Consider the following 56448-nt stretch of genomic DNA (forward strand, 5'->3'; position numbering starts at 1 on the left):
GTCCTGGCCGCCGCCGCGCCGACCCTGACCGAGGCACTGCGAAAGCACCGCTGCAGCACCAACCGGATCACCGACATCGCGAAGACCGTTCTCGTCGTCCTGGCCGCCGCCGCGCCGACCCTGACCGAGGCACTGCGAAAGCACCGCTGCAGCACCAACCGGATCACCGACATCGCGAAGACCGTTCTCGTCCTTCACCACGCCTCAACCTGAGGTTGGAACAGGCTCAAGGACTCGGTCGGTGCGGCCGAGCTTCCGCGACTGGTGGAGCGAAGTCACCCGGGTGCGGGCTGAGCGAGGTGGAGAAGGAGAGTGCGGGAGCGAGGCCTTCGCGTGCTGGACAGTCGATTCCGGAAGTCCGAACGAAACTCCCTTGCCCAATGGTCAAGAAGTGTTGACCATTGGGGGCATGCCTACCGATGATCTTCCCGAGACGTTTCACGTCACCACTGACGAGCAGCTACGCGCCGTTTCCAATCTCACGCGTCACCGGATCATGGCCGTGCTCCGCTTCGAGCCCGCGACGATTACGCAGATCGCCGAGCGAGTGGGCCTTGCGAAGGGGAGTTCCAGCTACCACGTACGGCTGCTGGAGCGTGCCGGCCTGGTGAAGGTGGTACGGACGCGGAAGGTCCGGGGGGTCACCGAGCGGTACTACGCGATGGCCGCGCGGGCGATCGTGCTGCCGGATCCGGGCGAGGGAGGCCCGGATGTGCTGATGCGGCATGCGGTGGCGGACCTGGAGGCAGCGCCGGTGGACGGCGAGCGGCACGTACGGATGGCGCATCTGCGGCTCACCGAGGAGCAGTTCGCGGAGCTGGGGGCGCGGCTGGAGGCACTGGCGGACGAGTACCGGGAGCTGTCCGATCCGTCGCTGCCGGACGCGTCACTCGTCTTCGCACTGTTCCACCCGGTATCGCGCGAGCAGGCCGAAGGGGAGTCCAAGTGACCTCAGACGTTCGGAAGCTGCCGACCGGGTTCGGCCGGCTGTGGACTGCGCAGACGGTGTCCTCGCTCGGTGACGGGGTGTCTCATGCCGCGCTGCCGCTGCTCGCGTTGACGTTGACGCGGGACCCGATGGCGCTCGCCGTCGTCACGGCCGCCGGAACGCTGCCGTGGCTGCTCTTCGGGGTGCTCGGCGGTGCGCTGGTGGACCGCTGGGACCGCCGGCGGACGATGTGGGTCGCGGACGCGGCGCGTGCGGTGCTGCTCGCGATACCGGCGGCAGCGGCCGCGCTCGACGTGCTGAGCATTCCACTGCTCGCGGCCGTCGCCTTCCTGCTCGGTCTCGGCGGACTCTTCTTCGACACCGCCGCCACGGCCTATCTGCCGGATCTGCTCGGCCGCGACCCCGCGCTCCTGGAGCGCGCCAACTCCCGCCTGCGCGGCACCCAGACCGCCGCGTCCGGCTTCGCCGGGCCGCCTGCGGGCAGTGCGCTGCTCGTGCTCGGGCGGGAAGTTCCTCTGCTCGCCGACGCGGTGTCGTTCGCGCTCTCCGCACTGCTCGTACGGTCGCTGCCTGCCGCGCCCCGGCCCGTACCGCAGGCCCGTGAGTCGCTGCTGCGGCAGGCGCGGGCCGGCGCCTCGTACGTATTCCGGGATCGGTTGCTGCTCGGGCTCGCGCTGCGTCCGGCGGTCGGGAACATCGCCTTCCTCGCCGTGGAAACCGTACTCGCCCTCTTCGCGCACGATCGTCTCGGCACCGACACCTTCGGCTTCGGCCTGCTCCTCACGGCGGAGGCCACCGGCGGTCTGCTCGGCGCGGGCATCGCCTCCTTCCTCGGCCGACGACTCGGCACCGGCACCGCGCTGACCTGCACGGCCGCAGTCGAGGGACTCGCCATCCTGGGCCTTGCCGCCGCCCCGAACCCGTACGTCGCCGGGCTCGCGCTCGCCGTCTGCGGAGCGGGCATGGGCGCCACGATGGTGCTCGGCCCCTCCCTCCGACAGGCGATCGTGCCCGCCCACCTGATGGGCCGGGTCGCCTCCACCTCCCGCATGCTCGCCATGTGCGCCGCCCCGTTCGGCGCCTTCCTCGGCGGCTGGCTGGCCACCACCTACGACGTACGCATCCCGCTGTACACCGCCGCCGGCCTCCTCCTCACCATGACCATCGTCACCGCCACCATGACCAGCAACCGCCGGGTCGAGGCGGCGCTGCGTGCCGCCGCCCCGGCCGATGACCCAGATCACCCGGAATCCCGGGATCCCGCTCAGGAGCGTGCTGTTTAGGGCTCCACGAGGTCGTTGAGCCAGTGCCAAGCCCAGCTCGGCGTTCCCCGCCTCGGCCCGGAGCGTCGGGGGCCTGGCCTCGCCGTCCAGCTCGACAGCATCAGCACCCTGGCCCGCGCCGCGCGGTGCTCTTCGACCGGATCGGCCGCGCAGACCTCGCCCGCCGCGACACGACCCTGACCATCCTGCGCGCCAGCCTTGAGCCCGACGCCCAACCGGGCGCCGCCGCTCGGTTCGCCGAAGCCTGCCACGCCTTGGCCGCCACCACTGCCCAGACCAGCACTGAGCTCGCCAACGATGCGGCGGACCCCGCCTTCGCGGAAGCGCTTAACGCCGAGCTCGGCGACGGAGTACCGGCGCCTCAATGGGCGGAGCCACGCGGCCCGAGTGCGGGCCAAGCTCCGTGCCCGTCGGGACCGTATCGGCGCACCGTCCAGGCGTCCCCCTCCCGGACGCCCCGGAACGCCCCCGTCGTCCGAGGCGCCGTCCGCGATCAGTGGGAGATCGGACCCCCCTGTGGAAGGGACTTCAGCCGACGCTGGTATCGGTCGTGGACCCGATCCGAGAAGCGGCCGCAGTCTGGACGAAGACCAGCGAGTCCCAGAACGGTGCATCGGTCTGCAGGACCAGCATCATCACCGTCCACAACCGACGGCAGCAGCAGCCGGGCAGAACTTGAGGGAGCGTCAATTCTGATCTCGGGCGACAAGGCGTACGCGGTCTCACGTGAACCCGTCTCCTCGCCATCGAACATCGGAGTAACCCTCTGTGACGACTCCTCAAGATCTGTGCCAGAACCCCACTCTCACCTACGCAGCCACCACGGCGAGGTCCGCTCTGCAGTCTCACCCCTTTCGCGGGGTGCCGCTGGCGCCGCCGGATCAAGGCAGAGACGGCCACGGCTGCTCCTCGTCTCCGGTGGTGTGGTCCGGGGTGGGGCGACTCCGGGACCAGGTTGGTCTGGCCGAGTTCGATGGCGAACGGGGGTTCACCCGGCGCCCGAGCCCAAGGAACGGGCGGCGGACGCGCGGCGAGCCGGCCGTTCTTGAAGTGGTAGGCGCTCGCGGGCTGGAGGCCGGAGTCGTCCAGGCGGTGGGGTCTTCCTACGGCTTCGGCAAACCCAAGGCCAAGCACACCGCGGGCTCGGCGAGTTGAGCGGACCGGCTGTCCGACGCCGGCCTGACCCGGCACAGCGGTCCTTCGAGGTCTCCCCGGCTCAGCCGACTCCGGCGACTCCGGCGACTCCAGTGACTCCAGTGACTCACGCGGCTCCCCCCGGTGCGCGGGCGTCCGGTGGCCATACGTATGATCTTCGCCTTCTCCCCAGTGAAGGTCGAGGAATAGCGATGCCACCCCGTAAATCCCCCGGCAGGTATGCCGGTTGGGTCGCCACTGCAGTCGCGGCGGTCCTTTTGGTTCCGGCGATCGGTTCCCCCGCTCAGGCGGCTCCCGGAGACCCGGCGACCGCGTCCTCCTTCAACCTCAAGTCCGGACCCGACCTGAGCGGCCAGGTGGCCGATCTGAAAGCGGCCTTGCCCACGCAGGGCGTCCAGGACCTGCTCGACCAGGGCAACCGGGTCGCGAAGACGGGCGCGTCCTGCACCACGGACCCGTTCGGCTCGGGCGACGACGGCAAGGTGCTCGCTCCCGCCAGCAAGCTCTGCTGGGATCCGGGCGACTCCGCCACCGAGGAATGGATCCCTCAGGGCATGACCGGTGTCTCGGACGCCCAGAGCGACGAGCTGTGGGGCTCGCGCAAGCCACTGGTCACCGCCTGGTACGACAAGGCCGGCGGCAGGGGCGTGCGGCTGTCTTTCCTCGACCCGCAGACCGCGATACCGGGCGACCCCGACGGCCGGCGGTACCGTCACGTCCTGCTGGTGGAGCCGTACTACAACAGCTACGACCACGTCTCCTACAAGGCGGTCGACATCCACGCGGGCGGCATCGCCTGGTACAAGTACTACCTCTACGTCGCGGACACCCTGAACGGCCTGCGGGTTTTCGACATGCGTTCCATCCTGGACCTGAACCCGGACCAGAACGCATCGGTGGACGACACCACGCTGGACGGCCTGAAGAGCAACGTCCGCGACGAGACCCAGATCGGCCGGCAGAACAACGTCTACTACAGCTACACGTACCGGTACGTGATGCCGCAGGTGGCCTCGTACAAGTTCGTCAGCGCCCAGGGCAATTCCTCTGCGGCGACCTGCGTGGCCACCGGAGCGCCGAAGGCGTCCTACATCTCCGTCGACCGCAGCAACTCCGCCGCTCCGGCTCTGCTCATGGGCGAGTACTGCGACTCCGACGACACGCACCCCGAGAAGGGCCGGGTCGGCGCACTGCCGGTCGACGACGCCACCGGCCTCCTGAAGTCGACCAATGGCGTGGTCGGCGCAACGGGCGCGTTCTACCTGCCCCGCGATCTCACCCAGGGGGCGGCACGCTACGACGGCATGTACTACTTCAACCGCAGCTGGACCACCCACAGCGGCAGCCTGCGCCGTGCGACCGTATCCGGCGGCCGTCTGGTGGACTACGGCGCCAACATCACCAACGCGGTCGGTCCCGAGGACCTGTCCTTCGAGCACGGGCAGGGCGTGCCGGGCGGCGGTACGCAATACCTGTGGTCGCTGACCGAACACCGCATGGACACCACGGACCCGACCTGCACGGACCCCGGCTCCCCCTGCGGCCGGGTGATCTACGCGCACCGGGTGAGCGACATCCTGGCCCGGCCTTGACCCACCGCCGCGGCCGCCGACACGTGGGCGGCCGCGGCGGCGTCCGGCGAAGGCCGGCCCGTCCTTTCGCGATGGTGGCGGCGGCCTTCACCACGAAAGGACGGGCCCAGAACACCTCTCCCGTACGCCGGGCCACTGTCGCCCCCGGCGGCATCCTGCCGCGGCTGGTTCGGGCCATCCGTGCACGGGGGTCGCCCGATGCGCCGGCCGGGCCGCTGCCCGAATCGGATGCGATCGGAGCTGGGGTGAGGTGAGCGCTCCAGAGCCCGCTGGACCGCGCCGCTGCGCGCCGCGATGCGCGCGCCATCACCGCTCGGCAGCCCGTTCCAGTACCGCCCATACCGGCCGGTCGGCACCGTACCTCTACGCCCGGAGGCCTCCCGGTAGGTCCGCGAACGCCGTGTCGCCTCCGCAACGATCCTGCCCAGCCGGGATGGGGGTCCACGGCCGACAGAGCCGGCGCCCCACCCGGGCCCGGCTCTCGGCATAGCCACCCGCCAACCACCCCGGCCCGCACGCGAGGCACCCCCGGCACAGCGGAAGGGCCCGGATCCATTCGAGGATCCGGGCCCTTCCGGTGCAGTAGCGGGGACAGGATTTGAACCTGCGACCTCTGGGTTATGAGCCCAGCGAGCTACCGAGCTGCTCCACCCCGCGTCGGTGAACCCCACCCTACGGCACCCCCGGCCATGCTCCGACCGGTTTTCCCGCAGGGCGCTGGCCACGGGCTCCTCTGGGGCGAGGTCAGCGTCCGGGTGGCCGGCGTTGCGGCGCGGTGCACGCTGTCGAGTGTTCGCCGCTCGCCTGCCCGCGGGCTTGGGCATCCTGGAGCGAGGAGTACGGGGCGTCGAATGACGGCTGGGCGGGTGCCCTGCCCACGGACGGGAGCGAGCCGGGCCCGGTGTACTCGATCCAGGCAGTGGCGCCGACCTCCATGAGACGCGGGAGTGGTGGGCTTACAGCGGCATCCTGCTGAGGCCGACGAGCTGCCCTGGGAGTCGATCGCAACCGCGCTGGGCCTCACCGAAGACGCGGCCCGCTCCCGCCTGACGTCGCTTCGGCGTGCAGCACACCTTCCGGCTCCTCAAGCAGATGCCCGGATGTACCCGGCCGAAGGTGTGGGACCCGGCGGCAGCTGACCGCCGCTCCTGGTTCGTCCTGGTCGCGCATGCTCGGGACGAAGCCGCGACGAACGGACTGAGCTGCAAGTCAGGTGCCGCGACGCGATGGTCTCTGGCAGGATCACCCCATGACGTTCTACAGAAAGGCCCGTGCCGCGTAGACGGCCCGGGCGTGTCCGCGCCGAGCAGTGGCCGCGGCACCGGCTTACCTGTCAACCCCCTATTGCCGGCCTGTCCGCGTCTGCTCTTGCCGAAGTTGCCAGGGTCGAGAGGAGCCGGAACTACCTGTGGCCTGGAGTCACGTCCGAGTCTGTGAGGATTTGGCGAGGGTTCGTGCGGGACCCGTACCGCAACCTCTGGAGTGAGTACGAGGACGGCGGATGCGGTGTGTGGGAATGCTGCGGCAGCCCGTTCGAAGCACGGGAGTTCCTGGATGCCGTGATACACGGCATGTCCCGGCGCCGAGCTCGCGAGCTTCGATTCCTCGTAGACCGACTCGACAACTCGTACTGAGCGCTCAGGCAGGATGTCAAACGGCAAGCTCACAGAGCGTTTTGTCCTGCTGGTGGTGTTTGGCAAGTCGCGTGGTGTCGGCGGATTGGGGCTATGCGCGGAGGCGTGTGAGGATCCCCCCCCGCGGAGTGTGATGTGGCGATGGCCGATGGAGAGTTCACAGAGTGCCCAGCTTCCTGACCCACCGGTCGCGCGTGCATGACGCCCGGCTCCCCCTTCACCAGCGGCACAGCGCGCTGCGCACCTGCCTTACCCTCTTTGCGCCCTACGGCCTGCGGGCGACGTACCACCACCTCACGCTCAGCGCCGCGATCCCCCGGCGGCTGGAGGCGGATCCGGACGCGCTGGTACGGGCGGTGGAGGAACTGCACGAGGCGCGGGTGCTGTGGCTCGCGCGGGCGCAGGAGTACGCCGCGCAGCGTCGGGCGGAGAAGCGGGCCGGGCGGCGGGATGTACCGAACCCTCGGCCGTGGTGGCTGCGGAGCTGGTGGGAGGGATCAGACCGCGCCTGGTACGACGCCCCGTTCCGCCACCCGTCGCTGCGACTGTCCGAGTACGTCCGGCGGCAGAACGTGCTTCTGGACGGCGCTGAGCTGCCCGGCTGCCCGGCTTGCGGGGAAGAGGGGCCGCTGGAGCCGCACTCGGCCGGGCACGGATGGGTCGAGCTGTGCGGCCGGTGCGCATGGGCGCCAACCCCGTGTCCGTGCGAGCGGCGGCACCGCCTCGTGCCGGAGAACCCGTACGGCTGGAACGAGATCTGGCAACGGGCGCACATGAGCGATGACGGCATGCCGAACCCACACTGGCCTGCACGCTAGGGCGATCCGTTCGGATGGTGATGCGGCCGGGTATCCGCAAGCCGCAGTCAGGTGCCCGGTGATCAAGTTGGTGCGGCGGCTACCCAGTGCCACATCGGGCAATGTTAGCCTCGGCCTTGCCGGTGGGGCGGACGCGTAGTCTCGCGGGATGTACTCTCATCTGCGCTTTGAGAACCCTGCCGCGCTGCCTCATGAGGTGGCGGCCGAGGCCTTGGAACGGGCTCTGCGCGACCGCTCGTATGAGGGTGAGGCGGCGAGTGTTCTGGTCGGGAGTGCGCTGAACGACGACGACCGGGAGTGCGTTGAGCACTGGTGTGTGCAGGTCGGGACACGGGCGGTGCCGGGCAGTCCTCTGCTTGGTCTGGCCGGCCTGTGCCTGGGGCATACCGCCCGACGCTTCGGACATCTCAGCGATGAGGCCCTTGCGCTGGCGAAGTCGCTGGCGCTGCGGGCGGAGGCGGATCCGTCGGATGTAGACGGCCGGGCTCTGGACGGCTTCGACGACATCCGAAGTTTCCTGCACCTGTGGTGAGGCTGGCCCTGCGGCGTGCGGCGTGCGGCGTGCGGCGTGCGGAGAGCAGGCTGAACGAGTCGGCGTACCTGGACGCGGAGAACTGCCGCGATGGCTGGGACCGCCACGTTGAGGTTGCCCTTGGCGTGCTCGGCATGGGCCTTGCTCTTCTCCGTACCCGACATGGGTGATCCTCGTGATGTACCGGATTGCCGTGACCGCACTCCTGCTTGTGATCGCCGCCCCTAAACCCCCGGCATGCGGCCGGGCTCCGCGGGCGATGTCACCTCACGACCGTCAGCGTCTGCGGCCCCATCGGTGGGCAGGCCGCGTGCCGCCCATGCCGGCGACGTGCAGCGCGAGCGTGGCGAGACCGATCAGCATGAAGTTGGTCGAGCTCAGGACATCGTTGGTGGCGAGGCCGACGGCGTTGAGGAGGAACGCGATGAAGAAGAGGACTGCGGCGGCGATGCCCAGCATGGAAGGGCTCCTTTCGGTCGGTGCCGATCGTGTGCCCCGTGCGGGCCGGGCCATGAGGCCGGAGCCCGAAACGGGCCCGCAGTCCGGCCCTCGGCCGGTCCCGAGGCGGGCTGACCAGCAAGATCCGCCTTGCCTGGGACGGTGCAGGCCGCCCCTTGGTGTTCGTCCTGACCAGGCCAGCCACGGATGCGGCCCTATCACGTACGTCATCGGCGACAAGGGCTACAGCTCGAAGGCGATTCGGACTTGAGCGCATCCTCCTCTGCGAGGTCGTGGCCGACGCCAGGTCCCGCCCAGTTGTCTGAGCAACTGGGTGTGGGTCAGCTGTAGTCGGCGGTGTTCCGTATCTCGCCGAAGCGCGGGAAGCTCCGCTGCATGGTGAACTCGTGTTCGTCCGCGGCCAGTCCGGACATCGCGTCGGCCACGAACTCAAGCTCGTAACCGTGGTCGGCCGCGGCCCGGGCGGTGGATTCGACGCCCATCGTGGTGACCAGCCCGGCGAGCACCACGGTGTCCACATCGAGCTTGCGTAACTGCTCTTCCAGGTCGGTGCCGTAAAACGCTCCGATGGTGCGCTTGACCACCACGATGTCGCCGTCCTCCACCAAGTCTTCGGCGAAGTCGCTGCCCGGCGGCTGCTCGGCGACGTTCGGGCGCTCCACCCGGACCATCATCACCGGCTGTCCGCTCGCCCGGAACGACCTGGCCAACGTGCGGCAGCGCACGAGCACTTCGCCACCGGAGTGCGGTGCGAGCGGGAGGGCGATGATGCGCGGCATCAGGTCGATGAGGATCAAGGCGGAGGCCATGACGGCGATCGTAGGGCCCTTCGTCGGCGAGCGCCTACGTCGGCCTGCCGCGGCAGGCCGAGCCGCGCGGCGGAGGGTTCGAGGAGGACGCGGGTCGGGTTGGCGCGAGCGATCATCTCCGGCGGCCCGCCGCGGTGGCCCTCACCCTACTGAACGGCCGCCGACCGTGCTGAACGCCGTCATTGGCGACGACCAGGCACTGAGACCGAGCCGGATACCGTCAGTTGATCGATCGTGAACGGCAATCGCTCGCGGTCCCGGCCATCCACGTGGTGAGGGGTGCGGCCTCGTCGTCGGCGTTCTGGTGGCGGCCCCGGTCTTCTCGGGAACGGTTGATGCGGAACCGCGGGCCGCGGCCGCGAGCGATTCAGGTGGGCTACCTCGGGCTGATCGTGATCTTGTACGTGGCTCCGGCCCTGCCGTGGGTACTCACGGTGACGGTCTGGGCGTGGCCGTCCCAACTGGCCTTGCTGCCTTGGACTTCGACGCGGTAGCCGCCGGGGTACGTGTCTCTGGGTACGGTGATCTGGGTGGGGCCCTCGACGTTGTCGCGGGTGCGGAAGGTGAGCGTGTAGGTGCGTGTGGCCGGGTCGTACGCGAACGCCAGCGGGTCGCCCGCCACGGCCCGCGCGTACGGCTGGACGAGCAGCCGGGCGTTGGGCTTCGAGGTGCCCGTCCGGTCGAGGAAGCAGTAGCCGCCGCCCCGGCACCACTGCCACCATGTCCAGCCGCTGGAGAAGCGGTCCAGGGAGGCCGTCATGTCGGTGACGAACTGGCTCGCGTGCGGGACGTACGGGTTGCCGCCCCACTCCCCGACGATCACCGGCATGCGGTTACGGGTCGGGTAGTCGCTGATCGCGGCCTCGTACGCGGGGATGAACGTGCCGTTGGGGTCGTAGTCGGCGCCGGTTTCCATCGCCGTCTCGTAGAAGTGCGGCGCGTAGCCGGCGTGCGGGTCGTCGATGTGGCCCATCCGGGTGGGGACGCCGAGGCCGACGATGACGGTGGGTTCGACGAAGACCCACGACGCGTGGTCGACCAAGCGGATCGCCCGGGCAAGGCGGTTCCACAGTTCGGTGAGCTCGGTGGCCTCGAAGCGGGCCGCGGCGGCGGGGAGGTCCTCGCCTTCGAGGAACTTCGCGAACGGCTCGTTCATCAGGTCGTAGCCGAGCAGGGCCGGGTGCCCGCCCAGGGCGGAGGCGACCGTCATCCACATGCGGGCGTGCGCGGCGCGGAGGTCGGCGTCCTTGTACAGGTGGTCGAAGGCGGTCTGTACGGAGGGCTCGAAGTACTCGGAGAACCAGTCGTCGGGTATCGGCGTGAACGGCAGCCCCTCGTCCCGGGTGGCCCAGTCGGGGACGCCGCGAGAGCCGAAGTGGGGCCCGTACACGTCCTGGTGGGCATCGAGGATGACCTTGATGTGGTAACGGTCGGCCCAGTCGAGGATGCGTCGCATCTTGGAGAGGTAGCCGCGGTCGTAGTGCCCGGGGCTGGGTTCGAGGTCGTCCCAGAAGAACGCGAGGCGCGCAAGGTTGAAGCCCCGGGTGGCCATGCCTTCGAGGTCACTCTCGTGGATGTCGGCGAACGCGTTGGTGCCTCGATTGCTCTTGTCGGCGAGGTTGAAGCCGCGCCACTGGAGCGCGCGGCCTTGGCTGTCGGCGATGAAGGTACGGTCACCGGCCGTGACCCGGTCGGGGGCGCGGCCGGGCCGGGCCTGAGCCTGCGCGGGGAGGACGCCGAGCAGGAGGGCGGCCATGGCCACGGCGAGGGTGACGGGGGCGACGCGGGAGGTCAAGCGCATGCAGGAGACCCCTTCGAGGGTGGCTGCTCGGGCAGCGTGCTTCTGGCCGGTCGGATGTTACTGGCGAGTGGGTCAACTTCCCAGTGATGAGCGGGAGTTGACGAGACTTGCTGCGCGCGGAGCAGACCGTCTCGGGTGAGCACCCGGTGGAGCGAGGCTCGCGGCCCGGCCGCGGTCCCTTCAGGGGCGGTTCGTGGGCACCCGCCCCGCGCCCTCCACCGTCGGGGTGTGGATCCCGGTACGGCGGCGCCCGGCCGCGGCGACCCGGTCCGTGACGTCCGCTCTCGATGGCAGACGTCGGCGTGGAGTTCGTGTCGACCGGACGGCGCAGCGCCGGAGTTGCGCGAAGTCGCTTGCCGGGCGGGCGTGTTGCACGGGGCGCCGCGCCGGTACTTCCCCACGCACCGGTCCTTGCTGTCCGCGATGGCCCGCCGCGGCTTCGCAGACCACGCGGCCGGGGTCAAGGCCGCGATCACCGGCACGCCATCGCCGCGGGCCCAACTCCAGTCCGTTGCACAGGTGTACGTCGGGCGACCTGCAACGGCAACGTCCTCGTGGCCGACCTCTTTTCCAAAGGCCCGGGGGCCGGGCCGTCATCCGGGTTGAACCCGTCACCGGGGTGCAGACCGTGCTGTCGGTCAGCGACGTCATCATCGACCCTCTGCGCCCCGGCGGGTCGTGCGTGGCCGCCGACGGCACCATCGTGGTGGTCGAGCAGGCTGGCCATAGCGCTGATCCCGACGCTCCCCGGGTGATCCGGATCGACCCTGCCGGTGGTGCGCGCACGGTCGTTTCGTCCGGTGGCGAGCTCGTCAGCCCTGTGGATGTAGTGGTCGACCACGATGGCAACATCCGCAACATCCTGGTCGTCGACGCCAACGCGTTCGAGGGCTTCAGCGGTGGCGTGATCAAGGTGGACCCGGCGAGCGGGGCGCAGACCGTTGTGTCCGTCAAGGCCGTACCTGTTGCCTGATTTCCCTCAGTCGACCCGTTGCCCAGGCGAAGAATCGGGGTATCGCCCCGCGCCGAGACGAGCAAATGGTCGACGGGGATGCAGTGTGCGGAGGACAGCAAGGCTCGGCTTCCCACAGGTCGTCGATCACGAGCAGGGTGCGGGGACGCCGGTCGAGGAGCCACCTGAGACGAGCACCGGACACCACCGAGTTCGACGATCCCGGCTTCCGGCTGTGCTCACTGGCCGCGCAGCGCGGCCGGGCCGGCCGCGGCGGCAGCCATCCCCTGACCGGCGCGGGCCGCGGTCACAGCCAAGCGACCGAGCGGCCAAGCGGCCAAGCGGCCAAGCGGCCAAGCGGCCAAGCGGCCAAGCGGCCAAGCGGCCAAGCGACCAAGCGACCAAGCCCACAACGAACAGCCGACGGTGACCGTAGAGGTCACAAGCGCGGCCTCCCCGTAAGCGGTGTGGCGCCGGGGGGCTGGCGCACCGCGCACGCTGGGCCGCGGCGGGACATGCACCCGTTTCTGGCGTACCCGGTGAAGCCTCTGACGCGGCCGCCCAACGCCAGACCAGTCATGCCCTTGAACCCTCCATGCCACCTACGGACACTCCCTTGGTTCCGTCGAGGCGAAGCCTTGCCGATAGCCCTTCCTCACTCCACTTACGCAGTCTCGTTCGTCTTTGCCCGGTGTCTGTCCCGCAGCCCCGGTCGCCACCCCCGTCACCTGGACATACGCTGGCCGTAGGGCAGGCGGCCGTGGGCCGCCCTTACAGGAAACACCGCATTGCCGATGGCTCAATCACCATCGCGCCTGCCGGCGTGTTGCCCCCTCCCATGACGGTTGACGGTAGTGAACCGCGCCGGCACTCTCCGCTATTTCCGTGCGACCAGGGAGTCGCCATGAGAAGACGTTCTCGTACACGCCGTCGGGCCGTTGCCATTGCGGCAACGCTGATGGCCGGAGGAATGATGTTGGGGGCGGGCTCAACGGCGTCCGCCGCCGTCTCGTCCGGCCTTCCCGCCGAGGTCAGCCCCGCCGACCAGACGGCCATACTGAGCGACACCAATGCAATACGTCAGACGGAAGGCGCGCCACCCATCGCCTGGGACGCGGCTCTCGCCTCCGGCTCGCAGTCATGGGCCGACAATCCCGCTTCCCTCGCCGGTGGCCTCCAGCACGACGAGAGCTTCAACAACGGCGCCGAGAACATGTCGGGGGCCGGCCCATCCCAGGCTGTGTCGCAGTGGGCCGGTGAGAAGGCCGCCTACGACGCGGCCGGCCCGAACTGGAACACGGATGACCCCAGCTACAGGAACTGGGGCCACTACTGGAACATGGTCCAGAAGAACTACACGAAGATGGGGTGCGGTGCTGCAGCCGGCGTGACGGTCTGCCGCTACGCCTGACCGGACCCACACGGGCCGCCACGCCGAGCGTGCGGCTGCCGACGATCCGAACGCGGAGTCGATGCGGCTGGAGTCGGCAAGACGATGCTGTCGGTCGAGCACGCGGGCTCCGGTGGCTCCTACAACGCGTCCTGGGATCACGAAACCTCGTTCGGTCCGTACAACGAGGGCCCCGCGCCGCGTGGCGGGGCTCCGTGGATCACCACCAACATCGGTCAGTATTCGGGAACCCAGAAGACCGACGGCCGCTACTTCCTTGAGGCGGAGAGCAGTTCCCGTCCTCATCCTTGTACCCGACGCCGGGCCTCCCCCCCCGCCAATGCACTGAAGGGCCGGAAGCTGGGCGAGGAGAAACGACCCGTCCCGAGCCAACTCCCGTACTGCGTACCGGACCAGCTCGTCGGCGCCGTCCGCCTTGAGCAGCGCCTTCGCCCGGCGCTTCCAGGTGGCGTCGACCTTGTACTACCGGTACCAGAACCCGTCGGACGTCCCCAGGTGCACGACCCACTCACCCAAGTCGGGCGACAGGCCGGTGAACTGCTCGCGCGTACGGGTGCGCCAGCTGTTGCCGGGACCGAACAGGTCCGTCACAAGGCCGCAAGGGGAGCACCGGGGATGCTGGCAGGTGGTCTGTGGGAGAGTCCATTGGCACGACCTCAACGAACTGGACCAGTGGGCTCTCCGCTACTACTTGTTCTTCGATCGGGCCGGTGCCATGGCGGGGCGGTGCGCCCCGTGGCCCCGCCATGGCTTCGTGGCCCCGAACCTGCTGTGGTCGCTCAGCCGACGCGTTCGATGCGGGCCCGGCGGATCAGGTTCTTGCCGGGTTCCCGTACCTTGTCGAAGGCGGTGTTGTTGAGGAGGACGCAGCTGCCGGACGGGCCGTTGACCGTGACGGTGGTTGCCTGGCCGTTGTCCAGGTTCGTCACCTTCAGTTTCGTTCCCGGCGGGAACGTTCCGCTGGTTGCCGCCGGCGGTCCCGCTTCACCGGACAACGTGACCGTCGACCCCTGACACACCACCTCCCCGGTGGCCGGCGGCGCCTGTCCACCCGCCGCACCGGAGGTCCCCGTCGCACCGGACGGTGCGTTGCCGCCACCCACACGTTCGATGCGGGCCCGGCGGATCAGGTTCTTGCCGGGTTCCCGTACCTTGTCGAAGGCAGTGTTGTTGAGGAGGACGCAGCTGCCGGACGGGCCGTTGACCGTGACGGTGGTTGCCTGGCCGTTGTCCAGGTTCGTCACCTTCAGTTTCGTTCCCGGCGGGAACGTTCCGCTGGTTGCCGCCGGCGGTCCCGCTTCACCCGACAACGTGACCGTCGACCCCTGACACACGACGTCGGGGACCGAGGCGTTGCCGGTCGCCACCGTGGCGATGACCACTCCGGTCACCATGGCTCCCGTGGTGACAGAGAGCACGAGCTTCTTCGTAGAACTCATAGTCCGTTTCCGGGACATTGGAACTCCTTGATCCGAAATCCGATGGACGCTGTACCCCGCGTCCTGGATACGCCCGATGTCACGAGCGAGTTCGGTTCTTGTCGCGGCATTACAAATCCGGCGGTGAGTGGCTTCGCCTGCTGCGTGGTGTCCTGCCGCGGTGGCTCACGGTCTCCGGAGCGCGTTCGAAGGTGCAGGTGGGGGCCCCGCAGATCGGGGTGATCGACGCATCCAGCGTTCGGGCCGATCGTCTCGACCGAAGCATGGACCATACGGAGCCTTAAGGTTCCGTTGATCCACCCTTAAACTCTGATTCGTCAGCGGGGTTCAGTCGCGGCCCCGCCGGTACCCGCGGGCCCTCCATACCCGAGGGCGCGGCCTTTGAGCAGCGCCGTCGAGGGATCCGGCCAGGCCGTCATGTCATCAGCAGGCAGTCCCAGGGAGTCCGCGCGGCACCGGCTGGGAAGTCCCGGCTGCCGGGCCAGAGCCAGGGCCAGGCCGCGCCGAACGAACCCGTGAGGAAACCGACGTAGCGGCTGTCAGAGCCCGTCCGCCGCTCCCGTGCGAGCAGGTGCGCGGTCCGTTCGGTGGCCACGTCGGCCAGCTCCGTACAGCGGACGCGCAGCGCGGCCTGGAGCACGCCGGCGGCGCCGTGGCAGAGGCCGGCGCCGCGCGTCCCACGGTCCGGATGCCGGTCCGCGAGCGCGGCGCCCGGGCGACCACCGTGTTCACGTACCTGCCGGACACCGACCGACTGACCGCCGTACGAGTACCGGTGGGGGAACAGCAGCCGTCCGGGCTGGTCCGGCGGCTACGGTGCACCTTCGACGGCTCACCGCACGACTTCCCTCCCCTGGCCCCCCTGCATCCGCGGCGCCCCGGGCGCCGTGACATCTCCCTCCTGGCTGAACTGACGCCGCTGCCCGGCACTGCTGCACGCGGCCGCCCGTCACCAGGCACGGCGGGGGCAATCGACGGGCCGCTCACCGGAGGTCTTCTGCGCGTCCGTAGCCGCCGACGAAGACCCGGAACCCCAGCGGCTGGAGGACGATGCGGAGCTGCTGAGAGCCGCGGGATGGCCGGTCACCGCGCTGACGGGGGAGCAGGCGACCCGTCAGGCAGCCCACGACCGGCTCGGCACGGCCGCCTTCGCGCACATCACCTGCCACGCGTACTTCGATACCCGTGAACCCCTCGACTCAGGACTGCTGCAGGCACAGAACGGCCGCCGTCCCAGCAAGATGCCCGAGGGGCAGTCCCTGATCGCCCGACTCGATCACATGCTGACCGCCCGGGACCTCGTCCGCAGCGCCCTTACCACCCGGTTGTCGACCCTGCGGGCCTGTGCGTCGGGCCTGCGCGACGAGCACTCCGCCGGAGATGTCGAGGGGCTCGTCCAGGCCCTGCTGTACGGCGGCGCGGGCACCGTGATCGCGGCACTGTGGAACGTCGACGAGCACAGCTCACGGCGGTTCCTGGTCCGCTTCTACAGCGGCCTGCGGTCCGATCCGGGTCAACCGCTGTGGCGGGCCTTCTGGCACGCGCAGAAGAAGATGCCAGAGACCCCGGGCCGGCCGCGGGAAACCCACCCCTACCACCGGGCGGCCCTCCCCCTCTTCAGCGACGGGTCCGACAACTGGAGGCACCCGTGACCACGTCCGCCGCCCGCACGGTCGTCCGCCTGTCCGACCGCTCCGTCCTGCTGTCCCTGCAGGAGATCGCGGAGGACATCGGCACGGTCGAAACCTCTAACGCCGCTGCTCGACGGAGGCGTCCGCGGAGGTGGTCAGCCCCGGGGTGCCGTACGGCGGCCCGGGGAAGGGGCCCGAGCGCTGCCGGGTGTGTGTGGCAGAGGAGGCCGAGCCCCCTCTCGATGCTGCCGACCTGGACGGTGGGCGGAGGGTTCCGGCTGTCGAAACCGCAGTCCAGTCCGTCGAGGTCCGGCCCCGAGGCCGCCACGCCGGCCATGAGGGAGGCGACGAGCGCGACCCTGGCCGCTGAGGCTTCGGTCAGGCGGGCGTGAAAACGTCCTCGTGCGCGTCGTCCAGGATGAGCCCGAGGTCGAAGCGGACGCGGACCGTGACACGCTGTCTCTGCTCCTGATAGGCGATCCACTGCGGTTCCAACGAGGCGATCTGCTCTTCGAGTTGCCTCCTGCTCCCCGGAGGCATGTCCCGGCCGAACGCGTCGAGCAGCGACGAGAGCCGTTCGTACTCGCGCGCCTCCTGGCTCTGCTGCTCGTGCTCGATCACGCGCTCGACGGTGCCCTCGATGCCCGCCGCCAGCAGGAGAGACCCGGCCACGAACCCCGGCGACGTCGGGGAGTCCTGCGTCATCGCAGCCCAGTCGGTGAGTCTGGTGTCCGCGGCCAGCTTCACCCGCTGGCCTTCCTTCAGTGTCATGGACTCTGCTCTTCATCTCTCGGATCGGTACGGGCCTTCGCACGCGCAGGCCCAGGGGTGGTGCCATTATCCGCGCCGGCCCTGGTCTCCTGACGGCCCCTGTCGCCCGTCATCCGCCGTGTCACCGTGAGCGGTACCGAGTGACCGGGGACCGTGGCAGACCCGAGGGGGGAACAGACGCCTCGGGCGGCGGCCCGACCGGCGGGCCCGGCAACGCGCTCGTCCGTGATCCAGCGCACTGGGCAGTCAGCGAGCCGGCACCGGAGGAGTTGCCGCTACTGACCGGTCGGTGGCAGTTCGACGACGCGACCCACGCCCCTCGACCCGCGCCGCACCTTCGGCACGGACGAGCGACCCACGCCCCTCGACCCGCGCCGCACCTTCGGCACGGACGAGCGACCCACGCCCCTCGACCCGCGCCGCACCTTCGGCACGGACGAGGACAAGACCCGCTTCGACGAGGAGTTGCGGCAGGCCCGGACATCGGCGTGTGTGGCGGTCAGTCGGGCTGCGTACCTGCGAATGCGCCTCGACCGCGCGTCGCGGATCGTGGAGGCTTCGTAGACCACCTCCGCGCGGAGAAGTTCGAACGCCAGGACTTCGACGTGGTCGAGCGGGTCAGCAGTTTGGAGCCGCACCGCGGCCTGCGCGGACGCACGGACCATGAGACCGCTCGGGGGCAGCCCGTCCGGCAGGCCGAGGACCCGTTCGCGCGGCTTCCGTTGCTGCCGGGGGAGTGCCCCTACACGCCTCTTTTCGTCCTCTTGACGATATGAATACGGGCTTGTTATCGTCATGTTGACGAAATCAAGGGGGTTCGCCATGGCCGACATCACCCGGCGCTTCGGCTGGCGTCATCTGCGCTCCGCGCCCACCACCCACATCCGCCACCACAAGCGCGGCCGACTCGTCCACGACGGGCTCGGGCTCAGCTTCTGGTACCGGTCGCTCTCAGCGGCGCTGTCCGAAGTGCCGGTCGATGACCGGGAGCTGGCCATGGCGTTCCACGCCCGTACGTCCGACTTCCAGGACGTCGCCGTGCAGGCCACCGTCACCTACCGGATCAGCGACCCGGCCGAAGCTGCGGCCCGACTCGACTTCTCCGTCGACCCGGACACCGGGAGCTGGCGCGGAGCCCCCTTGGAGCAGATCGCCACCCTCCTCACCGAGACCGCGCAGCAGCACACACTGGACGTACTGGCCCGGACTCCGCTGGCCGCCGCCCTGGTGGACGGCGTCGCCTCCGTGCGGGGGAGCGTCACCGCCGGTCTCGCCGCGGAGCCCAGGCTCCCGGCCACCGGCATCGAGGTAGTGGCCGTGCGGGTCGTGGCGATCCGCCCAGAGGCCGAGGTGGAGCGTGCCCTGCGCACCCCGGCCCGCGAGCAGATCCAGCAGGAGGCGGACCGGGCCACCTACGAACGGCGGGCCGTCGCCGTCGAGCGAGAGCGTGCCATCGCCGAGAACGAGCTGGCCAGCCAGATCGAACTGGCCAGGCGCGAGGAGCAGCTGATCGACCAGCGCGGCACCAACGCCCGTCGCGAGGCCGAGGAGAAGGCGGCGGCGGACGGCATCCGGACCGAGACCGAGGCGGCCCGCAAGGTCCGCCTGGCCCGTGCGGACGCCGAGGCGGCGCGCGAGACGGGCGCGGCGCGCGCCGAGGTTCAGGCTGCGTGGCTGCGCGTGCACGACGAAGCCGGCCCGGGCACGCTGCACGCCCTGGCGGCGACCCGACTGGCGGAGAACCTGCCGCGGATCGAGAGCATCACCCTTTCTCCTGATGTCCTCACCGGGCTCCTCGCCAAGCTCGGACGTCCGGAAGGCGGCGCGGGCGCGTGAGCCTGGCCCCGCGGGCGGTGCTCGTGCACCGCAGGACCGAGTACGAGGAGCTGCTCGCCCGGCACGGAACGCACGGGCAGGCCGCGTTCTTCCTTTCCAGCCGGGGCCGGTCGATCGACGAGGCGGTCCGCCGCCACGAGCGCACGCGGCAGGCGCTGCGGGAGGTGGCGGCGGCGGTGCCGCTCACCTGGCGCAGCGCCCGGGTGGAGCGGGCGGACCTGGACCGCTTCCTGTTCGGCCCGGAGGACGTGGTGGTCGTGGTCGGCCAGGACGGCCTGGTGGCCAACACCGCGAAGTATCTGCGCGGACAGCCGGTTGTGGGCATCGACACCGATCCGGGGCGAAACCCGGGGGTCCTGGTCCGTCATCGCTGCACCGACGCGGCCTCGCTGCTGCGTGCGGCAATCGCCGCCGGGGGCCGCGCAGAGGAGCTCACCATGGTCGAGGCCGTCGCCGACGACACCCAGCGACTTCTCGCGCTGAACGAGATCTATCTGGGCTCGCCCGGTCACCAGACGGCCCGCTACCGCCTGGGTTCCGACGGCGACAAGGGCCCGGGTGAGGCCCAGGCATCCTCCGGGGTGCTGGTGGGCACCGGCACGGGCGCCACCGGCTGGCTGCGGTCCCTGTGGCTGGAGCGCGGCAGCTCCGCGGGGCTGCCCGCACCCTGCGAGCGGCGGCTCCTGTGGTTCGTGCGGGAAGCCTGGCCCTCGCCCGCGACCGGAACGACGAGGGTCGCCGGTGAGCTGGGGCGGGGGCAGGGGCTGCAGCTGACCGTGGAGTCGGACCGGATCGTGGTATTCGGCGACGGGATGGAGGGCGACGCCCTGGAGCTGACCTGGGGACAGAGCGTACGGCTGGGCATCGCGGGAACGTCGCTGCACCTGGTGACGTGAGAGCCCTGCCCGACCGGCAGTCGCCACTGCAGGCCCACGAAAGGACGCCGCGCTGGGCCATCTGTCGCCAGACCACGGCCTGTTCGGCGAGGTGGACGTTGTGCCCCGTAGGGGCGACCTGGCCAAAGCGCGGGGTGGCTGGAGTCCTGGACGGATCGTTCCTGTGCCGAGGGCACCGTGGCCGAGGGCATGGACCTGGCCTGCCGTTCGGGATGCACGGTACTGATCCGCCGCCTCGATGCCACGAAGAAGCTCGCCCGCAGCCTCCGCAGCCTCCGCAGCCTCCGCAGCCTCCGCAGCTTCCGCGACTTGGCGGCCGCGGCCGCCACAGGCCCATGCCCACCTGCGCGCGGCCGGCCGTACGGTACCGCTGCGCCCTGACTGGTTCGGCCGACTGGTGAGCAGCTGACCGCGGTCGACCCCGGGGCTGGCCTGGACGGGGTGCGGTACGCGGTGGCGTGGGGGAGCCGTGGCGTCCTGGGTGTTTTCCGGGCCTGTTCGGGGCTGGCGGCGGATTTGAGTATTGACGGGACCATTGGCAGCGCTGTCTGCCCGAACATTGAGGCGCTCGGTGGTGCGGGGCTGACGCCGTGGCGGGTGGAGATGTCTGTACTCCGCGCCGATCACGGAAGGCGGATACCAGCGGATCGATCCTCGGCACGCCCACGCCCACGCCCACGCCCACGCCCAAGCCCCAGCCCGAACCCGAGCCGCCGCTGTGGGCAGTGCTGCCGGCGACCGTGTACGACCTGTTGACGCTGGTGACGCCTCGTCCCACTCTTGAAGGGAGGGCTGGGGGAGTGGGCGTACGGGGCGGTGTTCCGCTCCTCGCCTTTTGCGCCGGCCCGGATTCGTTGTTCAGCTCTTGCGGGCCAGCGGTTGCCCGGCGAAGCTCACCCCTGCCAGGCCATGGGCCATGAGGTTGCGAATGTTGCCGTGATCAGTGTCGTTCGGCGTCGCCAGCACACTGCGATAGTGCTCACCGAATGCCAGCCGCGCCTCTTGGTCGCTCAGCCCTTCCAGCAGGGCCAGTCCCAGCGTCTTGCAGGAACCCTCGTTCTCACCCGCGGCATTTTCCAGTTCCCCGTTGCGGAACGCCTGCGGCTGATACTCGTAGTGCGCGGCGATGAAGGCCAGGGTGTCGGCGAACTCGTGCTCACCGGACGCAAGGCTCGCCCGCAGCGAGTTCAGATCAGTCATGTCGATTCCCCTGGGTTGGACAGACGATCCGATTGCCGTCCGTGACCGGACGACATTACCTCCCTCATGGCCAGCCGGTAGGGATCGCACCACATGTTGGAACGGCGGCATCTCCGCAGGTCACGATGTGCGACTGGGCGACCCGCCGAGAGCCGTTTTCGGTCCGGGCGATCGGCCCCGAGTGCGGTGCTGATCAGCAACTGTTGCCGTTCCGGCCCTCTATCGCGGGGCGGCTCGGTTGCGTGCCGTGGCAAGGCGGGGTCGGGCGGTGGCATTGTCAGTGCGGGGCAGGATGATGACCTTCATGACCGAAAACAGTGCCCTGCTCTCTCCTGCCGCCTACGTGGAGGCCGTGACCACCGCCGTGGCGGCGTCGGCCGCGTACTACGGCGACGGGACCACCCCGCTCGGTGACGATGAGTACGACGGGCTGCTGCGCGCCATCGCGGCCTACGAGGAATCCCACCCGGACGAGGTGCTTGCCGAGTCGCCGACCGGGAAGGTGGCGGGCGGCGCTGTGCAAGGTGACGTGCCGCACTCGGTGCCGATGCTCTCCCTCGACAACGTCTTCGACGCTGACGAGCTCGCCGAGTGGGCCGCAGGGCTGGAACGGCGTCTCGGGCACCCTGTGGCCGGGTGGTGTGTGGAGCCGAAGCTCGACGGCCTCGCGGTGGCCGCCCGGTACCGGGGTGGTCGGCTCGTTCAGGTCCTCACCCGCGGCGACGGCTTGGCCGGCGAGGACATCACCCACGCCGCCGACGCCGTCCTCGGTCTGCCCCCGGTACTCACCGAGCCGATCGACGTGGAGTTGCGCGGCGAGGTGCTGCTGACGACCGCGCAGTTCGAGGAGGCCAACCGGATCCGTCTCGCCCACCAGGCCACGCCCTTCGCGCACCCGCGCAGCGGAGCGGCCGGCACCCTGCGGGCCAAGGACCGCCCCTACCGGATCGAGTTGACCTTCTTCGCCTACAGCGCGATCGGCCTGGACGACCTCGGCCACGTCGCTCTGCTGGAGAACCTGGCCGCGCTCGGCGCGAACACGGCCGCCAGCACGGCCGCCGCCCCGATGCGATGCGAGACCGTGGAGCAGGTGCAGGAACGTATCGACGTGATCGCCGGCCTGCGCGGAGACCTGCCGTTCGGGATCGACGGTGTCGTCGTCAAGGCCGACACGGCCGAGGACCAGCGTCAGGCAGGCAACGGCTCGCGCGCCCCGAGGTGGGCGGTGGCCCGGAAACTGGCGGCCGAACACAAGGTGACGCGCCTGCTGGCGGTGGAGTGGAACGTCGGCCGGACCGGGATCATCGCCCCGCGCGCTGTCCTGGAGCCCGTGGTCATCGACGGGGTGACGGTCACCTACGCCACGCTTCACAATCCGTCCGACATCACCCGTCGCGGGCTCATGATCGGCGACCAGGTGTTCGTGTACCGGGCCGGCGACGTGATCCCCCGGGTCGAGGCACCGTTGGTCGACCAGCGCACCGGCGCCGAGAGCCCGATCGTCTTCCCCGATGCGTGCCCCCGCTGTGGCGACGCGATCGATGCCTCCGAGCAACGGTGGCGGTGCGTGCGCGGCCGGAGCTGTCAGGCCGTGGCCTCGGTGATCTACGCGGCTGGCCGGGACCAGCTCGACATCGAAGGTCTCGGCGGCTCGCGCGCGATCCAGCTCGTGGAGGCCGGTCTGGTCAAGGACGTCGCCGACCTGTTCACGCTGACCCGCGAGCAGCTCCTCGGTCTGGAGCGGATGGGTGAGACCAGCGCCGCCAATCTCCTGGCCGCGATCGAGACCGCCCGCGGGGCTGCGTTGAGCCGCGTGTTCTGCGCCCTTGGCGTCCGAGGCACCGGGCGCACGATGTCCCGCCGGATCGCCGCGCACTTCGGCTCGATGGCCGCGATCCGGGCCGCCGACGCGGACACGCTGGCGGGGGTCGACGGCATCGGTACCGAGAAGGCCCGTGTCATTGCGGCCGAACTCCTCGAACTCGCCCCGCTCCTCGACAAACTCCAGGCCCAGCAGGTCGGCACGCAGGTCACCGAGCCGCAGAAGCCCGCGACCGACGCGATCGACGCGAACGATGGCGAGGACTCGGCGGGCGGCCCGCTGGCCGGACAGGCCGTCGTGGTAACCGGCTCCATGACCGGCCCCCTTGCGGTCTTGTCCCGGAACGAGATGAACGAGCTGATCGAGCGAGCCGGCGGAAAGGCATCGTCGGCGGTTTCCAAGCGCACCACCCTCGTGGTGGCGGGCGAGAAGGCCGGCTCCAAGCGCACCAAGGCCGAAGAACTGGGCATCCGCATCCTCGACCCCGAGGAATTCGCCGTCCTCGTCGCCGATCTCCTCCCCACTACCCAGTAGTCCAGAGCTACCTCCACCGGCCGTGTGGGCTGAACCCCTCCTCCCGCCACCGCTGCGGCGGCTACCGTGGCGGTACAACCTCCCTGGAGGAGCCTGTGAGTGCTCAACCCGCAGACCACGTACCCGTCCCGCCGTACGCGCCCGCGCCGGGCGCTGCGGCCGAACTGCTCGCGCAGCTGCGTGCCGGCCGTCTTGCGGACACGTGGGTGCCGGCGTTCGAGCGGGACTGGGCCAAGGCTCTGGAGGATGCCCGCCACACCTTAAGTCTCACCCCTTTGCGCGAGGTGGTGCGGACTTGGCAGTTGCGCGTCGCCGCGGCCCCGGCCGTCGACGCCTTCATGGACTCCGGCCGTGACGAGTCCGGCTTCGTGGACCTGGACGACGTTCTCGGTCGCCGCCGGTGACCGGTCAGCCGTGGGCGGTGCGTCTGTCCCCGCATGCCGCGAAGACGCTCGCCGAGCTTCCCGACCCGGCCAGGGAGATGGTCCGCGACGTCCTGGACATCGCGGTGCGCTCGCCGTGGGGCTGGCCCCAGTGGAACGCCGGCGATCCGGAGGGCGAGGACGTCCGCGCAGCGTCCGTCGGGCAGCTGTCCGTCGTCTACGTGGCCAACCGCCTCACCCGGCACCTGTCCGTCCTGGTCATCGTCTGGCTCGGGTAGCAACGCCATGCCCTCGGCCGTATTAAGGGTCAGCCGATGCGGAGGGTGATCTCGGGGAGGGGTATGTCGGAAAGGTTCAGCTGGAGCCCGGTCAGGGTCAGGTAGGTCTGCGAGCCGGTCAAGGCGGAGGTGGCGGACAGCGCCCGGGGCTTCCCGCGCGTGCTGCGACGGTCGGGCGGCCCTGCGCAGGGTCGAAGCCCGCCGCTCCGACCGCGGTCCGGACCACCTCGTCCACGGCGTCCCGTGTGAGGGGTGGTGACGTGGACTCCGGTGTGGGCGCCGCCGTGGATGGGGACGGCGTGGGCGCGGGTGGCTCTTGTCTTTCCGATCTTGAGCAGCGACCAAGCCGCCGGCGGTGGTGCCGCAACGGGACGACCACCGGCGCCGCCATCGGGTGTACGCCCGCCCCCCATCCGGCCCTGTCGGCAGTCGTGTTGAACCACTGGTAGGAAACTTTCCTATCCGATACGCTCCCAGACGGCGGCTTGGCGCGGTGCCTGATGGCAGCGAAATGACATGGGCATGACGCGCTCAGCGAGAGCTCTGACCCGGCCGCCGTGACGCTGTCCCCTGCACGCCCCCATGCTCCCGGGGAAGGGGGGCGGCGTTCTCCGCACCGGTGTCCAGCTCTCGCCGTCCCCAGGCCAAGGAGTCAGGTATGCACCTGTACGCCTCCACCCCACCAACCCCCACCCCCAGTCGGCTTCGGCCCGTCCTCCTCGTAGTGACCGCGGTGCTCGCACTCGTCGCCGGGCTCCTCCTCGCCTGGCCCGGCCGGGCGGGAGCCGCGGCCGACCCGCTCATCTCGCGCGGCAAGCCCGCCACCGCCTCCTCCACGGAGAGCTCCTCGCTCGGCGCCGCCAACGCCTTCGACGGCGCCGCCCCGAGCCGCTGGGCCAGCGCCGAGGGCAAGGACCCGCAGTGGATCCGCGTCGACCTCGGGGCCGGCGCCACCGTCTCCCGGGTCAAGCTGACCTGGGAATCCGCCTACGCCAAGGCCTACCGCGTCGAGGTCTCCACCGACGGCACGACCTGGACCGGGATCGCCGAGGAGAAGGCCGGCAACGGCGGCACAGACGACCTCGCCGGCCTCTCCGGCAAGGGCAGGTACCTGCGCGTGTACGGCACCGCGCGCGGCACGGCGTACGGCTACTCCCTCTTCGAGGCCGAGGTGTACGGCACCGTCGACGGCGGTCCGCCCCCCGGCAGCGGCGCCTTCACCGTCGTCGCGGCCGGTGACATCGCCGCCCGGTGCACGGCCTCCGACAGCGGCTGCGCACACCCGAAGACCGCCGCCCTGGCCCGGGAGATCGACCCGAAGTTCTACCTGACGATGGGCGACAACCAGTACGACGACGCCCGGATCGCCGACTTCCGTGCCTACTACGACAAGAGCTGGGGCGCCTTCAAGGACAAGACCCACCCCGTGCCCGGCAACCACGAGACGTACGACCCGGCCGGCTCCCTCGCCGGATACAAGGCGTACTTCGGGAACATCGCCTACCCGCAGGGCAAGAGCTACTACAGCTTCGACGAGGGCAACTGGCACTTCATCGCCCTCGACTCCAATGCCTTCGACCAGGCCGCCCAGATCGACTGGCTCAAGGCCGACCTCGCCGCCAACGGCAAGCAGTGCATAGCCGCCTACTGGCACCACCCGCTGTACTCCTCGGGCGGACACGGCAACGACCCCGTCTCCAAGCCCGTCTGGAAGATCCTCTACGCCGCCAAGGCCGACCTGGTCCTCAACGGACACGACCACCACTACGAACGCTTCGCGCCGCAGAACCCCGACGGCAAGGCGGCCGCCGACGGGATCGTGGAGATCGTCGGCGGCATGGGCGGCGCCGAGCCTTACCCGATCGAGCAGGTGCAGCCCAACAGCCAGAAGCGCATCAGCGGCCAGTACGGGGTCCTGAAGCTCGACTTCACGGACTCGGGCTACAGCTGGACCTACGTCGCCGCCGACGGGGTCAAGGACACCAGCCCGAAGTACAGCTGCCACTGATGTACCTGGCCAACACCGGCCGCCCGGACGCGCCGCCCCGCCCCCTCGGGGCCCGGCGGCGCGTCCCCGCAACCGTCATCACGCTGGGCGCGGTCAGCCTCGTCACCGATGTCTCCTCAGAGATGGTCACGGCCGTGCTGCCGCTCTACCTCGTCCTGGGCCTCGGCCTCTCACCCCTCCAATTCGGCTTCCTGGACGGCATGTTCAACGGAGCCACCGCGCTCGTGCGACTCCTGGGCGGCCGACTCGCCGACCGCGGCGGCCGTCACAAGCGGGTCGCCGGCGCGGGCTACCTGCTCTCCGCGCTGTCCCGGCTCGGCCTGCTCCTCGCCGGCGGCGCCACCGCGGGGATCGCCGCCTCGCTCGCCGCCGACCGACTCGGCAAGGGTGTGCGCACCGCCCCGCGCGACGCGCTGATCTCGCTCAGCGGCCCGCCGGAAACACTGGGCCGGGCGTTCGGCGTGCACCGCGCCATGGACACCACCGGCGCGCTGCTGGGCCCGCTCGCGGCCTTCGCCGTGCTGTGGGCGACAGCCGACGCCTACGACGCGGTGTTCGCAGTCAGCTTCTGCACGGGCCTGCTGGGTGTGCTCCTGCTGCTCCTGTACGTCCCCTCCGCCGCCCCCACACCACGGATCCGGTCAACACCCCTTCAGCGCGGAGCACTTCGTGATCCCGTCTTCCGCCGGATCCTGTACGCCGCCTCCCTGCTCGGGGCTGCCACCATCGGCGACTCGTTCCTCTACCTGCTCATCCAGCGCGGCCTCGACCTGCCGCCCGCCCTCTTCCCGCTGCTGCCGCTCGGCGCCGCCGCCGGATACCTGCTGCTCGCCGTCCCGGCCGGCCGGATCGCCGACCGCGTCGGGCGCCGGCTGCCGTTCCTGGCCGGACACGCCACGCTGCTCGGCGCGTACGCCGTCCTGCTGCTGCCCGTTGCCTGGCCGACCGCGGCCACGGTGTTGCTACTCCTCGGCGTCTTCTACGCCTGCACCGACGGGGTCCTGATGGCACTGGCCGGCCCCGTGCTGCCCGCACACCGCCGGGCCCGCGGGCTCGCGGTGCTCCAGACCGGTCAGGCGCTGGCCCGGCTGCTGGGCGCCGCGGGCTTCGGGGCCGCCTGGACCTTCTGGGGGCAGGGGCCCGCCCTGTGGACGGCGGCGCTCGCGCTCGCGGGGGCGCTAGCGGCCGCCTGGCGCATCCTGCCCGCCCCCGCTGCCGCCCCCGCTGCCGCCCCCGCTGCCGCCCCCGCCCCTGCCCCTGCTGCCGCCCCCGCCGTCGACGCCCCGGAGGCGCCGTGAACCCCCGACCGACACAACTCCGCCGCCTCGCCCTCGTCGTGCTCGCCGTCCTGCTGCTCGGGGGCGGCTCCCTGGGCTACGTACTGCACGCCAGGCACCGCGACCTGCCGACGGCCGCCGGGGACGGATCGTTCAGCCTGGCCGCACCCGGGCTCTACTACCGGGACGCGGCCACCGGACACGTCGCCCGCCAGAGCGGCACCGGCGGGCCGCCCGCCACAGGAGGCCCCGCCTGCGAGCGCTTCTACACCGCGGGGGAGCGCGCCCTGTGCCTGCGCAAGCTGCCCGGCATCCCGGCCCGTACCCAGGCGCTCGTACTGGACCGGCAGCTGCGCGAGGTCAAGCGCGTGACCGTACCCGGAATCCCCAACCGGGCCCGCGTCTCGGCCTCGGGGAACGTGCTGTCGTGGACGGCCTTCGCGACCGGCGACTCCTACGCCACGACCGCGTTCTCCACCCGGACCTCCATTTTCGACCTGCGCACCGGCTACCTGATCAAATCGATGGAGGAGATCCCGCTGACCATCGACGGGAGCCGCTACCACGCCCCCGACGTCAACTACTGGGGAGTGACCTTCGCCCGGGACGACAATCGCTTCTACGCCACGGTGTCGACCAAGGGCCGTACCCACCTCGTCGAGGGGGACCTGCGCAACTGGTCGGCGAAGGCTTTGCGCGAGAACGTCGAATGCCCGTCGCTGTCACCGGACAACACCCGTATCGCTTTCAAGAAGAAGGTCTCCGACAACCCCGCTGCGCCCTGGCGGCTGTACGTCCTGGACCTGGCGGACATGCGCGAACACCCGCTGGCGGAGACGCGCAGCGTCGACGACCAGGCGGCCTGGCTGGACGACAAGACCGTCGGCTACGCCCTCCCGGGAGGCGAAGGACGCGCCGGCGACATCTGGTCGGTCCCGGCGGACGGCACGGGCGCCCCCCGCCTCCTGATCCCCGGCGGCTCCTCCCCGGCCACCGCGAACTGACCGCAACCACGAGAAGGCGAACCCCGAGGCCGTCGCCCAGCCCTACGCCGACTTCGCCGGCCGCCAGGACACCGACGACATCCCCCGCCTGCGCCGCGTCCACATCCCCCGCCTGCGCCGCGTCCACATCCGACGCCCGGTCGATCCGCTCACGCCGGAGGTGGCCGGCTTTGGGCAGCGCTTCCAGGACCAGGTTCCTCCAAGCCACGGGGACCGAAGTTTTGTTCCTTGGGGCCGGAGGAGCATGCGGATGCGTGTCTGCGGGATTGGGACGGGCATACCACCGAGGTCGAGGCCACCCCCATCCCCTGCCCGAGGCGGTAACCGCCTTGCCGGCGAGACTGGATGCGTAGATCGACAAGCTGGCGAAGACCTACCCGATCGCCGCGGTGCGCGCTGCCCGCGGCCTGGAGGTGACCGCCGGCCGGGTCGGCTACTGGGCCGCCCGGGGCGCCAGGCACCATCTGACCCCGCCACGGGCCGCGGCCGCGCCCACCGGTGAGTCGGCCGGGCTCAGTGGTGGAACAGGCGCAGACCCGTCCTGGCGAGCGCGATGCCGTGCTCCCGGCAGGCCTCTTCCTCGGTCTTCAGGCAGCCGAGCACCCAGGGTTCGGCCGCCGGCTCGGCGAGGTCGAGCGCGTCGCGGTTGGCGAACCGATGCCCTTGCGGCAGTGCCATGAGCCGGGAGAGAGCGGCGGGCAGCAGGAGTCTGCCGCCGCTGGTGAAGGTGGCGACGGTGAGCAGGGCACGGCCGGTGCTGAGCTGGGAGACGGCCGAGGGTGTGGGGCGGAGCGCCGTGGCTGCACGGTCGAAGCTGCCGTGCTCCGCCACCGCCCGCAGGACTCGGAGCCGCTGCACATCGATCAACAGTCCTACTTAATACGCATCCAGTAAGTCAGTACTTCTGCTGATGACGATAGGTCTCCAGGATGGGGGGCATGCAAAAGATCTGCGTCATCGGCGGAAGCCGGTACTTCGGAAAGCTTCTGGTGAAGCGCCTGCAGGCCGCAGGCCACCAGGTCACTGTGATCAACCGCGGCTCCACCCCGTCGCCCGCAGGCGTTGAGCACCTTGTTGTCGACCGGAACGACGAGGCCGCCCTGACGGCCGCGCTCGACTCTCGCACCTTCGACGTCGTGGTGGACCAGGTCTGCTACACCCCGGTGCAGGCCGCTATCGCCGCCCGCGCCTTTGCCGGCCGAACCCGGCGCTACGTCATGACCTCCACGATGGAGGTCTACGACCCCGCGACCGCGGCGCTGCCGGCTGTGCCGGCAGGCACGCCGGTGCCGGAGGAGCTCGTGGACCCGGCCACCTGGCCGGTGGCCATGGACCTGCCCTGGCACGACGACGCGTACCTGGAGGCGCACTACGCCGAGGGCAAGCGCCAGGCGGAGGCCGTCTTCACCCGCGCCGGCGGCTTCGAGTTCGCCTCCGTGCGCAGCGCCCACGTGGTGGGCGGCGGCGCACAGGAGTTCACCGGCCGGCTGGCGCACTACGCCGAGCGCATCGCCGACGGCGGGGCGATCACTGTGCACACGAAGGCGCTGCCCACGGTCTTCATCCACTACGAGGAGCTGGCGGACCTGCTGCTGTGGGCGACCACGGCCGATTTCACCGGTCCGGTCAACGCCTGCTCCGACGGCCTGCTCGACGTATACGGCCTCGCCGCGATCATCGCCACGCAGGCCGGCCGGGAGCCCGTCTACCGGACCGTCCCGGCGGGCGAGGAGGCTTCGCCGTTCTCCTTCGACCGCCACTACGCCATGAGCAACGCTCGCGCGAGGGAGCTGGGTTTCTCCTTCTCCCGTACCACCGACTGGCTGCCCGGCACCGTCGCCGAAGCCCTCACCACCGAGCCGTCACCCACCACCTGAGGATCACGTCACCATGCGGTACCGCACCATCGCAGACACCCGCGTCAGCGCCATCGGCCTCGGCGCCATGCCGCGGTCCATCGAGCATCGCCCGGACGAGGCACGGGCCATCACCACCGTCCACGCCGCCCTGGACGCCGGCGTCACGCTCATCGACACCGCCGACAGCTACCACTGGCACGCCGACGAGGTGGGTCACAACGAACTCCTGATCGCCCGCGCCCTGGCCCGCTACGGCGGCGACACCTCTGGCGTCCTGGTCGCGACCAAGGGCGGCCGCGGCCGACCCGGCGACGGCAGCTGGACCGTCACCGCCACCCCCGCCCACCTCAAGCAAGCTGCCGAGGCTTCCGCCAAGCGCCTGGGCGTCGAGACCATCGGCCTGTACCAGCTGCACAAGCCGGACCCGGCGGTGCCCTGGGCAGAGTCCGTCGGCGCCCTGCGCGACCTGCTCGACTCCGGCACGATCCGCGCCGCCGGGATCTCCAACGTCACCACCGCCCAGATCCGCCAGGCGCACGCGATCCTCGGCGACGGACTCGTCTCCGTGCAAAACCAGTACTCGCCTGCCGTCCGCGCCAGCGAGCCCGAGCTGCAGCTGAGCACACAGCTGGGCCTGACCTTTCTGCCCTGGAGCCCACTCGGTGGCATCTCACGCAGCAGCCTCGACGGCCCCTCTGGCCCCACCTCCGCCGACACCGCCTTCCAGCACATTGCAGCCGAGCGCGGCGTCAGCCCGCAACAGATCGCCCTGGCCTGGCTGCTCGCCCGCTCCCCGGCAGTGATCCCGGTACCGGGAGCCAGCCGCCCGGCCTCCATCACCGACTCGGCCAGGGCCGCGGACCTCAAGCTGAGCACGGAGGAGCTGGCGCAGCTTGAGGACGCTCTGCCGGAATGAGGTGGTGGTGCCGATTCCTTGCTGAAGAGCGACGCCGAAGAGCGGGTGAGGTCGGCGACCGGCCTGTAGCCATCCGATGCTGGTGCGCTGCCAGGGGCCGTGGTTGTGTGGCGTCGGGTGGCCCGCCTGTGGCTGGTGCAGGGGGATCGGCGGGGCCGCCCCTCGCCGTCGGCCGCCACGAGGCTGCGGGCATACTGGGATGGCAGGCTCTGCAGGCCCCGGCCAGCCTGGTTGCACTGACCACCACGCCCCGACGTCCGAGACGCTTCCGGGGCAATCCTCCCTGAAAGTCGGTCAGCACGGAGCGCGGGGGAAGCACGCCGTCGAGCTCGCGCCGCAGGAACGCGAACCGGTCCCCGGGTACGAACCGGGCGCCCTTGAACCCCAGTCCCATGACCTGCAGACCCTCCCGCTCGCAGCGCCCCCGTACGACGGCGAGCTCCTCGGGGCTGCTGTCGATCGTCCGCGAGCGGCCCGCCGAGACGGCGACTGGCAGCGACGGTTGGGATCGCACAGGGGCGACCAGCCGGGCGTCGGTGGCCATGGCCCGGGCGGCGCATCGGGACGGGGGTCCCGGCCGGGCTCGCCGAACAGCACCGGGGCACGACCGTGCAGCCGATCGCCGCGACCCTGTCCGCAAACTCCAGCACCTTCGGCGTGATGCCCGGTGTCTCGGCCATCACGATCACGGCGGGGCCGGCGCCGCACCGCGGGATCCGGCGTTCGGTGCCCTCGTGCGTGAAGGTGCCCTGCTCGTGGCCGGTCAGATCGTGGTCCTGGTCCGGCATGACTCTTCTCTCTCTCCCCCCCGCGCACCGGATCAGGCCGCCGTGAGAACCTCGCCCACCAAGACGGGTCGGGCACGCGGCGAACCGCCGCCCGGCCCGGGGCCCGGCGATGAGCCGAGCGGGTGGACCCCGCGCTCTTGGACGGGGCAAGCGTGAGCCTGGCGCGACGGGTGCGCGTAGCGTCCGTGGCCCGACGTTGGCACACGCCGCGAGGAGACAGGATGGCCACGGACGAATCCCCTTCGACGGGCCACTACGAAGACGAACTGGGTCACGCGAATCCGCTGGAAGTGGCCAGGCTGCGGGCCATCACGGAGGCATTCGACCCCGACACCGAACAGCGTCTCTCCGCACTGCGACTCCCGGAGAACGGACGCTGCCTCGAGGTCGGTGCGGGGACCGGTACAACGGCCGCGTGGCTGGCTGCCCAGTGTCCGCGCGGCCACGTCACCGCAACCGAACTCGATGTCAGGCTGATGCCTCGCGACCGACCGGACAACCTCGACGTGGTGCACCACGACGTGACCGTCGACGAGTTTCCCGAGCACTCCTTCGACCTGATCCATGCCAGGTTCGTCCTCATGCACCTGCCCCAGCGCGAGCAGGTGGTCGAGCGGATGCGTCGCTGGCTCGTTCCAGGCGGCACGCTCCACCTTGAGGAACTCGTCAACTTCCCGTGCACCGGCATGCCCGAGACATCTCCGCTGCGCCGCAGCATCGAGACGGCTTGGTCGATGCTCGCCGATTCGTACGGGATGGAGCGCAACTGGGGAACGCGCGCTGCGTCCGTCCTCAGCCGTTGTGGCTACCGGGAGGTGATGGCGGAGGCGTCACTTCCTGCCTCCCGCCCGGGCGCCCCGGTCGCGGAAGTCTCGCGGCTGTCGCTGATCACCCTTACTCCCGCGTTGGTCGAACGCGGCCTGCTCAGCGAAGAGGAGGTCGAAGCCGGAATCTCGGAGTTGCTCGACCCGGCCCGCGTCTCCTTCCCCCTGGCCGTGATTGCGGTCCGGGGGCGCCGCTGAACGATCGATCGACTCTGTTTGGGCCGTATGTGGTGTGATCCTGCGGTGATGTGGCCTGACGGCCCGGGGCATGTGCGGATCAGAGAGCCGCTGCGGCGGCCTTGCGGACACGGTCGATGAGGATGCGGGCCATGGAGTGCGCGGTTTCGGGATCCAGGTTGCTTCCCCCGCCCTCAATGGTGACCCGGCCGACGACGGTCCCCAGGCAGAGGCTGACGTTGATGCCGTCGAGGCCTCCGGCATTGCGGTAGTACGCGTGGCTCGTGGCGCCGTCGAGGGGTGCGACCTCAGCCTTGGTGTATTTGGCCATCTGCGTCGCCTCCTTGCGGCAGGCGTCCTGCGCAGTCGGTTGGTCGGTGAAGGCTTGCAGATGGAAGATGACGGTTTCCCCGACCTCCTCGAACTTCGCAGAGCCGTCGGCCACGGCGGCGCAGTCCCAGTCGGGGCCGCACTGTGCCGGCGCAGTGGGCTGCGCGACGACGTTCGCGTTGCCCGTCTTCGGCCTCCAGCCCTTCATCGAAGCAGGGTCGGGCAGCGCCGCCTGGATCTTCTGCTCGGTGTTGAACACGGTGGAGAACTCCGCCGCGGAAGTGCCCGAGCCCGAGCCCGCGCCGGCACTCGCCGAAGACTTGGAGGCGGTCCCCGTCCCCGGTGTGCCCGCGCCCTTCGACGGTTCGGCGCCGCAGCCGGGCACGAAGAGCGCCGACACCACCAGCAGCACTGTGGCAGTGCCCGTCCCGGTGTTCACACGCATACCCCAACTCCCCGTTCGTGTAGCTCGCTTGTCCGAATCCCGGACCGGCGCACGATCCTGCCATCGGTCTCCGCGGTGATCAACTGTCCCGGGTGCGTCTCCGGAGCCGCGTCGGCGGGGCCGGGGGCGGGCAGCAGGCGGAGGAGGCTGTCAGCACTCAGGGTTGGCCAGAAGCGCGGTGAAGGCAGGTGGGCCGCGCAGGTGTCCTCCGAGCCTCACGCTTGAGGGTGGTGAGGGGGGCAGGCCGACGTGGCGGGCGACTTGGGCCGCGAACGCCACGCCTGGTGCGAGGGCCCATGGCAGCGAGGTGACGGGGTTGGGCCGGACCGATCCGCGTAGCGTTCGCAGTGCGTAGACGCCACTGCCAAAGAGGTTGAGAACCGCCCCGGTCGGTACCGCGAACGAGCTGAGCGGCCACCCGTTCATCCTTCGGTACTGCTGGTCGGCCAGGGCGCCGGCTGGGGCCAGAAGTTGGGAAGCGCCCTGGTGGGCTCGTACCGGCGCTGCCAGATGGGCGTGGTCGAGCCGCTGGTGGCGGGCACGATGGCGGACCAGTCGGCCGGGCAGCCGCGGCCGCTTTTGTGTTCGCGTTCCTCGTGGCGTACGAACTGCTTGGTGGCGAAGTGATGGTCGATGATGGACACCCCGGCCTGGTCGTAGGAGTGCAGTACGGCCGAGGTGAGTTCCAGCAGCGCGCGGTCGCGCCACAGGGTGCGGTCCCGGCTGGTGTCCAGGCCCATCCCTCGTGCGACTTCGGGGAGTTTGTCGTAGCGGTTGGTGTCGGACAGGTTGCGGGCGCCGATCTCGGTGCAGGTGTACCAGGCGCTGAACGGTGCCAGGGGGTAGCGCAGGCCGTCCAGTTCAAGCACCTGGTCGGAGATGGTGGGAAAGGCGTGCCAGCGAAGGCCGAGCCGTTCGAACCACGGGTGGTCGGGGTGGCTGATGCGCACCTCGGGGACCGCGTCTGGCGGCAGGTCGAATAACCGGGGTTCGCGTCCCGGCCACTGGATGACCAGGGGCAGGACGTCGTACTCGGTGCCCCGACCGCGCCATGAATGCCGCCGACCGGCGACCTCGGCGTCCGTCGCCGCCGTCGTCACACCCGACCCGTCGCCGCCGGCCCGGTGGTGTTCAGCTGCCGGGCCGGACCACGATCGCGATCGTCTCGACCGGTTCGCTGTGGCGGAAGTGCAGGACGAAGCGAACGACCTGACCCGCCTGCCAGCGTTCCTTCACCTTCACCATCACGTCGACCCCGAAGGGGGACATGTCGACGGTGCCCCCGGCCGGGATGTCAACGGGACCGGTCATGTTCATGGAGTCGGCCCCGGTACCCGTGCTCTGGTGCCGGCTCAGCATGGCCTGCTCCACGGCCGGTGAGGTGACGGATGTCAACTGGTCGTCCGCGCCGCCCAGGTTCGAGATCCGGAAGAACGCCGCGGTGTTCTCCTTGTCGGCGTACGGGAGGAAGACGCGGCCGTCGTCGACCGCGATGCGGGGCGGGGTTCCGGCAGCCCCGGTGCCGACCCAGGCCGTCAGTCCGCACAGGCCGACCAGGCACGCGATCACAGGAACGGCCGCGGCCAGGCAGGCCTCGCGCAGACGCAGGCGCGTCGGCCGCCAGCCCTGCGTCATGTCTCGTCGATCGGATTCGGTCATCGTCCACTTCCTCTCCGGGCGCTGCGGGCCCGCGCACCGGCCGGGCGGCCCGCGGGGTCCCAGCCGCGAAGTCGCAGGCTGTTCCCCACGACCAGCAGCGAGCTGGCCGACATGGCTGCCGCGGCGACCATGGGGTTGAGCAGGCCGACGGCGGCCAGTGGGACGGTGACGAGGTTGTAGCCGAACGCCCAGACAAGGTTGGCCCGGATGGTCGCGAGGGTGCGCCGGGCCAGGCGGACCGCGTCGGCGACCGCCTCGACGTCACCGCGTACGAGGGTCACGTCCGCCGCGCCGATGGCGACGTCGGTGCCGCTGCCCATGGCGATCCCGAGGTCCGCCCCGGCCAGTGCGATGGCGTCGTTGACGCCGTCGCCGATGACGGCGACGCGTCGGCCCTCGTCCTTCAACTGCCTGACGAGGGCTGCCTTGTCCTCCGGTGCGCAGCGGGCATGAAGGAGTGTGATCCCGAGCGCCGAGGCTACGGCTTCGGCCGGGGCCTCACGGTCGCCGGTGGCCAGGATCGGCTCCACTCCCAGCCGACGGAGGCGCTCGACGGCCCGGTAGCTCCCCGGACGCAGGACGTCCCCGAGCCCTACGAGCGCCTGGCCGACACCGTCGACCCGCACCAGGACGGGCGTGAGCGCCGCGGCCTCGGCAGCGGCCAGCGCCTGGGCCAGGGTCTCGGGGAGATCATCGCCAGGTGCACACACCTCGACCACACGGCCGTCGACCATACCGGTGACACCCGCTCCAGGGGTGGCCCGGAAACCGGTCACCGGCGGTAGTACCTGGTCAGGAAGGTTCCGTGCGGCGTACGCGGCCAGGGCCATCCCGAGCGGATGCTCGGAGCCCTGCTCCACCCCACCGGTCAGTCGAAGTACCTTCTCCCGGCCCAAGCCTTCGGGGAGCGTCGTGAGCCGGGCGACGGTCATGTGTCCGGTCGTGAGGGTGCCGGTCTTGTCGAGTACGACCGTGTCGACGTGCCGCAGGGCCTCCAGGGCCTGCGGTCCGCTGAGCAGGATTCCCAGTTGGGCGCCGCGGCCGGTGGCGGCCAGCAGGGCGGTGGGGGTGGCGAGGCCGAGTGCGCAAGGGCAGGCGACGACGAGGACGGCCACGGCCGCGGTGATCGCCGGTTGCGGATCCGCACCGGCGCCGAGCCAGAAGCCGAGCACGGTGACGGCCAACGTCAGGACGACGGGGACGAAGGCGCCCGCCACACGATCGGCCAGACGCTGCGCCGCCGCCTTTCCGGCCTGGGCGTCGGTGACCATACGGGTGATCCGTGCGAGCCGGGTGTCCGCGCCGACGGCCGTGGCCCGTACGAGGAGCAGCCCGCCCGCGTTCACCGCTGCGCCGATCACCGCCCGGTCCGGCCCGACCTCGACGGGATCACTCTCGCCGGTCAGCAGGGACAGGTCCAGGGCGGAGTTCCCGGAGACCACGACGCCGTCCGCGGCGACGCGTTCCCCGGGCCGGACGACGAATTCCTGTCCGACGGTGAGCTGTTCGGCCGGGATCCGTCGCTCCTTGCCGTTCTCGCGCACGGTCACGTCCTTGACCGCCAGCGCGGAGAGCGAGCGCAGCGCCGCGCCCGTGCCGCGCCGTGCCCGCGCTTCAACGAACCGGCCGGTCAGGACGAACAGGGGTACGCCGACCGCCGCTTCCAGATAGACGTGGGCGACCTCGCCCCCGGCCGAGGGGAGGAGGGTGAAGGGCATCCGCATCCCCGGCCGGCCCGCGCCGCCGAGGAACAACGCGTACAGGGACCAGAGGAAAGAGGCGAGGACACCGAGGGAGACCAGCGTGTCCATGGTGGCTGCCGAGTGCCGCAGACCCCGCAGCGCGCGGACATGGAAGGGCCAGGCGCTCCAGACGACCACGGGCGCGGCGAGCACGAGGCACAGCCACTGCCAATTGCGGAACTGCAGAGCCGGGGCCATCGACAGGGCCATGACCGGCACACAGAGCAGCACGGTGATCAGCAGTCGATCGCGCTCGCTGCGATCCTCTTCCGGTACCGGATCCGCCGGCTCCTTCTCCGTCTCTCCCCGAGGCTCCGGAGGCAAGTCGAGTTCGGCCGTGTACCCCACACGCTCGACCGCCGCCACCAGCTCGTCCGCGGTGACGCCGGGCGGATGGAGCACCCGCGCCCGGCCGGTGGCCAGGTTGACCGTGGCGCTGACCCCCTCGATCTTCCCGATTCGCTTCTCCACGCGGTTGACGCAGGCCGCGCAGGTCATGCCGCCGATGGTGAGGTCCGTGGTGGTGGAGACGGTCGCCGGCTCCGGTGTCATCGGCCGCTGCCCGATTGCGTGCCACCCGTACCGCCGTGACCATGCCGCCCCGGGCTGCCGCCGTCGCCGCCCACCGGGGTGGTGTCGCTCCTGCCGGAGTGCATGCCGGGTGCGACCGGGCCCGCTGCGCAACCGACCCCGTACGACAGGCAGAACGCGACCACCAGCAAGGTCAGGAACCCGGTGAGCGCCGGTGGCGGCGCACACCGCCGCAGCGAGGGGTACGCGCCGCCGGGGGATTGCTGACATTCCGCCATTGCCACTCCATGAACGGGCGCCTCTCCGGCGCCCCTCGCTCGTCCGGGGCCGCGATACGTGGACCGCGGCCGAGGCGGCATCCCTTCATCCCCCGATGCCTCCCCCTGAGTGGTCGGTCCGGCGCGTCGACGAGTTCCCGGACTTCGCGAGCGTTGTCACCGGCTCCGGGCCGGCGCGCTGACCGAGCGCCTTGTCGCAGTTCGGCTGCCTGGGTCTGGGGAACCTGGATCGAACGGACTGCGTCCCATCGGGGAGCAGTGCTCCGGTGCGGGGAGGTCACGGGATGCGGTTACGGGTACAGGTACGGGTACGGGTGCGAACGGGAACGGTTCTCGCGGCGATGCTGCTTGCGGCCGGTTGCGGCGCGGGTACCCCGGGCCCTGCGACGTCGGCGACGTCGGCCGGTGCCGACTGCGTGCACGGCGCCGAGGTGACCGTCACGGCGGCGGACAACGGCCGTCGGTTCTGCCTGGACCGGGACGGTTCGGTCCGGGTGTCGCTGACAGGCACCCCGGGGGCCCCGGTGACCGTGACCGGAGCAGCACTGGCCGAGGTCTCGGAATACGTCTTCCGGGGCGTATCGGCCGGTACCGCCGTTCTGGCGTCCGCGTTCCGGAGCTGTCCGGAGCCGCCTCCGGCTCCGTCCGGCTCGGTGAGCTGCCTGACGATGACGGCCTGGCAAGTCACCGTGGTGGTCCGGTAGCCCGCCTCACACGCGGACGGGCCCGGACCGATGCCTGCGGTCCGGGCCCGTCTCTCATTCGAGGATCAGCTGGTGCTGACGGCGGTGTCGTCGATCACGAACGACGTCTGGAGGCTGGAGTCCTCGGTGCCGCTGAACTTGATCGTCACCGTTTGCCCGGCGAACGAGGACAGGTCGAAGGACTTCTGTACGTATCCGGTGTTCTTGCTGAGGTTGGAGTAGCTGGCCAGGCTGGTGGAGTTGGCCTGCACGGTCAGCTTGTCGTAGGCGGTGGAGGTGGTCGTCTCCGCGGTGTCGATGTGCAGGTAGTAGCTGAGGGTGGCGTGGCAGCCGGCCGGGATCGTCACCGACTGGGAGAGCGAGTCGGTGTGGGTGGAGCCGTAGCCGTTGAGCCACGCCTTCCAAGAGCCGGAGTGGGCGGCTTGGCCGGCGCCGTTGTCGACCACGCCGGTGGTCGCGGCCCAAGGGCCGGCGCTGCCGCTTTCGAAGCCGGCGTTGCCGAGGAGCTGGCCGGGGGTGCAGCCGCCGCTGGCCGGGGTGATGGTCCAGGTGAAGGAGGCGCTGCCGCTGGCGTTGGTGGTGTCCTTGGCGGTGACGGTCACGTTGTAGGTGCCCGCGGTGGTCGGGGTGCCGCTGATCAGGCCGGTCGAGGCGTTGACCGAGAGGCCTGGCGGGAGGCCGGTGGCGCTGTAGGTGAGGGTCTGGCCGCTCGCGGAGTCGGTGGCCTGGAGCTGGAGTGAGGCGGCCGTGTCGACGGTGGTGGACCGGCTGCCGGGGTTGGTCACGGTGACGGTGTTTCCGCCGGTGGAGCCACCTGCGAAGGCGGCGGTGCCGTTGGGCGTGCCGAGACCGGTCGGGCCGTCGTAGCCGGACTTGGCGGTGCAGAGGTAGCTGCTGCCGCAGGAGCCGTTGGCGCCGCTGGTCACGTCGTTGAGCGAGGAGGTGTGGGCGTACGGGTACGAGGACGGGTAGCTGCCCGCGGCCGGGGTTCCGGCGAGGGCGTAGACGGCGGCGATGATCGGCGCGGAGGCGCTGGTGCCGCCGTAGACGTTCCAGCCGCTCGCCTGGTAGCTGTCGTAGACGGCGAGGCCGGTGGCCGGGTCGGCGACTGCGGAGACGTCGGATACGGTGCGCTTGGCGCAACCGCTGTCGTGCTGCCAGGACGGCTTGGTGGTGTACGAAGAGCAGCCGGAGCCCGCGCCGTTGCCGCCGGAGCTGGTGCCCCAGACGGATTCGGACCAGCCGCGCGAGGTGCCACCGGCGCGGCTCAGCGAGGTGCCGCCGACCGAGGTGACGTACTGGGAGGCCGCCGGGTACTCGACTCCGTAGCCGCTGTCACCGGAGCTGACGGTGATCGCGACGCCCGGGTGGTTGAAGTACGAGGCGTCGGAGCTCGGGTCGGTGGAGTCCTCGCCGCCGCCGTAGCTGTTGGAGACGTACTTCGCTCCCATGGCCACCGCGCGGTTGACGGCGGCGCCCAGGTCTTCCATGGACGGCTGGTTCGCCTCGACGAGCAGGATGTGGCACTGCGGGCAGACCGCGCTGACCATGTCCACATCGAGGGAGATCTCGCCCGCCCAACCGGAGTCGGCGGTCGGGTAGTTGGTGCCGCCGTTCTGGTCCACCTTCCGGAAGCACCCGTTGGCCGTGGTGCAGGCCGGCAGGCCGTACTGGGAGCGGTACGTCGCCAGGTCGGACTCGGCGTTGGGGTCGTCGTAGGCGTCGATGATGGCGACCGTCGCGCCGGATCCGGCCGAGGCCGACAGGGCGTACGCGCCCTGCAGGTCGGTGGGTCCGTAGCCGGACGGAACGAGGTTCGGAGCGAGGCTGAGCTGCTGCTGGAGGTCGGTGCGGGCCAGCGCGTGGCAGGCCATGAAGCCGGCCTTCGCGGGCTCCGAGCAGAGCCGCTGGGTGTGCACGGCGGAGGCGGTGGCGCTGGTCGGGGTGGCGGGCGGCGTCGCGGCGGCGGTCGGGGTGGCGAGCGCGAGTAATCCGCCGGATATCAGGGCGGCGGCCGAGAGTACGGAGGTCGCGGCGCGGCGCGTCAGACTTCTGGCGCGGCTGACGGGTTTCGATTGCAATGAACTGCCCTCCATGGGGGGTCGGATCCCCGAGGCGTGGGATGTGGCCACCGCGAAATGGCAAGTGCATGACATGTCGGATCGCGGGGACGCCACGGGCTGCGAGTGGCACGGGTTCATTGGTACTGACTGCCACCACGTTCAGTGGTGGCCATCGATGAAAGTAGTGAGAAGCAGGCCCAAGGGAATACCCGCCGAGGGCAAAGGATTGCTTTCGGTCAGTGATTTCCGCGTATACCGTGTCGTGCCATGGAGTTGGACGATGGTGCCGTCAACGACCTTGTCGCGCTGGGTCTTTCGCGCTACGAGGCGCGGATCTACCTCACCTTGGTGCGGCGGGAGTCGTACACCGCGGCGGAGGTCGCGCGCGCCGCGGACGTCCCCCGCCAGCGGGTGTACGACGTACTCGACGCGCTGGTACGAAGGCGCCTCGCCCTCCTGCGCCCCGGACGGGTGGCCGCTTTCTCCGCGGTGGCGCCCGAGCTGGCCCTTACCCGGCTGATGGCCCTTCAGAGGGAGTCGCTGGAACGGCTGGACCAGGCTTCGGTCGCGCTCGCCGCGGCGCTGGCCCCGGTCTGGTCCGCCGGGCGGACCCACACCGACCCGCTGGACTACATCGAGGTGATCCGGGATCCCAAGCAGATCGCCGAACGCTTCGCGGGCATCCAGGAACAGGCCGCGCGCGAACTGCTCAGCTTCTGCAAGCCCCCCTTCGTGGCCCCGGCGGCCAACGACGAGGGGATCGAGGCCGTCCGCAGGCTGCGCCGGGCCGGGGGTACGGCCCGCGCCGTGTACACGCACGACGCCCTCGGCGATGCGGAGGTTCTGGAGAACGTCCGCCGCTTCGGTGAAGCGGGCGAGGAGTCCCGCTTCGCCCCGCAGCTCCCCCTCAAGCTGATCATCGCCGATGCCTCGCTGGTCCTGTGCGACATGCCCGACCCGATGGCGGACACGCGGGCCACCACCGCGCTGTACATCGAACACCCGGCACTCGCGGCGTGCCTGCGGATGGCGTTCCTTACCGTCTGGGAACAAGCCGAGACGGTGGCCGACCTCAGCCACCGCGGACACGACTAGGGAACGGTCTTCCGGCTGGGCGAGTTCAGCGGACGGCGACCACGACATGTGACGGTGGCCGAGCTGCCGGACGGTCCCGGCTGAGGGAATCCGCCCTTGTGCAGCAGCGCCACATGGCCGGACAGGGGCAGGTCGTTGCCTTCGCACTGCGGGTGCCGGATGCGGTCGTGTCGGGCGAGGAGCGGGGCGAGTTCCGGATCGGAAGCCGCCTCCGACCACCAGGATCCCCGGTTCTCGCGGGCGGCGGCCGCGGCTCGGCTCGGCCCACCCGCCTTGCGGGCTCCCGTCCGAGCGCTGTCAGTTCTACTGCCTGTGTGGGGGAGCCTGGACGCTGTCGTCCTGGGCTGTCCGCGGGGCGGGCAGGGGAGCGCGTGGGGGCTGCCAGACGTAGGCGGCGGGGTCGAAGCGGTTCAGGCGGCGGGTGAGGCGAGGGGTGGACCAGGGCCAGGAGAAGGTGTTGCGGCCACTGGCGGTGAGGTAGTAGCTGGTGCAGCCGCCGGTGTTGTAGACCGTGGTTTCCAATGCCGCTTGTACGGCGCTGTTGTGGGCGTCCTGAACTCCGGGCCGGACCTCCAGGGCCTGGCTGCCGGTCTGGTCGAGGTGGGTCAGGGCGCTGGTGAGATACGTGAGCTGGGCTTCCAGCACGGTGATGGCGGAGGTCGATCCGCCGAGCAGGTTGGGTCCCAGCAGCAGGAAGAGGTTGGGGAAGCCACTGACGGTGGTGCCGAGGTAGGCCTGCGGCTCGCCGCCCCAGGCATCGTGCAGGCTCCGGCCGCCGGTGCCGTACAAGGTCCTGGCCAGGGGGAGTTCACCGACGCGGAAACCGGTGGCGGTGATCAGGACATCCGTCTCCGCGACCGTGCCGTCGGCGCCGACGACCTCGTTGCTCCGCACGGCGCTCACCGCGGTGGGGTGCAGGCTCACGTGCGGCCGGCTCAGGGCGGGGTAGTAGGTGCTGGAGGTGAGCAGACGCTTGCAGCCCAGCCGATAGTCGGGCGTGAGGGCCCGGCGCAGCTGCGGATCGGGAACAGAGAACTGAAGGTGCGCCCGGGCGCCGGCTTCGAGGAGGCGCGCGAGTTTGGGGTGGCGGAAGGCGTAGCCGAAGCTTTCCTGCAGGGCGTACTGGGAGGCGCGCAGGCCGCGGCGGGCGCCGGGCAGCCGGTTGACAACCTGGTGGAACGCGGGGGACAGGACCAGGTCGGGCTTGGGCAGCACCCACTGGGCCGTGCGCTGGAAGAGGTGTACGGCCGCCGCCCGGCCGGTGATGGCAGGGAGGATCTGCACGGCCGAGGCGCCGCTGCCGACCAAGCTCACCCGCTTCCCGGCCAAGTCGATGCTGTCGTCCCAGCGGGCGGTGTGCAGTACGGGGCCGGCGAATCCGTCGAGCCCCGGCACGTCCAACGGGCGCGGGACGTGCCACGGGCCGGTGGCCATGACCAGGACCGCGGCGCTGTAGGAACCGTCGCTGGTTTCCAGCCGCCAACGCCCGGCAACAGGATCCCACCGGGCCTCGTGCAGCACCACGCCGCAGCGCAGTACCTCGGCGAGGCGGTACCGCTCGGCCGTGGTGGCGAGGTAGGTGCGGATCTCCTCCTGCCCGGCGAATACGCGGCTCCAGGCCGCGTCCGGGGTGAAGGAGTAGCTGTACAGCGTCGAGGGTACGTCGCAGGCGCAGCCCGGATAGGTGTTCTCCCGCCAAGTACCGCCCAGCTGCTGCGCCTTCTCCAGCACCAGCACATCGCGAAACCCAGCCTCACGCAGCCGGATGGCTGCGCCGAGCCCCGAGAACCCCGCCCCGACCACCACCACCCGCACGTCCCGCCCGCCCTGCACGGGAATCACCGCACCCCTCCGGCCAGGGCCACCGCACCCTGCCACGGGGCACCGCTCATGCTCGTTGACCGTGGGCACCCGAAACTCTTCAGCAACGCCATGCGACGCATGATCCCCCCATCTTCTCGCCGCGATCGCCGTGCGGCCGACCGCCGGAACCCGGTGAAGAAACGTCCCACCCTGGGTAACTGGCGGCGTCGTAATGGGATGTCGAGGTCCCCCGAACGAAGCATGACCCCCGAGCCCCGGTCAGAACTTCGGTGACTCGATCAAGAAGGGCGTAGTGAACGCGGCGGAAGCCCCTGCCGGACGGGCAGGGGTGGGTTACCAGAGCTCAGGACCGCTTTCCTGGGCAGACAGCCAGGCCATACGGGCCTGTTGCAGAACCGCCTGGCTGCGGGTCAGCAGGCGCGAGGTGTCCGTGATGGGGGCTGGGTCAGTCCGCCCCTACGGGCAGCGGGCGGCCCTGACGCCGAACTCCTCGCCGCCACAGTGACCGAACGCCTTGCCCAGTCCCTGTTGTCGCCGGTCATCGGGTTTGCCGAGCAACTGTCATGGGCGCTCTACCGGCTGGACCGCAAGGAGTACGGACACGACTTGTCCGATGACGCCTTCCTCTCCACCCGTGCCGCGGTCGTCGCCGCCGGCCGCACCGTATTCGACACCGTCCTCCAAGACCCTACGGCCTTCACTCCTTGCGCCACCGACCTCATCTGGGCCGAGCACCTGCTCTGCACACCGGACCGGGCGTACAAACGCATCACCGGGGAGGATTGGGACCGCGACACGCGCTACTCCTACGAGCCGTGCTCGAACACCGAGGGCTGGGCTGTCGGAATGTGTGTCAGAACCGAGAAGCGACCGCAGATGCTCACTACTTCGGGAGGCACTGTGGTCAGCGGCCGTTCGATATCGCCCATGACATCCCAAGCTACCGGCTCAGCGGCTCTGCCATGCACCCACTCGGTCGGGGCATCAGCGTTTCAGTCCGGGCCAGGTCGGCTGCTTGCGGGAATCTGACGGGCTATAGCCGTGCGCACCCGGGCGTTGTCTGCTCGGGTTCAGGGGGCCCTTGCGGGGTTCGGGCCGCGAGGCTGCCGCGGAGGGGTAGAAGTGTCACACCGCGGGGGCCCGGACTTCACGGCATCCCAGAAGGCGCTGCCGACGGCTGAGGAGACCTTCCCGACGCTCTGCGCGGTTCCAACTCCGTTGGACCTCTGGGCTTCAGGGTCCGAGAACGCGGGCGATCCGGTGCGAGCGCCACAACCGATCGCCATCCCCACCACACCGCCGTCGGCGTTGAAGAGAAGCTTCTGGATTTCCTCGAACGTGCACTTCTTCCTGCCGCCGTTGCCCGCCTTCTTCTGGGCCTCGGCCCGCACGTGCTTCATGGCTTCGGCGGCCTGGTTGATCTCGTCCAGGGTGATCTCGTCGTCCGTCGTGAACGGTACTGGGCCGATTTCCGTCATGGTCGCTCTTCCTTCCGCTCAGGGCGCCGTCCGCTTGTCGGGGCGGCCCTGGGACCTGAGTCCACCAGCGGCGCAGGCGGATTTGAGGCATGAGCGTTCTTGCGGGCGCGGCACGAGCCGGCCGCATCACGCCCGACGATCTCGCGGCCGCGGGCGCGAACAAAGCCCTCCAACCCCCGCCGCCACACCGCCAGATCTTCCCTTGGCCGGGGGAGCGGGAGGCCCTTGGCGGGGCGGGCGGGATGCAGCGCGGTTCGAACGACGCTCCCGCCAGCTGAGCAGACTCTGTGGGCGGCGGCTCGGGCGTGAGGCGTACGCGAACGACCAGGCGTCTCCCGCCGGCAGGCAGGGAAGCTGCCCGTGGGCCGTGTCTGTGAGGGGTGTCTTCCGTTGATCAACTTGTTGTTGATCTTCGGGGTCCCGCCGGGCCTGCCGGTCCGGTGGGTGTCCCATGACGCGAGGGATGGTTTGTGATGAGGCGACACCGCGAGAACGTACTGCGGGCGGCTGCGGCAGGGGGGCAGGCCATCGCGGTGGTGGCGCTGCTCGCCGGCGGTTTGCTGGTACCCGCGGGTGCGGCCCATGCCGAGGATGCTCTGCCCGTCGGGTGCACGAAGACGAAGGACCTGGGCGGCGGGGGTGTGGAGATCGAGTGTGAGCAGGGGATCCCTGAGGGGGCTGTCCTTCAGGGCACGGATGGTAACGACCGGTTCGTCATCGGGGACCGGCCGGCTTCGGGTGAGGAGGACGACGACGAGCCCATCCGAGCTGACCATGTGGTGATGGGGTCGGTCGACGGGGGTGGTGGTGACGACGTGATCCTCATCAGCGGCGCGTCCGATGATGCGGCCGCCGTGAACGGCAGCGTCAGGGGCGGCGCGGGCAACGACACCATCAGGGTCTCGGGGTACGGCCCGAAGTCGGCGGTCACCTCGCAAGGGACAGTCGACGGAGGGGAGGGCAACGACACCATCATCGCGACCATCGGCTCCACGACCACCGCCGCTCCCAGTCTGGCAGCCAATGGGGGCACCATCACGGGCGGCGCGGGCGATGACACCATCACCGCCGAAGGCAACGGCAAGGGCGGCGGAAACACCGGCAAGATCCTGGGCGGCGCAGGCAACGACACCATCACCGCGACCGACAGCGGCAACGGGCCGGGCAACTCGGGCACCCTGGACGGCGAGGACGGCACCGACACCGTCAACGCCACCGGAGGTACGTACGGCGGAGTGGGCAACGCCGGCACCGTCAACGGCACCGGCGACGCGATCACAGCGAGCGGCGGCAAGTACGGTGGTGTGGGCAACACCGGCACCATCAACGCCACCGACAGCACGATCACGGTGAGCGGCACGCGCGGCAGCGCCGCGAACGCGGGCCGGGTCGAAGCCACCCGAGGCACCGTCAAGGTCGTCGGTGGTGCGTACAGCGGCGAGACGGGCGCCAAGGGCGGTACGGGCAATGCTGCCGAGGGCACGGTCACCGGCCCCACCTCGGTGGAGATCATCGGCGGCACGGGTGGCGGCGTGGGCAACGCGGGCAAGGTCCTGGACGTCACCGAGGCGACCATCAGCGGAGGCCAGGCCGGCGTCATCGGCCGCAACGGCATCGGCGGTGAGGACTACGGGACCGCTGGAACCGCGAACACCGGTGAAGTCACGACCACGGGCCGGCTCACCATCACCGGCGGCGACGGCGTCAACGGCGGCAACGGTCGGTTCAACAACAGCAACAGCAGCGGATCCGTCCATGGCGGCAGCGGTGGCAACGGCGGCAACGGCGGTGTCGGCAACGCCGGCATCGCACGCAGTGAGAACGGTCCTCTCACCGTGACCGGCGGTAGGGGCGGCAGCGGGGGGAACGGCGGCAACAGCAGCCACGGTTCCGGAGGGTCCGGGAGCGCCTCCACCGGCGGCTCCGGAGGCCGCGGCGGAAACGGAGGCGCCGCACGCACCACTGGCTCCACCGCCGAGGTCACCTCCGCCCCCGGCAATCTCACGATCAAGGGCGGCGCACTCGGCGCAGGCGGCGCAGCAGGCACCGCTGAGAAGAACGGTGACGAGGGCAAGCCCGGAACCGCCGGCCCCGACACGCTCTGACCAGGAGTGCCGCTGGGTGTGGTGGCCGACAGGACCCGGCCACCGCACCCCCAACGCGTGAAACCCGCCTGGTCGAGTGGCGAGCTGACTGACCGTTGATCTCCGCCCTGCTGACGTTGTTGCGGCCCTGGGTCCGTCAGCACCGGGGACGCGGCGATGACAGCGGCGTCGCGGGGGACTCGCCGGCGCCCCACACCGCGCGCCCCAACGTGGTGGTGGCGGACCGGGGCGGTAGCCGCCTCGGGCGCCGAGATCGACAGTCCGGCAACGGGTCGCGACGACCACGCCCGCCGCCATCAGCGCCAGACAGGAATACCGCACGGTTCGAATGTCGCTCCCCGCCAGCTGGTGCCAGTTCGTGGACCGCACAGAGGCGCGAGGCGTGCGCGATCGACCTCGGTGCCAGGACGCCAGTCTGGTGGAGCACTGATGCGCCGCGTTACCGCTGTTGTCCTCGGCTGCTCCACCGCGCTCCTCGCGCTGCTCGCCTCCCCTGCGGCCGCGGTCTCGGCCCATCCTCACCGGGACGGCCCGCACCCCATGACCATGGCCCGGTCTGTGCTGGTGACCATCGAGATGCTGAACTCGCTGAACTCGCTGAACTCGCTGAGCGAGTCACAGGTCGGAGAGCTTCACGGCCGACAGCCGGCTGCGCGGCGTGCCGCGTACTGCGCCGGCATCACGTTTCCTGGGGGTCTGGTGGTCGTTACCACTGGCGGAATAGCCGAGGGGCTGAGCCCGTGCGAACAGTGGAGGAGAGCATGAACAAGGCGGAGGCCATCGTGGCGGCTCTGGGCGGCGCGGCCAACATCGTGGAGATCGAGCCCTGCTTGATTAGGTTGAGGACCGAAGTGGTAGACACGTCCGAGGTCAACGATGCGGCACTGAAGGCTGCAGGAGCGCTCGGGGTCCTGAGGTCCGGCTCCCTGGTACAGGTGGTTGTCGGCCCCGGGGCAGAAGATCTCGCTACGGACATTGCCGAGCTCCTCGCATGACGGAACCCTCTCCGGGGACCCGTGGGCGGCGGGGTTTTCTGCGTGGTGTGGCCGCGGCTGCCGCGGCCGTCTGCATGGGTGTTCTGATGCCCTCTGAGGCGGGGGCTGCCGGAACCCCGCAGAGGGAGGCCGGGAGGGAGCGGCTCGATGGCCTGGGTCAAGTCGGCCGGCAGAGAGCCCGCAGCGGGGCCGGCACGTGGGTGACGAGCTATCAGTGTGCGGTCTGCGGACATGTGTTTGATCCGGCGGTGGGCGATCCGGATACCGGCATTCCGCCGGGCACGCGGTTTGAGGACCTGCCCGACAGCTGGACCTGTCCCGTTTGCGGGTCCTCGAAGGCAGACTTCGAACCGGTTGGGGGCTGAGTACGGGGTACTGCAGCCCGTGTTGTGACGCTGGTTCACTCCCATCCGCAGCAAGGCGACCGATGTGGCCGGTATCGGCGCCGCTGGTGGCCCGTAACTGCCCGCCCGGTGGGACGTGGAGGTTCAACGGCCGGGTGTGCTCCGGTCCGGGATGACGGCCTGGGGATCGGGGCACTCCACCGCCTCCCCGCTCCGGGTGCCGCACCAGGGCCTGGACGCCCCTCTGGAAGGTGGCCGCGCCCCGCGCGGGTCGGGAAACGGAGCGTTGAGGCTCCGCAGCTAGTGACTGTTCGGAGTGTTCGCCAACCACTTCGCAAACGTGCCATCGATGACCCTGCCGCCGTCTTGGTTGTGTCACATGAGACACAACCAAGTCCTGCTGGGCGTGCGCCCGGTCCTCGGTGTTGCAGATCTCCCGCATCGCCTTCGTCGCGCCCGGCTGCGCGGACGTTGGCAGGGCGTTCGCGATATTCCGGGCCTTGTGCACCCAGTACCTTTGATGCCGGGCGGCGGGGAACACCTCGGCCAGCGCCTTCCGGAGCCCCATCGCGCCGTCGCCGACGACGAGTTCGGGGTCGCACACCCCGGCGGCGGCAGTCGCGCAACAGGTCCGCCCACGACTCGGTGCTCCCGGATGTGAGGCCGGGCGCTGCCGACACGACTCAGAGGACGTCTGGTTCGCGTAGTTCATGGGTGAATACGGTTCATGCGTCCCGCCAGGTTGGGGTGGTTCGCCGGTTGCGCGTTTGGCGAGGTTGGAGATCGCGGCGAGGCGGATCAAGCTTTCGGAGTGTTCGGGTCTGGTCTCGTAGTCGCGGGCGAGGCGGCGGTGCATCATGATCCATCCGAGGCTGCGTTCGACCACCCAGCGCCTGGGCAGGACGGAGAAGCCCTTGAGCTGGGTGTTTCTGGGGACGACACAAGGACCTCGACATCCGCAGACTCGTCCCCACCGCCAGCGGCGCATCCTTCACAGCCTCCACGCCGTTGAACCCCGCATGACCGCCAAGACCGAGACAAGAGCCCCGTGAGCGCCCCGGCAGGCCTTTTCCCGGAGTGTGTCGATGCCCTCCGCCGCCTGAAGGAGACCCGGGAGACGAACACCGTGATCCTCCACTACCGTCGGGCTCCGGGCGTTCTGGAAGCAAAGGCGGAGGCCAATTTGACCCATGACGAGCTGATCGCGGCGCTACCCGCGGATGCGGCGCCCCTAGTCGTCCATGAGCTGTGTTTCGCCGGCCCGGACGGTGCGCGGCGCAGGGAGCAGCTGCTGATCCTGTGGATGCCCCGGGCGAACGGCTGGGGGCAGGAGGCGACGTACACGGCCGGCTTTGCCGCACTGAAAGCGTTCCTCGCCGATGTCCGCGTCCACCTCACGCCCCGGCGGACCGACGAGCTCGAATACCGGCGTCTCGTCGCCCTCGCCGACTGATGCCCCGGCGGGCTCCTGCCCCGGGGCGCCTCAGAGCGGGAGTACCGGCTCGATGGCGAACAGATCCACGGCGCCGGTGATCTCCCGCAGCCGCATGAACTGCTCCTGCGGCGCGGCGCGGCGAGGGAAAACCTCTGACCGCCTTCGCAGGCGACGGACCGGGCGCTCAGGAGACAGTTGAGACCTGAGGAGTCACAGAAGGACAGATGCTGGAGATCGACCACGACACGATCTTCCGTCCGGCGCAGCGCGCGGGGCATGACGTACGTCGAGGCAGTCCAGGCACTCGCCGACGCCGAGTTCGGCGCGCATCTGGACTGTTGGCACGAAGAAGCGCCGACGGCGGCGACCGCCACCGCCGCCGCCTGGGCCGCTGAGCAGTGTGAAGCGGCCCGGGTCGCCGCCCGCGCCGATCAGCCTGCACCAGCGGGGTCCACCCTCGACAAGCAGCCCGACCCCCGTGAGGGCGACGACGCCGTCCGCTCTGAGCTTTAGTTGAGCTGCGCGGTGTTGCTGGCGACGAGCTCTCCTCCGGCGAAGCCCTCCACACGGGCCGAGTGGGCGGCGGCCGCGTCGGGGACGGTGACGTCGGCCTGGCCGTCGGAGAGATCTACGGATGCGCGTGGGCGCTGGTCGACGTAGACGTCCAACCGGTCGATGTTGGTGGCCTTGACCTTGAGCCGCAGGGAACCGTCGGCCGCGGTCGCGTTCGTGATGGACACGGTGTGCGGCTTGAGGCTCTTGAGGATCTGGCCGGCCTTCTCGAACAGGTCGGCGTTGCCCTGCAGCAGGTCCCGGCGGGTCATCCGGTAGGGCACGTCAGGGCTGATTCCGAGGTCCTCCACCGGCGTGCCGGAGTTGGCGCCGACCCGCAGGGTGCGGCGGATCGCCACCCGCATACCGGCTCCCTTCGGCAGCCGCACGTACGGTGTGCCGGGGTCGTTCTTGAGAGCTTTGATCAGGTCCTCGTGCTCCCAGACGTTGGCGCCGCCGGCGCCGGTGCTCTCGTCGGTGCCGAGGACGGGGCCGATCTGGTGGTCCTGGAAGCCGGCGGCGAAGATGTCGGTGGCCGAGTAGCAGCGGGCATTGGTGATCAGGACGACCGGGCCGAAGTACTGCTGGCCGATCTCGTTGGCGATCTCGTCCGAGGTGAGGGCCACGGCGCTGGAGTAGGTCGCGCCGATCTCGAGGGCCTGCTCCATGGAGGGCAGCCAGGCGCCCAGTTCCGTCGGGTTCTGGCGGCAGATCCGCAGGTTGAGCGGGGTGTTGATGAACTGTGCCGGCTCGGGGGTGATGTGGCGCGGGGTGAGGGTCTGCAGGGCGAACTCGGAGTTGACGACGAAGCCGCCGCCGTTGTCGCGGACGTCCAGGACCAGTCCCTGCTCCGGCATCATGCCGAGCAGATTGAGGTACTCGGGGAGGAACTCTTGCGGGTCGTGGTGGAATGTGAAGATCCGGAGGTAGCCGAAGGTCCCGGCGGACGTCTGGATCTCCTGCGCCCGGAACACGTCGGGCAGCGAAGTGGAGATCTCGTCGGCATGTACCTCGGGGGCTGCCTCGCCCGCTTCGAGGGCCTGTTGGCGGGCGACGACCTTCGGCGCGAACAGCATCACCTTGGCACGGTTGGTCTCGTCCATGTCGAGGTCCAGGCCCACGGGCTGCGCGATGCCCGACGGAGCTTCCCCGGTGACGAACTTCGGGCGGTTGTCCACGATCCGCCAGACCTCCCGCAGCTCGCGCGCCATACCGCCGGCGTCGACGTAGCTGACGGACACCCACTCCTCGAACGGGGGCAGGTGCATGGCGAGCGACCGTACGGTCAGCGACTGGATGCCGCGGCTGCGGCGGGCGGCCGCGTTGCTGCCGGCGAACCGGGCAGCGTTCAGGTCGACGGCCTTGGCGATGGGGATCCCGCTCCAGTGAGTGACCTCGACGCCGCGCTCGAAGCCCGCGGCGGAGAAGCCCTCGGCCAGATGGGTGACTACGAAGTGCTCCCCCTGTGCGTCCTCGTACCGCTCGACGAGGAACGGCAGAAAGGCGAACTTGCCGGCGTAGGGGGTGGGGAGCAGGTAGTTGGTGTGGAGGTCCCGCACCGAGTGGAAGATCTCCGACATCTCGGCGTGGAACAGCCACTCCAGGGGCTTGGTCTCCTCGGTCTGCCGCTCCAGCCGACGGCGCAGCAACCGCAGCCGCTGTACCGGGTTGACGGCGTACATCGCGGCTTTGAGCGGCAGGTGGACGTAGTTCTGGTCCAGCATGAGCACTGCCTGGTCGACGATGAGTCGGCGCTCGGCCAGCGTCAGGGTGCCGGCGCCCGCGAGGAACGCGGGCAGTCCGGTGGCCGTGGCCAGGTGCTCCCGGACGGCTTCGGCGGCCTGGGGGACGAAATCCGGGGTGGAGCTGTCGGCGTGGTGTGACATGGTGCCTCCCGAGATGGGGACGGGTTTCTGGAGCTGTCACCCTCAGTTATGCCTCGCTTCCTCGGGCGAGTGAGCCGTCCACCTCTCTTTCGCCTGAAAGGACCTGCTCACATGGCGCCGGGCCAAGGTGACACCCTGGGATGGCTAAGCTACCGACGCCTTGCCGAGGCCTGGCGGCAACAGCCTGGCTGCAGTCCGGCATAGCGGAGATCATCCGCCAAGGGACCACGCCCCACAGGTTCAGGGCACCCATGGCTCGCCTCCAGGTCCAGCCTGTAGCTCGGCGTCCGCTTCGACGTCGCCCGCGACCACGGTCAGCAACTGGGCCGCCGTGTCGGGACCGACTCCGTAAGCGGCTCGCAGTTCTGGACTGCCGTCGCCGTTGACCCTTTCGGTCATCAGATGACCCAGCGCCGATTCGTCGTTGACGCGGGCACGTTCCGCCAGCTCATGCGCTGGTGCGAGCAGTGGCCCGAACGCCGTTTCGCCGTCGAAGGCGCCGGCGGCCTGGGCCGCTCGCTCGCCCAGCAGCTCGCCGCCGCGTGCGAGAACGTGGTCGACGTACTCTCCCACCCTGTCGGCCCGGGCCCGGCTCCTGGCCACCGGCGGAGACCGCAAGACCGACGCCCAGGCCGCCCTCCACGTCGCCCAGGCCGCCCTCTTCCGAAACGACCTGCGGCCCGTGGTCCAGGAAGCCCAGACCACGATCCTGCGGCTGCTGACCGAACGCCGCGACGATCTGGTCCACGAGCGCACCCGAGTCCTCAACCGGCTCCACGCCGTCCTGCGTGATCTCCTGCCCGACGGGGCACCCACGGGACTGTCGGCCGACAAGGCTGCCGCCCTGATGAAGGGGCATCCGGCCCGTCACGGCCACCGACAACTGCCGCCGTGACATAGCCCGTGACCTGCTCGCCGACCTGCGCCGCCTGGACCGGCAGCTCAAAGACAACGAGGCCGAGATGCGCGAGGCTGTCGCGGCCACCCGCACCACGCTGACCGTCCTGCCGGGCCTGGGCACCGTGCCGGCCGCCAAGGTCATCGGCCACATCGGGGACGTCAGCCGCTTCCCCACCGAGCACCACTTCGCCAGCTACACCGGAAGCGCACCTCTGGACGCCTCCAGCGGCAACAACGTCCGCCACCGGCTCAACACCGGCGGCAACCGTGCACTGAACTCGGTCCTGCACACGATCGCCGGCTGCCAGATCCGCGACGGCGGGCGCGGACAGGACTACTACCTGCGCAAGGTCTCGGAGGGGAAGACGCCCGCAGAAGCCAGCCCACAGGGCCCTGAAACGGCGTCTGTCCAATGCGGTCTACCGGATCATGAAACGCGACCAACAGACCCGCCTCGCCCAAGCCGCTTGACACCGCTTGACACACAGTGGCGCCATCAGGTCATGTTCCACCTGGCCGGAGCCATGAAGAACGGGCCCCGGCAGCCGGACGGTACAACGGGAAGACAGCCCAGCAGGGCGTCAGTCAGTGGCAGAGCCACGACCACCGGAACCCGCTACGAGTATCAATGTCAGTGGCTGCGCGTACGGTCTGCGCATGGTTGAGCAGAAGTGGAACGGAGTACGCCAGCGTGTGGCCGCGTTGGTTACCCAGCCGTCGAGCGGCAAAGTGTTCGGCTCGCTCGGGCACGGATGGGCCCTGGAAGACCCGCTGACCGATGACGCACTTGCCGAACTCGAAGCGCAGGTGGGTGTCGGGTTGCCGGACGACTACCGGAATTTCCTCACCTGCGTGGCCGCCGGCGGCGCCGGTCCCGCATACGGCCTCTTCCCCGTGCGGTGCGTGCAAGGTCGCTGGCGCTGGGAAGGCGATGGTGCAGAGCTGGCCGACCTGTCCATGCTCGCCCGGCCCTTTCCGGAACGCGGACCCGACCCTGAATCCCTCGGCGCACTCCTTGCCAAACGCCCTGAAGAAGAGGACTTCGACGAGATCGAGGACTTCGATGACGCTACCGAAGCACGGGACGCACGCTGGGAAGCGTGGGACGAACGCTGGGAAGCCCTGATGTTCGCCCCTGAGCGCACCGCCGGCGCCATCGTGATCTCCCACCTCGGCTGCGCCCAGAGGCAGTGGCTGGTCATCAGTGGCACCCACCGCGGCACCATCTGGTCCGACTGCCGAGCGGACGACGCCGACCTCGCCCCGCTCCTCGATAACAACGGGAAGCCGGTCACCTTCGCCCGCTGGTACATCGACTGGCTGCAAGAGGCGGAGCTCACCGCACGCCAGCCACCCACGGACGCTTGACGCTGCATGCTGGTGCGCACTGCACTGCACTGCACTGCGCGCCGTCGACGGAGGGGGCGACCTTTCCCGTACCTCTCCGGGTGCAGGAGTGCTCAGGCGTCCGGACGGCAGCGGCGACGGTAGTAGCCATATGTCAAGAGCAGCATCAGGGGGCCCCACAAGGTCAGTAGGCCGCTGACCGTCATCGCCAGCGTGTCCCAGCCCGGGGCATACGGGAAACCTCTCGAAACGCCGATATGGAAAGCCGTGAAGATCCAGTTGACCATCAGCCCCAGCAGGAGGAGCCCGCCGATGGTGGCGGGAACGATCGCCGCGAAGGGCGGGATGCGCCGGCCACCCAGCTTAGGAACCCAGTCAGGCACGACCTCTCCCCACCGGCGCACCAGCCCGAAGCTGAGCAGCGCGAACGCCTCGGTCAGGAGGCTGAGTCCGAAGACGTACGGGATGTGCCACCATGCCCAAGGCGTGTTCTCTCCACCCATGGCATAGCCGAAGCCGATGGGCAGCCGCCAGAGACACACGGGCAGCCCCACCAGCGGGACGAGGTGGGCAACTCTCTCGGCCCACAGCGGGACAGGGCGCTCGGTCCCCTTGCCCTCAACTGCCCCATGATGTGTGTTGGTTGACATATTTCCAGTGTTCCTGTTCCTTCCCCTCCCGGGATCATGCTCCAGGCGGACGTGGCTCCCCCGCTCGGGTGACGCCCGCTGGTTAAAGATCCTCCGCATGTCGCTGCCCAGGCAGCAAGGTCTCTGTCCGCAAGTACGTCGCGACCCTACGAGCCGGCACCGTCATCGACGAACCCGTGCTCGTCCCGAGCCCCCGCCAGAGCACCAGCTGGATCATGCACCGCCCCGAGACCCTGAACAGCAGTGAACGCACCCGGCTCGACCGCGTCCTGATGCCTGCCCCGATCTGAACACCGCCCGCGAACTTGCGTACGCCTCCAACGCCATAGCCCGCGACCGACGGGGCGCCGAACTCACCCAGTGGATGGGCCGGGCTCTGGGCGACGGACCAAAGCAAATCCAGTCTCCAGCACGATTGGGATGCCGTCGTCAACGGCGTCAGCCTGCCCTGGAGCGTGGACCACAGCCAAATCCAAAGAGCCTCGTCATCATCCCGGAGAAAGCCGACCAGGCTGCCCACCGCGTCAAACGCGGAAGCTCCGGCGGCCGACCGCCCGGACAAGGAGCGGTACAAGAAGCGCAACACCGTCGAGCGAGCGATCAACAAGCTGAAGAACTTCCGTGCAGTCGCAACCCGGTATGACAAGCGCCTATGTCTACCTCGGAACCGTCACTGCCGCAGCTGTGGTGATCCGGCTCCGCTCATGATCGCCAGGACAGTGCCCAACCGGACAGGGCCACGGAGGTGCTGCTGCTGGCCTTCAACGGCGAGATCTGCAACTGGCAGTCCCGGGCCGCCGCCCGGGCATCGAGGGCCGCGATCGAGAGTCAGATACCCAGTCCCTGCTGCGGGCCTGGCCCAAGATCGGCCCGTCGTGCCTGGACGGGCCGGACGGCATGTTCGCGCCCTGGCCGTCTATGACCCGAGGGTCGCGAGGCTGAACCATGAACCGAAGTCGCGGATCTGTACGGTCAGCGCCGGAACTGGCGCCGGTAGGTCGACGGGCTGACGCCCATCGCTTCCCGGAAGTGGTGCCGGAAGCCCGC

50 protein-coding genes, 1 tRNA gene and 7 pseudogenes (1 of these 58 cut by a window edge) are annotated in these 56448 nt (G+C 70.1%); 34 read left to right on the forward strand and 24 right to left on the reverse strand.

What is annotated here, in order from left to right; translation table 11 throughout:
* The 4 genes and pseudogenes from ACIQU4_RS25590 to ACIQU4_RS25605 form a co-directional block, all read left to right on the forward strand.
* Nucleotides 1-213, forward strand: a pseudogene (locus ACIQU4_RS25590) (hypothetical protein); the annotation flags it as partial.
* A 196-nt stretch (nt 214-409) separates the two neighbouring features.
* Nucleotides 410-949, forward strand: a complete 540-nt coding sequence (locus ACIQU4_RS25595; protein ID WP_403735023.1) for an ArsR/SmtB family transcription factor — start codon at nt 410-412, stop codon at nt 947-949.
* Nucleotides 946-2232, forward strand: a complete 1287-nt coding sequence (locus ACIQU4_RS25600; RefSeq protein ID WP_403735026.1) for an MFS transporter — start codon at nt 946-948, stop codon at nt 2230-2232. Before ACIQU4_RS25595 ends, ACIQU4_RS25600 begins: the two co-directional genes overlap by 4 nt.
* Nucleotides 2233-3578: 1346 nt before the next feature.
* Nucleotides 3579-4979, forward strand: a complete 1401-nt coding sequence (locus tag ACIQU4_RS25605; protein ID WP_403735029.1) for a hypothetical protein — start codon at nt 3579-3581, stop codon at nt 4977-4979.
* A gap of 583 nt (nt 4980-5562) precedes the next feature.
* Here ACIQU4_RS25605 and ACIQU4_RS25610 read toward each other — a convergent pair.
* A tRNA-Met gene (locus tag ACIQU4_RS25610) sits at nt 5563-5636 on the reverse strand.
* 1141 nt (nt 5637-6777) lie between these two features.
* Between ACIQU4_RS25610 and ACIQU4_RS25615 the strand changes: the two genes are divergently transcribed.
* Both ACIQU4_RS25615 and ACIQU4_RS25620 read left to right on the forward strand, forming a co-directional pair.
* Nucleotides 6778-7431: a hypothetical protein gene (locus ACIQU4_RS25615; protein WP_403735032.1), complete on the forward strand. Its 654-nt coding sequence runs from the start codon at nt 6778-6780 to the stop codon at nt 7429-7431.
* 148 nt (nt 7432-7579) lie between these two features.
* On the forward strand, nt 7580-7963 hold the full coding sequence (locus ACIQU4_RS25620; protein WP_403735034.1) for a hypothetical protein: 384 nt from the start codon (nt 7580-7582) through the stop codon (nt 7961-7963).
* Nucleotides 7964-8239: 276 nt separating this feature from the next.
* On the opposite strand, the gene ACIQU4_RS25625 is transcribed toward ACIQU4_RS25620, so the two are convergent.
* A complete protein-coding gene (locus tag ACIQU4_RS25625) occupies nt 8240-8422 on the reverse strand; it encodes a hypothetical protein (protein ID WP_403735037.1) in 183 nt (60 codons plus the stop codon).
* 86 nt (nt 8423-8508) lie between these two features.
* On the opposite strand from ACIQU4_RS25625, the pseudogene ACIQU4_RS25630 reads away from it, so the two are divergent.
* Nucleotides 8509-8595 (forward strand): annotated as a pseudogene (locus ACIQU4_RS25630) (IS5/IS1182 family transposase); the annotation flags it as partial.
* Between the two features lie 147 nt (nt 8596-8742).
* Here ACIQU4_RS25630 and ACIQU4_RS25635 read toward each other — a convergent pair.
* Nucleotides 8743-9231: an isochorismatase family protein gene (locus tag ACIQU4_RS25635; RefSeq protein ID WP_403735040.1), complete on the reverse strand. Its 489-nt coding sequence runs from the start codon at nt 9229-9231 to the stop codon at nt 8743-8745.
* 376 nt (nt 9232-9607) lie between these two features.
* Nucleotides 9608-11032, reverse strand: coding sequence for a cellulase family glycosylhydrolase (locus tag ACIQU4_RS25640; protein ID WP_403735043.1), 1425 nt, complete (start codon nt 11030-11032; stop codon nt 9608-9610).
* Nucleotides 11033-11651: 619 nt separating this feature from the next.
* Between ACIQU4_RS25640 and ACIQU4_RS25645 the strand changes: the two genes are divergently transcribed.
* Both ACIQU4_RS25645 and ACIQU4_RS25650 read left to right on the forward strand, forming a co-directional pair.
* The gene (locus ACIQU4_RS25645; protein WP_403735046.1) at nt 11652-12005 is read left to right on the forward strand and encodes a hypothetical protein; all 354 of its coding nucleotides are present in this window, start codon (nt 11652-11654) and stop codon (nt 12003-12005) included.
* A 937-nt stretch (nt 12006-12942) separates the two neighbouring features.
* Entirely contained in the window at nt 12943-13395 is a 453-nt protein-coding gene (locus tag ACIQU4_RS25650) for a CAP domain-containing protein (RefSeq protein ID WP_403735050.1), read from the forward strand.
* 462 nt (nt 13396-13857) lie between these two features.
* Here ACIQU4_RS25650 and ACIQU4_RS25655 read toward each other — a convergent pair whose 3' ends face one another.
* The 3 genes and pseudogenes from ACIQU4_RS25655 to ACIQU4_RS25665 form a co-directional block, all read right to left on the reverse strand.
* Nucleotides 13858-13986: a hypothetical protein gene (locus ACIQU4_RS25655; protein ID WP_403735053.1), complete on the reverse strand. Its 129-nt coding sequence runs from the start codon at nt 13984-13986 to the stop codon at nt 13858-13860.
* A gap of 506 nt (nt 13987-14492) precedes the next feature.
* Nucleotides 14493-14756 (reverse strand): annotated as a pseudogene (locus ACIQU4_RS25660) (hypothetical protein); the annotation flags it as partial.
* A 493-nt stretch (nt 14757-15249) separates the two neighbouring features.
* A complete protein-coding gene (locus ACIQU4_RS25665) occupies nt 15250-15474 on the reverse strand; it encodes a hypothetical protein (protein WP_403735056.1) in 225 nt (74 codons plus the stop codon).
* 421 nt (nt 15475-15895) lie between these two features.
* On the opposite strand from ACIQU4_RS25665, the gene ACIQU4_RS25670 reads away from it, so the two are divergent.
* The gene (locus ACIQU4_RS25670; protein ID WP_403735800.1) at nt 15896-16486 is read left to right on the forward strand and encodes a CHAT domain-containing protein; all 591 of its coding nucleotides are present in this window, start codon (nt 15896-15898) and stop codon (nt 16484-16486) included.
* 357 nt (nt 16487-16843) lie between these two features.
* Here ACIQU4_RS25670 and ACIQU4_RS25675 read toward each other — a convergent pair whose 3' ends face one another.
* Nucleotides 16844-17236, reverse strand: coding sequence for a hypothetical protein (locus ACIQU4_RS25675; protein WP_403735059.1), 393 nt, complete (start codon nt 17234-17236; stop codon nt 16844-16846).
* 822 nt (nt 17237-18058) lie between these two features.
* Between ACIQU4_RS25675 and ACIQU4_RS25680 the strand changes: the two genes are divergently transcribed.
* Both ACIQU4_RS25680 and ACIQU4_RS25685 read left to right on the forward strand, forming a co-directional pair.
* Nucleotides 18059-19072, forward strand: coding sequence for an SPFH domain-containing protein (locus tag ACIQU4_RS25680; RefSeq protein ID WP_403735062.1), 1014 nt, complete (start codon nt 18059-18061; stop codon nt 19070-19072).
* Nucleotides 19069-19968, forward strand: coding sequence for a hypothetical protein (locus tag ACIQU4_RS25685; RefSeq protein WP_403735065.1), 900 nt, complete (start codon nt 19069-19071; stop codon nt 19966-19968). The genes ACIQU4_RS25680 and ACIQU4_RS25685 overlap by 4 nt, the downstream gene beginning before the upstream one ends.
* Before the next feature lie 858 nt (nt 19969-20826).
* Here the strand turns inward: ACIQU4_RS25685 and ACIQU4_RS25690 are convergent.
* The gene (locus ACIQU4_RS25690) at nt 20827-21168 is read right to left on the reverse strand and encodes a HopJ type III effector protein (protein ID WP_403735068.1); all 342 of its coding nucleotides are present in this window, start codon (nt 21166-21168) and stop codon (nt 20827-20829) included.
* 304 nt (nt 21169-21472) lie between these two features.
* Here ACIQU4_RS25690 and ligA point away from each other — a divergent pair, with 304 nt between their 5' ends.
* The 6 genes from ligA (at nt 21473) to ACIQU4_RS25720 (ending at nt 28474) form a co-directional block, all read left to right on the forward strand.
* The gene (gene ligA, locus ACIQU4_RS25695; RefSeq protein ID WP_403735071.1) at nt 21473-23524 is read left to right on the forward strand and encodes an NAD-dependent DNA ligase LigA; all 2052 of its coding nucleotides are present in this window, start codon (nt 21473-21475) and stop codon (nt 23522-23524) included.
* Between the two features lie 95 nt (nt 23525-23619).
* Nucleotides 23620-23928, forward strand: coding sequence for a DUF6247 family protein (locus ACIQU4_RS25700; protein WP_403735074.1), 309 nt, complete (start codon nt 23620-23622; stop codon nt 23926-23928).
* Nucleotides 23925-24185, forward strand: a complete 261-nt coding sequence (locus tag ACIQU4_RS25705) for a hypothetical protein (protein ID WP_403735077.1) — start codon at nt 23925-23927, stop codon at nt 24183-24185. Before ACIQU4_RS25700 ends, ACIQU4_RS25705 begins: the two co-directional genes overlap by 4 nt.
* A 658-nt stretch (nt 24186-24843) precedes the next feature.
* On the forward strand, nt 24844-26193 hold the full coding sequence (locus ACIQU4_RS25710; RefSeq protein ID WP_403735080.1) for a discoidin domain-containing protein: 1350 nt from the start codon (nt 24844-24846) through the stop codon (nt 26191-26193).
* Complete coding sequence (locus tag ACIQU4_RS25715) at nt 26193-27491, forward strand: MFS transporter (protein WP_403735083.1); 1299 nt, start codon at nt 26193-26195, stop codon at nt 27489-27491. Before ACIQU4_RS25710 ends, ACIQU4_RS25715 begins: the two co-directional genes overlap by 1 nt.
* Nucleotides 27488-28474, forward strand: a complete 987-nt coding sequence (locus ACIQU4_RS25720; protein ID WP_403735085.1) for a hypothetical protein — start codon at nt 27488-27490, stop codon at nt 28472-28474. The genes ACIQU4_RS25715 and ACIQU4_RS25720 overlap by 4 nt, the downstream gene beginning before the upstream one ends.
* A 513-nt stretch (nt 28475-28987) precedes the next feature.
* On the opposite strand, the gene ACIQU4_RS25725 is transcribed toward ACIQU4_RS25720, so the two are convergent.
* Nucleotides 28988-29332 carry a LysR family transcriptional regulator gene (locus tag ACIQU4_RS25725; RefSeq protein WP_403735803.1) on the reverse strand — a complete coding sequence of 115 codons (345 nt, stop codon included), beginning with the start codon at nt 29330-29332 and terminating at the stop codon, nt 28988-28990.
* An 80-nt stretch (nt 29333-29412) separates the two neighbouring features.
* Here ACIQU4_RS25725 and ACIQU4_RS25730 point away from each other — a divergent pair, with 80 nt between their 5' ends.
* The 3 genes from ACIQU4_RS25730 to ACIQU4_RS25740 all read left to right on the forward strand — a co-directional run bounded on the left by ACIQU4_RS25730 (nt 29413) and on the right by ACIQU4_RS25740 (nt 33059).
* Nucleotides 29413-30351, forward strand: coding sequence for an NAD-dependent epimerase/dehydratase family protein (locus ACIQU4_RS25730; protein ID WP_403735088.1), 939 nt, complete (start codon nt 29413-29415; stop codon nt 30349-30351).
* Nucleotides 30352-30364: 13 nt separating this feature from the next.
* A complete protein-coding gene (locus ACIQU4_RS25735; RefSeq protein ID WP_403735091.1) occupies nt 30365-31249 on the forward strand; it encodes an aldo/keto reductase in 885 nt (294 codons plus the stop codon).
* Nucleotides 31250-32258: 1009 nt separating this feature from the next.
* Nucleotides 32259-33059 carry a class I SAM-dependent methyltransferase gene (locus ACIQU4_RS25740; RefSeq protein WP_403735094.1) on the forward strand — a complete coding sequence of 267 codons (801 nt, stop codon included), beginning with the start codon at nt 32259-32261 and terminating at the stop codon, nt 33057-33059.
* A gap of 79 nt (nt 33060-33138) precedes the next feature.
* On the opposite strand, the gene ACIQU4_RS25745 is transcribed toward ACIQU4_RS25740, so the two are convergent.
* The 4 genes from ACIQU4_RS25745 to ACIQU4_RS25760 all read right to left on the reverse strand — a co-directional run bounded on the left by ACIQU4_RS25745 (nt 33139) and on the right by ACIQU4_RS25760 (nt 37766).
* Nucleotides 33139-33813, reverse strand: a complete 675-nt coding sequence (locus ACIQU4_RS25745; RefSeq protein ID WP_403735097.1) for a hypothetical protein — start codon at nt 33811-33813, stop codon at nt 33139-33141.
* A 422-nt stretch (nt 33814-34235) separates the two neighbouring features.
* Nucleotides 34236-34913, reverse strand: a complete 678-nt coding sequence (locus ACIQU4_RS25750; RefSeq protein ID WP_403735100.1) for a nitric oxide synthase oxygenase — start codon at nt 34911-34913, stop codon at nt 34236-34238.
* A gap of 31 nt (nt 34914-34944) precedes the next feature.
* On the reverse strand, nt 34945-35472 hold the full coding sequence (locus ACIQU4_RS25755) for a copper chaperone PCu(A)C (RefSeq protein ID WP_403735102.1): 528 nt from the start codon (nt 35470-35472) through the stop codon (nt 34945-34947).
* A complete protein-coding gene (locus tag ACIQU4_RS25760) occupies nt 35469-37766 on the reverse strand; it encodes a heavy metal translocating P-type ATPase (protein ID WP_403735105.1) in 2298 nt (765 codons plus the stop codon). Before ACIQU4_RS25760 ends, ACIQU4_RS25755 begins: the two co-directional genes overlap by 4 nt.
* 673 nt (nt 37767-38439) lie before the next feature.
* On the opposite strand from ACIQU4_RS25760, the gene ACIQU4_RS25765 reads away from it, so the two are divergent.
* On the forward strand, nt 38440-38727 hold the full coding sequence (locus ACIQU4_RS25765; protein ID WP_403735108.1) for a hypothetical protein: 288 nt from the start codon (nt 38440-38442) through the stop codon (nt 38725-38727).
* Nucleotides 38728-38792: 65 nt separating this feature from the next.
* Here ACIQU4_RS25765 and ACIQU4_RS25770 read toward each other — a convergent pair whose 3' ends face one another.
* Nucleotides 38793-40823 (reverse strand): putative Ig domain-containing protein, encoded by a 2031-nt coding sequence (locus ACIQU4_RS25770; RefSeq protein WP_403735111.1) that lies wholly within the window; start codon nt 40821-40823, stop codon nt 38793-38795.
* 234 nt (nt 40824-41057) lie between these two features.
* Between ACIQU4_RS25770 and ACIQU4_RS25775 the strand changes: the two genes are divergently transcribed.
* On the forward strand, nt 41058-41885 hold the full coding sequence (locus tag ACIQU4_RS25775; RefSeq protein ID WP_403735114.1) for a TrmB family transcriptional regulator: 828 nt from the start codon (nt 41058-41060) through the stop codon (nt 41883-41885).
* Between the two features lie 303 nt (nt 41886-42188).
* On the opposite strand, the gene ACIQU4_RS25780 is transcribed toward ACIQU4_RS25775, so the two are convergent.
* On the reverse strand, nt 42189-43727 hold the full coding sequence (locus ACIQU4_RS25780) for a flavin-containing monooxygenase (protein ID WP_403735117.1): 1539 nt from the start codon (nt 43725-43727) through the stop codon (nt 42189-42191).
* Between the two features lie 369 nt (nt 43728-44096).
* On the opposite strand from ACIQU4_RS25780, the gene ACIQU4_RS25785 reads away from it, so the two are divergent.
* Nucleotides 44097-44738, forward strand: coding sequence for a DUF4240 domain-containing protein (locus ACIQU4_RS25785; RefSeq protein ID WP_403735120.1), 642 nt, complete (start codon nt 44097-44099; stop codon nt 44736-44738).
* A gap of 41 nt (nt 44739-44779) precedes the next feature.
* Here the strand turns inward: ACIQU4_RS25785 and ACIQU4_RS25790 are convergent, their stop codons facing one another.
* Entirely contained in the window at nt 44780-45187 is a 408-nt protein-coding gene (locus tag ACIQU4_RS25790) for a hypothetical protein (RefSeq protein WP_403735122.1), read from the reverse strand.
* A gap of 473 nt (nt 45188-45660) precedes the next feature.
* Between ACIQU4_RS25790 and ACIQU4_RS25795 the strand changes: the two genes are divergently transcribed.
* The 4 genes from ACIQU4_RS25795 (at nt 45661) to ACIQU4_RS25810 (ending at nt 48652) form a co-directional block, all read left to right on the forward strand.
* The gene (locus ACIQU4_RS25795; protein WP_403735125.1) at nt 45661-47292 is read left to right on the forward strand and encodes a hypothetical protein; all 1632 of its coding nucleotides are present in this window, start codon (nt 45661-45663) and stop codon (nt 47290-47292) included.
* 429 nt (nt 47293-47721) lie between these two features.
* Nucleotides 47722-48057: a hypothetical protein gene (locus tag ACIQU4_RS25800; RefSeq protein ID WP_403735127.1), complete on the forward strand. Its 336-nt coding sequence runs from the start codon at nt 47722-47724 to the stop codon at nt 48055-48057.
* A complete protein-coding gene (locus ACIQU4_RS25805; RefSeq protein ID WP_403735129.1) occupies nt 48054-48287 on the forward strand; it encodes a glucose PTS transporter subunit EIIB in 234 nt (77 codons plus the stop codon). The genes ACIQU4_RS25800 and ACIQU4_RS25805 overlap by 4 nt, the downstream gene beginning before the upstream one ends.
* Before the next feature lie 86 nt (nt 48288-48373).
* Nucleotides 48374-48652: a rubredoxin gene (locus ACIQU4_RS25810; protein ID WP_403735132.1), complete on the forward strand. Its 279-nt coding sequence runs from the start codon at nt 48374-48376 to the stop codon at nt 48650-48652.
* Nucleotides 48653-49031: 379 nt separating this feature from the next.
* On the opposite strand, the pseudogene ACIQU4_RS25815 reads toward ACIQU4_RS25810, so the two are convergent.
* Nucleotides 49032-49281, reverse strand: a pseudogene (locus ACIQU4_RS25815) (transposase); the annotation flags it as partial.
* Nucleotides 49282-49356: 75 nt separating this feature from the next.
* Nucleotides 49357-49571, reverse strand: a pseudogene (locus tag ACIQU4_RS25820) (IS5/IS1182 family transposase); the annotation flags it as partial.
* Between the two features lie 108 nt (nt 49572-49679).
* Here ACIQU4_RS25820 and ACIQU4_RS25825 point away from each other — a divergent pair.
* Nucleotides 49680-50084, forward strand: coding sequence for a hypothetical protein (locus tag ACIQU4_RS25825; RefSeq protein ID WP_403735135.1), 405 nt, complete (start codon nt 49680-49682; stop codon nt 50082-50084).
* 119 nt (nt 50085-50203) lie between these two features.
* On the opposite strand, the pseudogene ACIQU4_RS25830 reads toward ACIQU4_RS25825, so the two are convergent.
* Nucleotides 50204-50344: pseudogene (locus tag ACIQU4_RS25830) on the reverse strand (STAS domain-containing protein); the annotation flags it as partial.
* Here ACIQU4_RS25830 and ACIQU4_RS25835 point away from each other — a divergent pair.
* Nucleotides 50343-50579: a hypothetical protein gene (locus ACIQU4_RS25835; RefSeq protein WP_403735138.1), complete on the forward strand. Its 237-nt coding sequence runs from the start codon at nt 50343-50345 to the stop codon at nt 50577-50579. The pseudogene ACIQU4_RS25830 and the gene ACIQU4_RS25835 overlap by 2 nt on opposite strands.
* On the opposite strand, the gene ACIQU4_RS25840 is transcribed toward ACIQU4_RS25835, so the two are convergent.
* Both ACIQU4_RS25840 and ACIQU4_RS25845 read right to left on the reverse strand, forming a co-directional pair.
* On the reverse strand, nt 50576-52504 hold the full coding sequence (locus ACIQU4_RS25840) for a S41 family peptidase (protein ID WP_403735141.1): 1929 nt from the start codon (nt 52502-52504) through the stop codon (nt 50576-50578). The genes ACIQU4_RS25835 and ACIQU4_RS25840 overlap by 4 nt on opposite strands.
* Nucleotides 52505-52744: 240 nt before the next feature.
* A complete protein-coding gene (locus ACIQU4_RS25845; RefSeq protein ID WP_403735838.1) occupies nt 52745-53077 on the reverse strand; it encodes a hypothetical protein in 333 nt (110 codons plus the stop codon).
* Between the two features lie 22 nt (nt 53078-53099).
* Between ACIQU4_RS25845 and ACIQU4_RS25850 the strand changes: the two genes are divergently transcribed.
* The 3 genes from ACIQU4_RS25850 (at nt 53100) to ACIQU4_RS25860 (ending at nt 54772) form a co-directional block, all read left to right on the forward strand.
* Nucleotides 53100-53399, forward strand: a complete 300-nt coding sequence (locus tag ACIQU4_RS25850; RefSeq protein WP_403735807.1) for a transposase — start codon at nt 53100-53102, stop codon at nt 53397-53399.
* A gap of 67 nt (nt 53400-53466) precedes the next feature.
* A complete protein-coding gene (locus tag ACIQU4_RS25855; RefSeq protein WP_403735144.1) occupies nt 53467-54069 on the forward strand; it encodes a transposase in 603 nt (200 codons plus the stop codon).
* Nucleotides 54062-54772, forward strand: a complete 711-nt coding sequence (locus ACIQU4_RS25860; RefSeq protein ID WP_403735148.1) for an SMI1/KNR4 family protein — start codon at nt 54062-54064, stop codon at nt 54770-54772. Before ACIQU4_RS25855 ends, ACIQU4_RS25860 begins: the two co-directional genes overlap by 8 nt.
* A 92-nt stretch (nt 54773-54864) precedes the next feature.
* Here the strand turns inward: ACIQU4_RS25860 and ACIQU4_RS25865 are convergent, their stop codons facing one another.
* Nucleotides 54865-55401 carry a hypothetical protein gene (locus tag ACIQU4_RS25865; RefSeq protein ID WP_403735151.1) on the reverse strand — a complete coding sequence of 179 codons (537 nt, stop codon included), beginning with the start codon at nt 55399-55401 and terminating at the stop codon, nt 54865-54867.
* 490 nt (nt 55402-55891) lie between these two features.
* Between ACIQU4_RS25865 and ACIQU4_RS25870 the strand changes: the two are divergent.
* Nucleotides 55892-56109 (forward strand): annotated as a pseudogene (locus tag ACIQU4_RS25870) (IS5/IS1182 family transposase); the annotation flags it as partial.
* 264 nt (nt 56110-56373) lie between these two features.
* Here the strand turns inward: ACIQU4_RS25870 and ACIQU4_RS25875 are convergent.
* Nucleotides 56374-56448, reverse strand: the final stretch of a protein-coding gene (locus ACIQU4_RS25875; RefSeq protein ID WP_403735156.1) for a hypothetical protein. Its footprint extends 123 nt past the window's final position; only the last 75 of its 198 coding nucleotides appear in the window; its start codon lies off the right edge, out of view; its stop codon occupies nt 56374-56376.

The organism is Streptomyces sp. NPDC090741, from assembly GCF_044769045.1.
In the GTDB taxonomy this organism is placed as follows: domain Bacteria; phylum Actinomycetota; class Actinomycetes; order Streptomycetales; family Streptomycetaceae; genus Streptomyces.

Coding starts and splice junctions, on each gene's coding strand:
- ACIQU4_RS25595 (WP_403735023.1), top strand. CDS start 410: ATGCCTACCGATGATCTTCCCGAGACGTTTCACGTCACCACTGACGAG.
- ACIQU4_RS25605 (WP_403735029.1), top strand. CDS start 3,579: ATGCCACCCCGTAAATCCCCCGGCAGGTATGCCGGTTGGGTCGCCACT.
- ACIQU4_RS25620 (WP_403735034.1), top strand. CDS start 7,580: ATGTACTCTCATCTGCGCTTTGAGAACCCTGCCGCGCTGCCTCATGAG.
- ACIQU4_RS25625 (WP_403735037.1), bottom strand. CDS start 8,422: ATGCTGGGCATCGCCGCCGCAGTCCTCTTCTTCATCGCGTTCCTCCTC.
- ACIQU4_RS25635 (WP_403735040.1), bottom strand. CDS start 9,231: ATGGCCTCCGCCTTGATCCTCATCGACCTGATGCCGCGCATCATCGCC.
- ACIQU4_RS25640 (WP_403735043.1), bottom strand. CDS start 11,032: ATGCGCTTGACCTCCCGCGTCGCCCCCGTCACCCTCGCCGTGGCCATG.
- ACIQU4_RS25650 (WP_403735050.1), top strand. CDS start 12,943: ATGGCCGGAGGAATGATGTTGGGGGCGGGCTCAACGGCGTCCGCCGCC.
- ACIQU4_RS25675 (WP_403735059.1), bottom strand. CDS start 17,236: ATGACACTGAAGGAAGGCCAGCGGGTGAAGCTGGCCGCGGACACCAGA.
- ACIQU4_RS25680 (WP_403735062.1), top strand. CDS start 18,059: ATGGCCGACATCACCCGGCGCTTCGGCTGGCGTCATCTGCGCTCCGCG.
- ACIQU4_RS25690 (WP_403735068.1), bottom strand. CDS start 21,168: ATGACTGATCTGAACTCGCTGCGGGCGAGCCTTGCGTCCGGTGAGCAC.
- ligA (WP_403735071.1), top strand. CDS start 21,473: ATGACCGAAAACAGTGCCCTGCTCTCTCCTGCCGCCTACGTGGAGGCC.
- ACIQU4_RS25710 (WP_403735080.1), top strand. CDS start 24,844: ATGCACCTGTACGCCTCCACCCCACCAACCCCCACCCCCAGTCGGCTT.
- ACIQU4_RS25715 (WP_403735083.1), top strand. CDS start 26,193: ATGTACCTGGCCAACACCGGCCGCCCGGACGCGCCGCCCCGCCCCCTC.
- ACIQU4_RS25730 (WP_403735088.1), top strand. CDS start 29,413: ATGCAAAAGATCTGCGTCATCGGCGGAAGCCGGTACTTCGGAAAGCTT.
- ACIQU4_RS25735 (WP_403735091.1), top strand. CDS start 30,365: ATGCGGTACCGCACCATCGCAGACACCCGCGTCAGCGCCATCGGCCTC.
- ACIQU4_RS25740 (WP_403735094.1), top strand. CDS start 32,259: ATGGCCACGGACGAATCCCCTTCGACGGGCCACTACGAAGACGAACTG.
- ACIQU4_RS25745 (WP_403735097.1), bottom strand. CDS start 33,813: ATGCGTGTGAACACCGGGACGGGCACTGCCACAGTGCTGCTGGTGGTG.
- ACIQU4_RS25755 (WP_403735102.1), bottom strand. CDS start 35,472: ATGACCGAATCCGATCGACGAGACATGACGCAGGGCTGGCGGCCGACG.
- ACIQU4_RS25760 (WP_403735105.1), bottom strand. CDS start 37,766: ATGACACCGGAGCCGGCGACCGTCTCCACCACCACGGACCTCACCATC.
- ACIQU4_RS25770 (WP_403735111.1), bottom strand. CDS start 40,823: ATGGAGGGCAGTTCATTGCAATCGAAACCCGTCAGCCGCGCCAGAAGT.
- ACIQU4_RS25775 (WP_403735114.1), top strand. CDS start 41,058: ATGGAGTTGGACGATGGTGCCGTCAACGACCTTGTCGCGCTGGGTCTT.
- ACIQU4_RS25790 (WP_403735122.1), bottom strand. CDS start 45,187: ATGACGGAAATCGGCCCAGTACCGTTCACGACGGACGACGAGATCACC.
- ACIQU4_RS25795 (WP_403735125.1), top strand. CDS start 45,661: ATGAGGCGACACCGCGAGAACGTACTGCGGGCGGCTGCGGCAGGGGGG.
- ACIQU4_RS25800 (WP_403735127.1), top strand. CDS start 47,722: ATGCGCCGCGTTACCGCTGTTGTCCTCGGCTGCTCCACCGCGCTCCTC.
- ACIQU4_RS25805 (WP_403735129.1), top strand. CDS start 48,054: ATGAACAAGGCGGAGGCCATCGTGGCGGCTCTGGGCGGCGCGGCCAAC.
- ACIQU4_RS25810 (WP_403735132.1), top strand. CDS start 48,374: ATGCCCTCTGAGGCGGGGGCTGCCGGAACCCCGCAGAGGGAGGCCGGG.
- ACIQU4_RS25835 (WP_403735138.1), top strand. CDS start 50,343: ATGACGTACGTCGAGGCAGTCCAGGCACTCGCCGACGCCGAGTTCGGC.
- ACIQU4_RS25840 (WP_403735141.1), bottom strand. CDS start 52,504: ATGTCACACCACGCCGACAGCTCCACCCCGGATTTCGTCCCCCAGGCC.
- ACIQU4_RS25855 (WP_403735144.1), top strand. CDS start 53,467: ATGCGCGAGGCTGTCGCGGCCACCCGCACCACGCTGACCGTCCTGCCG.
- ACIQU4_RS25860 (WP_403735148.1), top strand. CDS start 54,062: ATGGTTGAGCAGAAGTGGAACGGAGTACGCCAGCGTGTGGCCGCGTTG.
- ACIQU4_RS25865 (WP_403735151.1), bottom strand. CDS start 55,401: ATGTCAACCAACACACATCATGGGGCAGTTGAGGGCAAGGGGACCGAG.